Origin of the sequence: Streptomyces sp. NPDC048696, from assembly GCF_043198895.1 — a bacterium.
In the GTDB taxonomy this organism is placed as follows: domain Bacteria; phylum Actinomycetota; class Actinomycetes; order Streptomycetales; family Streptomycetaceae; genus Streptomyces.
Genome location: NZ_JBICVJ010000001.1, coordinates 1 through 56,647, shown reverse-complemented (window position 1 = coordinate 56,647; position 56,647 = coordinate 1). Strand labels below are relative to the sequence as shown.

General features: G+C 68.7%; 52 protein-coding genes and 7 pseudogenes. 34 read left to right on the top strand and 25 right to left on the bottom strand.

Annotated elements, in window-relative coordinates; all coding sequences use genetic code 11:
- Positions 1-9: 9 nt before the first annotated feature.
- Positions 10-138 (top strand): annotated as a pseudogene (locus ACGFRG_RS00295) (histone-like nucleoid-structuring protein Lsr2); the annotation flags it as partial.
- 27 nt (positions 139-165) lie between these two features.
- Here ACGFRG_RS00295 and ACGFRG_RS00290 read toward each other — a convergent pair.
- The 4 genes from ACGFRG_RS00290 to ACGFRG_RS00275 all read right to left on the bottom strand — a co-directional run bounded on the left by ACGFRG_RS00290 (position 166) and on the right by ACGFRG_RS00275 (position 1,914).
- Positions 166-378, bottom strand: coding sequence for a hypothetical protein (locus tag ACGFRG_RS00290; RefSeq protein ID WP_361430555.1), 213 nt, complete (start codon positions 376-378; stop codon positions 166-168).
- Positions 379-391: 13 nt separating this feature from the next.
- Positions 392-550 (bottom strand): hypothetical protein, encoded by a 159-nt coding sequence (locus tag ACGFRG_RS00285; protein ID WP_361430554.1) that lies wholly within the window; start codon positions 548-550, stop codon positions 392-394.
- Positions 551-1,067: 517 nt separating this feature from the next.
- Positions 1,068-1,415 carry a hypothetical protein gene (locus tag ACGFRG_RS00280; RefSeq protein ID WP_361430553.1) on the bottom strand — a complete coding sequence of 116 codons (348 nt, stop codon included), beginning with the start codon at positions 1,413-1,415 and terminating at the stop codon, positions 1,068-1,070.
- Positions 1,416-1,629: 214 nt separating this feature from the next.
- On the bottom strand, positions 1,630-1,914 hold the full coding sequence (locus tag ACGFRG_RS00275) for a hypothetical protein (RefSeq protein WP_361430552.1): 285 nt from the start codon (positions 1,912-1,914) through the stop codon (positions 1,630-1,632).
- 416 nt (positions 1,915-2,330) lie between these two features.
- On the opposite strand from ACGFRG_RS00275, the gene ACGFRG_RS00270 reads away from it, so the two are divergent.
- On the top strand, positions 2,331-3,302 hold the full coding sequence (locus tag ACGFRG_RS00270) for an SDR family oxidoreductase (protein WP_393259781.1): 972 nt from the start codon (positions 2,331-2,333) through the stop codon (positions 3,300-3,302).
- Here the strand turns inward: ACGFRG_RS00270 and ACGFRG_RS00265 are convergent.
- Positions 3,293-4,321 carry a helix-turn-helix transcriptional regulator gene (locus ACGFRG_RS00265; protein ID WP_393259779.1) on the bottom strand — a complete coding sequence of 343 codons (1,029 nt, stop codon included), beginning with the start codon at positions 4,319-4,321 and terminating at the stop codon, positions 3,293-3,295. The two genes, ACGFRG_RS00270 and ACGFRG_RS00265, sit on opposite strands and share 10 nt — an antisense overlap.
- A 355-nt stretch (positions 4,322-4,676) precedes the next feature.
- Here ACGFRG_RS00265 and ACGFRG_RS00260 point away from each other — a divergent pair, with 355 nt between their 5' ends.
- The 3 genes and pseudogenes from ACGFRG_RS00260 to ACGFRG_RS00250 all read left to right on the top strand — a co-directional run bounded on the left by ACGFRG_RS00260 (position 4,677) and on the right by ACGFRG_RS00250 (position 6,945).
- Positions 4,677-5,726 carry a hypothetical protein gene (locus ACGFRG_RS00260; RefSeq protein WP_393259777.1) on the top strand — a complete coding sequence of 350 codons (1,050 nt, stop codon included), beginning with the start codon at positions 4,677-4,679 and terminating at the stop codon, positions 5,724-5,726.
- Between the two features lie 408 nt (positions 5,727-6,134).
- Positions 6,135-6,707: pseudogene (locus ACGFRG_RS00255) on the top strand (pyridoxal-phosphate dependent enzyme); the annotation flags it as partial.
- Positions 6,697-6,945 (top strand): hypothetical protein, encoded by a 249-nt coding sequence (locus ACGFRG_RS00250; RefSeq protein ID WP_393259775.1) that lies wholly within the window; start codon positions 6,697-6,699, stop codon positions 6,943-6,945. The pseudogene ACGFRG_RS00255 and the gene ACGFRG_RS00250, both read left to right, overlap by 11 nt.
- Before the next feature lie 260 nt (positions 6,946-7,205).
- On the opposite strand, the gene ACGFRG_RS00245 is transcribed toward ACGFRG_RS00250, so the two are convergent.
- Entirely contained in the window at positions 7,206-7,319 is a 114-nt protein-coding gene (locus tag ACGFRG_RS00245; RefSeq protein WP_393260767.1) for a DUF6233 domain-containing protein, read from the bottom strand.
- Between the two features lie 358 nt (positions 7,320-7,677).
- Between ACGFRG_RS00245 and ACGFRG_RS00240 the strand changes: the two genes are divergently transcribed.
- Positions 7,678-8,739, top strand: a complete 1,062-nt coding sequence (locus ACGFRG_RS00240; protein WP_393259772.1) for a NucA/NucB deoxyribonuclease domain-containing protein — start codon at positions 7,678-7,680, stop codon at positions 8,737-8,739.
- 78 nt (positions 8,740-8,817) lie between these two features.
- On the top strand, positions 8,818-9,372 hold the full coding sequence (locus ACGFRG_RS00235) for a hypothetical protein (RefSeq protein WP_361430544.1): 555 nt from the start codon (positions 8,818-8,820) through the stop codon (positions 9,370-9,372).
- A 622-nt stretch (positions 9,373-9,994) separates the two neighbouring features.
- Here ACGFRG_RS00235 and ACGFRG_RS00230 read toward each other — a convergent pair.
- On the bottom strand, positions 9,995-10,366 hold the full coding sequence (locus ACGFRG_RS00230) for a hypothetical protein (protein ID WP_361430542.1): 372 nt from the start codon (positions 10,364-10,366) through the stop codon (positions 9,995-9,997).
- A gap of 83 nt (positions 10,367-10,449) precedes the next feature.
- Complete coding sequence (locus tag ACGFRG_RS00225; RefSeq protein ID WP_393259769.1) at positions 10,450-10,794, bottom strand: hypothetical protein; 345 nt, start codon at positions 10,792-10,794, stop codon at positions 10,450-10,452.
- Between the two features lie 471 nt (positions 10,795-11,265).
- Between ACGFRG_RS00225 and ACGFRG_RS00220 the strand changes: the two genes are divergently transcribed.
- Positions 11,266-11,736: a hypothetical protein gene (locus ACGFRG_RS00220; protein ID WP_393259766.1), complete on the top strand. Its 471-nt coding sequence runs from the start codon at positions 11,266-11,268 to the stop codon at positions 11,734-11,736.
- Between the two features lie 173 nt (positions 11,737-11,909).
- Here the strand turns inward: ACGFRG_RS00220 and ACGFRG_RS00215 are convergent.
- Positions 11,910-12,117: pseudogene (locus ACGFRG_RS00215) on the bottom strand (Tn3 family transposase); the annotation flags it as partial.
- Between the two features lie 245 nt (positions 12,118-12,362).
- Here ACGFRG_RS00215 and ACGFRG_RS00210 point away from each other — a divergent pair.
- The 3 genes and pseudogenes from ACGFRG_RS00210 to ACGFRG_RS00200 all read left to right on the top strand — a co-directional run.
- The gene (locus tag ACGFRG_RS00210; protein WP_393260765.1) at positions 12,363-13,445 is read left to right on the top strand and encodes an IS630 family transposase; all 1,083 of its coding nucleotides are present in this window, start codon (positions 12,363-12,365) and stop codon (positions 13,443-13,445) included.
- Between the two features lie 49 nt (positions 13,446-13,494).
- The gene (locus ACGFRG_RS00205; protein WP_393259763.1) at positions 13,495-14,181 is read left to right on the top strand and encodes an HAD-IA family hydrolase; all 687 of its coding nucleotides are present in this window, start codon (positions 13,495-13,497) and stop codon (positions 14,179-14,181) included.
- Positions 14,182-14,188: 7 nt separating this feature from the next.
- Positions 14,189-14,937 (top strand): annotated as a pseudogene (locus tag ACGFRG_RS00200) (transposase); the annotation flags it as partial.
- Between the two features lie 48 nt (positions 14,938-14,985).
- Here the strand turns inward: ACGFRG_RS00200 and ACGFRG_RS00195 are convergent.
- Positions 14,986-15,348: a hypothetical protein gene (locus tag ACGFRG_RS00195; protein WP_393260839.1), complete on the bottom strand. Its 363-nt coding sequence runs from the start codon at positions 15,346-15,348 to the stop codon at positions 14,986-14,988.
- 402 nt (positions 15,349-15,750) lie between these two features.
- Complete coding sequence (locus tag ACGFRG_RS00190; RefSeq protein ID WP_393259760.1) at positions 15,751-16,143, bottom strand: hypothetical protein; 393 nt, start codon at positions 16,141-16,143, stop codon at positions 15,751-15,753.
- A 425-nt stretch (positions 16,144-16,568) separates the two neighbouring features.
- On the opposite strand from ACGFRG_RS00190, the gene ACGFRG_RS00185 reads away from it, so the two are divergent.
- From ACGFRG_RS00185 to ACGFRG_RS00135, 11 genes and pseudogenes are all read left to right on the top strand, one after another.
- Positions 16,569-17,333: an ArsR family transcriptional regulator gene (locus ACGFRG_RS00185; RefSeq protein ID WP_393259758.1), complete on the top strand. Its 765-nt coding sequence runs from the start codon at positions 16,569-16,571 to the stop codon at positions 17,331-17,333.
- A 102-nt stretch (positions 17,334-17,435) separates the two neighbouring features.
- Positions 17,436-18,647: pseudogene (locus tag ACGFRG_RS00180) on the top strand (helicase-related protein); the annotation flags it as partial.
- Between the two features lie 124 nt (positions 18,648-18,771).
- Positions 18,772-19,494: a helicase associated domain-containing protein gene (locus ACGFRG_RS00175; RefSeq protein ID WP_393260763.1), complete on the top strand. Its 723-nt coding sequence runs from the start codon at positions 18,772-18,774 to the stop codon at positions 19,492-19,494.
- A 137-nt stretch (positions 19,495-19,631) separates the two neighbouring features.
- Positions 19,632-20,102 carry a hypothetical protein gene (locus ACGFRG_RS00170; protein WP_393259755.1) on the top strand — a complete coding sequence of 157 codons (471 nt, stop codon included), beginning with the start codon at positions 19,632-19,634 and terminating at the stop codon, positions 20,100-20,102.
- Between the two features lie 52 nt (positions 20,103-20,154).
- A complete protein-coding gene (locus tag ACGFRG_RS00165; RefSeq protein ID WP_393259753.1) occupies positions 20,155-21,051 on the top strand; it encodes a hypothetical protein in 897 nt (298 codons plus the stop codon).
- 308 nt (positions 21,052-21,359) lie between these two features.
- Positions 21,360-21,893 carry a hypothetical protein gene (locus ACGFRG_RS00160; RefSeq protein WP_393259750.1) on the top strand — a complete coding sequence of 178 codons (534 nt, stop codon included), beginning with the start codon at positions 21,360-21,362 and terminating at the stop codon, positions 21,891-21,893.
- A 311-nt stretch (positions 21,894-22,204) separates the two neighbouring features.
- A complete protein-coding gene (locus ACGFRG_RS00155) occupies positions 22,205-26,497 on the top strand; it encodes a hypothetical protein (RefSeq protein ID WP_393259747.1) in 4,293 nt (1,430 codons plus the stop codon).
- 76 nt (positions 26,498-26,573) lie between these two features.
- Entirely contained in the window at positions 26,574-26,987 is a 414-nt protein-coding gene (locus ACGFRG_RS00150; RefSeq protein WP_393259745.1) for a hypothetical protein, read from the top strand.
- A 28-nt stretch (positions 26,988-27,015) separates the two neighbouring features.
- Positions 27,016-27,234, top strand: a complete 219-nt coding sequence (locus ACGFRG_RS00145) for a hypothetical protein (RefSeq protein WP_393259744.1) — start codon at positions 27,016-27,018, stop codon at positions 27,232-27,234.
- Positions 27,235-27,588: 354 nt separating this feature from the next.
- On the top strand, positions 27,589-28,599 hold the full coding sequence (locus tag ACGFRG_RS00140) for a PIN domain-containing protein (protein WP_393259741.1): 1,011 nt from the start codon (positions 27,589-27,591) through the stop codon (positions 28,597-28,599).
- A 106-nt stretch (positions 28,600-28,705) separates the two neighbouring features.
- Complete coding sequence (locus ACGFRG_RS00135) at positions 28,706-29,053, top strand: hypothetical protein (protein ID WP_393259738.1); 348 nt, start codon at positions 28,706-28,708, stop codon at positions 29,051-29,053.
- Between the two features lie 94 nt (positions 29,054-29,147).
- Here ACGFRG_RS00135 and ACGFRG_RS00130 read toward each other — a convergent pair whose 3' ends face one another.
- The 3 genes from ACGFRG_RS00130 to ACGFRG_RS00120 are packed head-to-tail and all read right to left on the bottom strand — an operon-like array spanning position 29,148 to position 30,271.
- Complete coding sequence (locus tag ACGFRG_RS00130) at positions 29,148-29,393, bottom strand: hypothetical protein (protein ID WP_393259737.1); 246 nt, start codon at positions 29,391-29,393, stop codon at positions 29,148-29,150.
- Positions 29,390-29,512, bottom strand: coding sequence for a hypothetical protein (locus ACGFRG_RS00125; protein ID WP_393260760.1), 123 nt, complete (start codon positions 29,510-29,512; stop codon positions 29,390-29,392). The genes ACGFRG_RS00130 and ACGFRG_RS00125 overlap by 4 nt, the downstream gene beginning before the upstream one ends.
- 45 nt (positions 29,513-29,557) lie before the next feature.
- Complete coding sequence (locus tag ACGFRG_RS00120) at positions 29,558-30,271, bottom strand: integrase core domain-containing protein (protein ID WP_393259735.1); 714 nt, start codon at positions 30,269-30,271, stop codon at positions 29,558-29,560.
- Between the two features lie 506 nt (positions 30,272-30,777).
- On the opposite strand from ACGFRG_RS00120, the gene ACGFRG_RS00115 reads away from it, so the two are divergent.
- Positions 30,778-30,900, top strand: a complete 123-nt coding sequence (locus ACGFRG_RS00115) for a hypothetical protein (protein WP_393259733.1) — start codon at positions 30,778-30,780, stop codon at positions 30,898-30,900.
- A 283-nt stretch (positions 30,901-31,183) separates the two neighbouring features.
- On the opposite strand, the gene ACGFRG_RS00110 is transcribed toward ACGFRG_RS00115, so the two are convergent.
- The gene (locus tag ACGFRG_RS00110) at positions 31,184-32,791 is read right to left on the bottom strand and encodes an FAD-dependent monooxygenase (protein ID WP_393259731.1); all 1,608 of its coding nucleotides are present in this window, start codon (positions 32,789-32,791) and stop codon (positions 31,184-31,186) included.
- An 82-nt stretch (positions 32,792-32,873) separates the two neighbouring features.
- Between ACGFRG_RS00110 and ACGFRG_RS00105 the strand changes: the two genes are divergently transcribed.
- Together ACGFRG_RS00105 and ACGFRG_RS00100 are read left to right on the top strand one after the other, a co-directional pair.
- Positions 32,874-33,416, top strand: coding sequence for a CGNR zinc finger domain-containing protein (locus ACGFRG_RS00105; protein WP_393259729.1), 543 nt, complete (start codon positions 32,874-32,876; stop codon positions 33,414-33,416).
- A gap of 102 nt (positions 33,417-33,518) precedes the next feature.
- Complete coding sequence (locus ACGFRG_RS00100) at positions 33,519-34,559, top strand: sulfotransferase family protein (protein WP_393259726.1); 1,041 nt, start codon at positions 33,519-33,521, stop codon at positions 34,557-34,559.
- Between the two features lie 179 nt (positions 34,560-34,738).
- Here ACGFRG_RS00100 and ACGFRG_RS00095 read toward each other — a convergent pair whose 3' ends face one another.
- From ACGFRG_RS00095 to ACGFRG_RS00085, 3 genes and pseudogenes are all read right to left on the bottom strand, one after another.
- Positions 34,739-36,055, bottom strand: coding sequence for a hypothetical protein (locus ACGFRG_RS00095; protein WP_393259724.1), 1,317 nt, complete (start codon positions 36,053-36,055; stop codon positions 34,739-34,741).
- A 274-nt stretch (positions 36,056-36,329) separates the two neighbouring features.
- Positions 36,330-36,841 (bottom strand): annotated as a pseudogene (locus ACGFRG_RS00090) (transposase); the annotation flags it as partial.
- An 88-nt stretch (positions 36,842-36,929) separates the two neighbouring features.
- Positions 36,930-37,076, bottom strand: coding sequence for a transposase family protein (locus ACGFRG_RS00085; protein WP_393260757.1), 147 nt, complete (start codon positions 37,074-37,076; stop codon positions 36,930-36,932).
- 981 nt (positions 37,077-38,057) lie between these two features.
- Here ACGFRG_RS00085 and ACGFRG_RS00080 point away from each other — a divergent pair.
- Together ACGFRG_RS00080 and ACGFRG_RS00075 are read left to right on the top strand one after the other, a co-directional pair.
- Positions 38,058-38,198, top strand: coding sequence for a hypothetical protein (locus ACGFRG_RS00080; RefSeq protein WP_393259722.1), 141 nt, complete (start codon positions 38,058-38,060; stop codon positions 38,196-38,198).
- A 1,083-nt stretch (positions 38,199-39,281) separates the two neighbouring features.
- Complete coding sequence (locus tag ACGFRG_RS00075; protein WP_393259720.1) at positions 39,282-40,823, top strand: UvrD-helicase domain-containing protein; 1,542 nt, start codon at positions 39,282-39,284, stop codon at positions 40,821-40,823.
- Here the strand turns inward: ACGFRG_RS00075 and ACGFRG_RS00070 are convergent.
- From ACGFRG_RS00070 to ACGFRG_RS00060, 3 genes are all read right to left on the bottom strand, one after another.
- The gene (locus tag ACGFRG_RS00070) at positions 40,788-41,078 is read right to left on the bottom strand and encodes a hypothetical protein (protein ID WP_393259718.1); all 291 of its coding nucleotides are present in this window, start codon (positions 41,076-41,078) and stop codon (positions 40,788-40,790) included. The two genes, ACGFRG_RS00075 and ACGFRG_RS00070, sit on opposite strands and share 36 nt — an antisense overlap.
- 910 nt (positions 41,079-41,988) lie before the next feature.
- Positions 41,989-42,210, bottom strand: a complete 222-nt coding sequence (locus tag ACGFRG_RS00065; RefSeq protein ID WP_393259715.1) for a hypothetical protein — start codon at positions 42,208-42,210, stop codon at positions 41,989-41,991.
- The gene (locus tag ACGFRG_RS00060; RefSeq protein ID WP_393259713.1) at positions 42,207-42,437 is read right to left on the bottom strand and encodes a hypothetical protein; all 231 of its coding nucleotides are present in this window, start codon (positions 42,435-42,437) and stop codon (positions 42,207-42,209) included. Before ACGFRG_RS00060 ends, ACGFRG_RS00065 begins: the two co-directional genes overlap by 4 nt.
- Before the next feature lie 226 nt (positions 42,438-42,663).
- Here ACGFRG_RS00060 and ACGFRG_RS00055 point away from each other — a divergent pair, with 226 nt between their 5' ends.
- Both ACGFRG_RS00055 and ACGFRG_RS00050 read left to right on the top strand, forming a co-directional pair.
- Entirely contained in the window at positions 42,664-43,455 is a 792-nt protein-coding gene (locus ACGFRG_RS00055) for a S1 RNA-binding domain-containing protein (protein WP_393259710.1), read from the top strand.
- Between the two features lie 207 nt (positions 43,456-43,662).
- Positions 43,663-45,069, top strand: a complete 1,407-nt coding sequence (locus ACGFRG_RS00050) for an SMI1/KNR4 family protein (RefSeq protein WP_393259707.1) — start codon at positions 43,663-43,665, stop codon at positions 45,067-45,069.
- 177 nt (positions 45,070-45,246) lie between these two features.
- Here the strand turns inward: ACGFRG_RS00050 and ACGFRG_RS00045 are convergent, their stop codons facing one another.
- Positions 45,247-46,245: a recombinase family protein gene (locus tag ACGFRG_RS00045; protein ID WP_393259704.1), complete on the bottom strand. Its 999-nt coding sequence runs from the start codon at positions 46,243-46,245 to the stop codon at positions 45,247-45,249.
- Positions 46,246-46,503: 258 nt separating this feature from the next.
- On the opposite strand from ACGFRG_RS00045, the gene ACGFRG_RS00040 reads away from it, so the two are divergent.
- Positions 46,504-47,601, top strand: a complete 1,098-nt coding sequence (locus ACGFRG_RS00040; RefSeq protein ID WP_393260754.1) for a MerR family DNA-binding transcriptional regulator — start codon at positions 46,504-46,506, stop codon at positions 47,599-47,601.
- A 27-nt stretch (positions 47,602-47,628) separates the two neighbouring features.
- Here ACGFRG_RS00040 and ACGFRG_RS00035 read toward each other — a convergent pair.
- Positions 47,629-50,763: pseudogene (locus tag ACGFRG_RS00035) on the bottom strand (Tn3 family transposase).
- Between the two features lie 119 nt (positions 50,764-50,882).
- Positions 50,883-51,251 (bottom strand): winged helix-turn-helix transcriptional regulator, encoded by a 369-nt coding sequence (locus ACGFRG_RS00030; RefSeq protein WP_393259701.1) that lies wholly within the window; start codon positions 51,249-51,251, stop codon positions 50,883-50,885.
- Positions 51,252-51,330: 79 nt separating this feature from the next.
- Between ACGFRG_RS00030 and ACGFRG_RS00025 the strand changes: the two genes are divergently transcribed.
- Both ACGFRG_RS00025 and ACGFRG_RS00020 read left to right on the top strand, forming a co-directional pair.
- Positions 51,331-52,260 (top strand): NADP-dependent oxidoreductase, encoded by a 930-nt coding sequence (locus ACGFRG_RS00025; RefSeq protein ID WP_393259698.1) that lies wholly within the window; start codon positions 51,331-51,333, stop codon positions 52,258-52,260.
- Between the two features lie 284 nt (positions 52,261-52,544).
- A complete protein-coding gene (locus ACGFRG_RS00020) occupies positions 52,545-53,186 on the top strand; it encodes a hypothetical protein (RefSeq protein WP_393259696.1) in 642 nt (213 codons plus the stop codon).
- Positions 53,187-53,295: 109 nt separating this feature from the next.
- On the opposite strand, the gene ACGFRG_RS00015 is transcribed toward ACGFRG_RS00020, so the two are convergent.
- Complete coding sequence (locus tag ACGFRG_RS00015; RefSeq protein WP_393259694.1) at positions 53,296-53,553, bottom strand: DUF6221 family protein; 258 nt, start codon at positions 53,551-53,553, stop codon at positions 53,296-53,298.
- Positions 53,554-54,176: 623 nt separating this feature from the next.
- Between ACGFRG_RS00015 and ACGFRG_RS00010 the strand changes: the two genes are divergently transcribed.
- Together ACGFRG_RS00010 and ACGFRG_RS00005 are read left to right on the top strand one after the other, a co-directional pair.
- Complete coding sequence (locus ACGFRG_RS00010; RefSeq protein ID WP_393259692.1) at positions 54,177-54,773, top strand: hypothetical protein; 597 nt, start codon at positions 54,177-54,179, stop codon at positions 54,771-54,773.
- 247 nt (positions 54,774-55,020) lie between these two features.
- Positions 55,021-56,328: a helix-turn-helix domain-containing protein gene (locus ACGFRG_RS00005; protein ID WP_393259690.1), complete on the top strand. Its 1,308-nt coding sequence runs from the start codon at positions 55,021-55,023 to the stop codon at positions 56,326-56,328.
- The last annotated feature ends 319 nt before the right edge of the window (positions 56,329-56,647 follow it).

The following is a 56,647-nucleotide window of genomic DNA, read 5'->3' as shown; positions in this document are numbered from 1 at the left end:
TTCACCATCCACCAGGACCCCGCCAGCCAGGCGATACGCAGATGGGCTCGCGCCAACGGCTACCTCGTCAATGACCGGGGGCGCATCCCGGCCTCCATCCGCCAGGAGTACGAGCAGGAGTGCGCGCCACCACGGTGAACGCCGCCCGGCTGCGGCCCCGGTGGCCTAGGTGCCGATCTGGAACGCGCGGAGCCGGTCGGCGATCTGGAAGGAGTCCAGGCGCAGAAGCCGGATGTCGTTCACCAGCTCGCGCCAGACTTCGAACGTCGTGTCGCTGCGGTACCCGGACAGCTCCAGGTACGCGATGGCCAGGCCGTAGCCGAACAGTTCGGTGCGGGCCGGGAGCGGGCGCAGCAGGACGCACTCCTCCAGGAGCACGGCGGCCCTGCCACTAGGCGTCGGAGACCTGGTCGTGCCGGGGCGGGTCGACCCGGTGCCGTTTGGCCATTCCGGCGAGCACGGAGTAGTCGTTGACGGACAGGTCACCGGGGAGGGTCTCCTCTTGGCGCTCCAGGATCCACCGGTGGTCGATGAAGTACTCGGCAGGCACGCGTCAGGCCGCCTGCGCGGTGCCGCGCGCGGCGGCCGTGGCCGTGGCCAGCCCGCCGAACGTGGCGTCAAAGATGGCCGCGACCTTCCCAGTCACCCGGCGGAACACCTCGGCCCGATCCGCAGGGCCCGCTCGCCCTGCTTTTCCGCGGCCGCGCCACGGCCTGTGCAGGGCCGATCAAAAAGGCCGGGCCCGAGGCGGCCGAGGCCACTGACCGCGCGCCATCCGTGCCGCCCTGGATGAATGCAGCGGATGCTGTGAGGCGCCCATCCGACGTGCCGGGAGGACTCGCCCCACCCGTCGGGAGGGGGGCGGGGCAGAGGACGTACTCGGAAGAGCCCCGGCCATCGCCTGCTGGATCTTGTCGATGTCGAGCCCGCCTCGCCCACTGGTCAGCGGTGCGGTCCTGCCGGGCCGGCTGGGCCGGCAGGACCGCACCGCCGTGGACCGGGTTCTCTCCTCAGCGAGGAAACCAGGGCGTCAAGCGTGGGCGCCGTCCACGTGGCGCCCGGCGACCTCAGCCAACGCCGTCCGCCCGGTAGGACCGGTAGTCGTCGACCGGGAGGTTGGACAGCGGCTGGACCTGGGCACCTGCGGGCACGGTGCAGTTCTTGTCCAGGTAGAGCACGAGGTCGTGGGTGGTGTTGTTCTCGGTGGAGTGCGCCGTGAAGTTCGTGGTGAAGCACTGGTCCGTCGCCGGGTGGTCGACTTCCGCAGCATCGTGGTAGAAGGTCCGGGAGAAGTCGCAGACGCTGTTGGTGGGGCAGGTGAAGGCGTGCGCAGGGGTGGTCAGGGTGAGGGTTCCGGCCGCGGCGAGTGCGGCGGCCGCGGCGACACTGGCGAGGCGCGATCGTGTGGAGCGCATGGCCCTTCCTCCTTGACTGCGGTGGTGGGACGACGGGCGTGGTACCCAGGGGCGTCCCCGGGCTGGCAGTGTCCTGCCGAGCAGCGCATTTGAGACAGACAGTGAACGGGGCGCATAAAGGCGCGCGACGGGCTTCCCCTTCTCGGAGCACGCCCTGCGGCGTCGACTGCGATGTGTGTGATAGTCGCGGTGCAGAAAGTGCCGTTGGGAATGATCACGGTCCGGTAGGCGTCGGGGTGAGCGGGTCGTCCGGCCGCCGCATGCGGACTCGGCGGGGGCGGGGGTTGTCGTCGGCGTCCTGGAGGTCAGCGAGGTCGGCGTGTGCCTGGGCGACGGCTTCGGGGTACGCCTTCTGCTTCTCGTGCTCGGCGAGCGCGCGGTAGATACTTGCGAGACTGGGGGCCTGGCCTTTGCGTTTGCCGATGGGGATGATCAGGTCGGGCTGGATCTGCTCGACGGATTCGCCGCCCGCGCGGCGGCGGAGCACGGTGTGCAGCATGTCCTCGGTGATGATGGTGGCCGACCGCCGTGCTCGCCCTTGCGGGCTGCCTCATCGCTGCTACCCCATCCAGCCCCTGGGCCGCCAGATGGGCAGAAGGAGAAGTTGGTTCGGATGTTCCGTGCCGCACTCACGCCGGTTCTTGAGGGTTAGCGTGCGTACCGGGTGGATCGGGGGGTGCCGGATCTATCCCCTCTGGGTGTGGACCTCCTGGCCGCTCGGGGTGTCCCACCGTGCACGTTGTGACGACTTGGGCGCGGATCCGTGTCGGGCGCGCCGGTGCTCCGCACAACACCCCCTCGTCCACCACCCTCCGGTACCGGCCCAGCGAGCCGGTACCTGCTGCTGGCGAAGGGCACAGAACACCCGGAACAAGGTGACGTGATCTGTCACCTTTGGCGTGGACGATGAACGACATGAGTAAGGACATCTCCCGCCAGGACGTTACCCAGAAGGCTGCCCAGGAGGGCCCGCTCACGGGCCGGATCGTGCTCGTGGCCGGGGCCACGCGCGGTGCCGGGCGTGCCCAGGCCGTCGAGCTCGGCCGCGCCGGGGCCACCGTCTACGTCACCGGACGCACCACCCGTATGCAGGCGAGCGAGGTCGGCCGTACTACGGAGACCATCGAGGAGACCGCGGAACTCGTCACCGCGGCCGGCGGCACGGGCATCGCCGTCCCCACCGACCACCTCGACGAGAGCCAAGTCCGCGCCCTCGTCCGGAAGATCGACCAGGAGCAGGGCCGGCTCGACGTCCTGGTCAACGACCTCTGGGGCGGCGAGCACCTCCTCGCCGCCTCGGTATTCGGCAAGAAGAGCTGGGAAACCCCGCTCGCCGACGGCCTGCGCATCCTGGACCTCGGAGCCCGCTCGCACGTGATCACGGCGGCGCTCCTGCTGCCGCTCCTGATTCGCTCGGACGCCCCGCTGCACGTGGAGGTCACCGACGGCACCGCGGTCTTCAACCGCCGCTACCGCGAGAACATGTACTACGACCTCGCCAAGAACGCCCCTATCCGGCTCGCTTTCGGGTTGGGCCAGGAGCTCGCGGAGTACGGGGGTACGGCGGTCGCCGTCTCACCGGGGTTTCTGCGCTCGGAACAGATGCTCGCCCACTTCGGCGTGACCGAGGAGAACTGGCGCGACGCCATCGCGCAGGAACCGACCTTCGCGATCGCCGAGTCCCCGTACTACCTCGCCCGCACGGTCGCGGCCCTGGCCGCCGACCCGGACCGGGCCGGGCGCTGGAACGGCAAGTCCACCTCCAGCGCGGAACTCGCCAAGGCCTACGGTGTACGGGACGTGGACGGCAGCCAGCCGGACGCCTGGGCGTACATCGAGGATGTCGTCCACGGCCGGAAGGACGCTTCGGCGGACGACTACCGCTGATTCTCCGGTTGCGTCCCGTACAAGGCGGCGAGGGCCAGGGCGCGCTCGCGGAAGCGGGTGCGCAGGTCCGCCGGGGCCAGCACCTCCACGTCCGCGCCCAGGCTGGTCAGCTGGTGGAAAGCGACGTCCTGCGACTCCGTCGGCAGGTCGAGCGTCACCAGACCGGCGGCGTCCGGCCCGCTCGCCCCGGCCAGTGCCTCCTCGACGGCGGCCGCGTCCGCCACGCCGGGCAGTCGGCGCAGACCCTGCTCTGTCAGGCGCACGGTGACGGTCGTGCGCAACAGCGTCCGGGCGAACCCGGCCGCGTGGGTTTCCCAGTACGTGGCGAGGTCGAAAGCCGCATCGCGTACGAACGGTTCCTCCGTGGCTGGAGTGAGTGCTGTGACGCGGTCGACGCGGTAGGTACGCCAGGCCCCGCCGCGGTCCGCGCCCTCGCCCGGGATCCGGCCCACGAGGTACCAGACGCCCGCCTTCAGGACGAGCCCGTACGGCTCCATCACACGGGAGACCGTGGAAGGCTGCGCGCTGTCGCGGCCCGGCCGCGCGTAGGACAGCTCGACGGTGCGGTCGGACCACACGGCGCGGGCCAGCTCCGGCAGCAGCTGCGGCGTGGACGGCTCCCGGAACCAGGCGGGCGCATCGAGGTGGAACCGGCGTACTGACGACTCGGCCGCCGCCCGCACCGACGGGAGGAGACTGGCCGTCAGCTTCAGACGTGCGGCATCCGCCGCGTCCGACAACCCCAGGTCCTGTAGGGCCGTAGGCAGACCGGACAGGAACAACGTCTCCGCCTCGGTGGGGTGCAGCGTGGTGAGCCGGGTCCGGTAACCCGGCTCCAGGGAGTAGCCGCCCACTCGGCCGCGCTCGGACCGGACCGGAATGCCGGCCTCCTGCAACGCCTGGACATCGCGGATCACGGTGCGCTCGGAGACGTCCAGCTCGCGGGCGAGCGAGGCGGCGGTCAGGCCGGGGTTCAACTGGAGGAGGAGGGCCATACGAATCAGCCGGGCAGCGCGCATGGTCCAATGATCGGTGACCCGGTGACCCGGCCTCGTGGCAGAACCAGGGGCATACTCCAAGGCGGTGCGGTCGAGCCCGTCGCTCCCAGACGATGCCATACAGCGCGTACTCGGACATCGCGAGAGCTGCCACGCAGGCCTGGGCTCAACCTTGGCACCGCCGCCGGCAGCTACGCCCTCACCAATCTGCCGTCCAGCGGTGCCACGTACAACGTCTCCAACGAGGCCGGTGGCGCGGCCCAGTGTCAGGGCAACACAACCGGCTCCTCGGCGGGCCTGGCCGACTGGCACCCGGACTGGGCCAACGAGCAGTGGAGCGTCAAGGACGCCGGAAACGGGCCGCTGGAGCATCGGCGTGCCCGGGACGAACAACGTCCTCGACCGCGACAAGAGCGTCGGCAGCGTCGGCTCGTGGAACTACGTCGGCGCCGACATCCAGCAGTGGACGCTGCGGAACGTTGGCGGCCAGTCCTGGCTGGTCCACAACGCCTCCAACAACGGCAACGACTGCCTGCACCGCCGCGCCGACCTCGGCATCGACGTCCAGCCGTGCAACTCCGGCGACGCCGCACAGCGCTGGCGCTTCGACACCGCACCCGGTGTCACCAGCGGCGGCACCGTCAACGGTGGCGGGTCGACCGGAAGCGGGTCGACGGGCAGTGGCCCGTCCGGCAGCCGTGGCGTCCACGGAAACAACCACACGAACGAGAACGGTGTCGGCGACGTCAGCCCCGGCGGACTCGGCGACATCATCGGCGCCATCGACAAGGTCTTCGCCGCGTTCAGCGACTCAAGCAAGTACGAGGGCTTCGTCAACTCCGCCCTCGACGGGGCCGACCAGGCCGCGAACGGCAAGTACAACATCGTGGCCATCTACAACGTCCCGGACTTCCGCGCGAAGAACATCCTGACCCCCAACCACCTGGTGGGTGGTCCCGGGGTGGACAACGTCTCGTACTGCAAGGCCAGCCCGGTCCACGACTGGAGCTACCAGGTCTCCGTGTTCGACCACGGAACGGCCGACTTCGAGGGGACCATCTACCCCGACGGCGGCAGCAGTCCCGATAAGACGCCCGACATCACCCAGGGCCCGGGATTCATGAATGCATCGAGCTCCTGGGGCGGCTTCCTCGGAACAGTCAGCTCCTATGACGACAAAACCGTCACTTTCGCCAGCCGGCAGTCCCAGATTCTCGGGGGGGGGGGGGGGGGGGAACTCGAAGCTCGCGGCCGGCCAACAGCTGAACAAGGGCCAGAGCATCGTCTCCTCCAACGGCCACACCCTGGCCATGCAGAACGACGGGAACCCGGTGGAGTACTCGGACGCGAACCAGATCAACGCGATCCGCGCCACCGGCACCAACAAACAGATCGACAGGGACACCACGAACCGCACGCCCGGTGACCACCTCGTCATGCAGTGGGACGGCAACCTGGTGCTGTACAGCGAAAATAACTAACCGCTGTGGTCCACCGGCACCTTCAACAACCAGGGCGCCTGGGTCCAGATCCAGGACGATGGCAACCTGGTGATACACAAGGCGGACAACAACGTCCTGTGGTCGGCCGACACGAACGGCTGGCCGCAGGCCTTGCGCTCATTGACGATCCGCGAATAAGCGACGCCCCGACCGCGGTGTGTGCCCCCTGGCCCATCCAGGGGGCACACCCATGCCGCACGCCATCTGGGCGGGGTGAGTTTGCCGTTGCGAGCCACCGCCAGCCAGGAGGGGTGACATAGACCTCTGCATCCACATCGCACACCGGCTCGTTCAAAGCCCGCGGCGCGCACAACTTCCTCCAGGCCCACCGCGATGCCGGCACCCTCCCGCAGGTGGGGGTGACCATCGCGTCGGACGGCAACGCGGGTCTTGCATGCGCGTGGGGGGGCGCGCCAGCAGGGCGTACCGGCCACGGTGTTCCTGCCCGAGACCGCCCCGGCCGTGAAGGCCGCGTGGCTGCGCGGCTACGGCGCAGACGTCCGCCTGGTCGGCCAGGAGTACGCGGAAGCGCTCGCCGGTGCGAGGAGTTCGCCGCCGCCACCGGTGCGCTCGCCTCCCACGCCTACGACCACCCCTTGATCGCGGCCGGGGCGGGCACGCTGCTGGAGGAGATCCGCGCCCAGATCCCGGACCTGGAGACGGTGGTGGTCGCGGTCGGCGGCGGCTTGTTCGCCGGAGTGGCCGCCGCCCTACACCACGGCATCCGCGTCGTCGCGGCCGAGCCGGAGAACTGCCGGGCGCTGAACGCCGCGATCCGGGCATGCCGTCTGGTCGACGTGCCGGTCGACTCGGTCGCGGCCGACTCGCTCGGCGCCCGCGCGCCTCGGCCATGGCGCTCGCGTAGCCCAGCAGGACCGGGTGCATTCGGTCCTGGTGAGCGATGAGGAGATCGTGCGGGCCCGCAGGGCCCTGTGGGACCACCGCCGTCTCGCCGTCGAACACGGCGCCGCCACCGCGCTGGCCGCACTCACCTGCCCCGACCAGCACGTACCCGACCGGGATCTGGCGGCCGCCACCACATGGCACAGCTACCGGCCGGGCAACGGGGAGAAGGTCGCGGTGGTGCTGTGCGACGCGAACACCGACGCACTGTCGCTGATGGATCCCGCCCCGAACGCCTGAACATCCGTACCGCCCCGGGGATCGAGCGCTCCCGGAGCGGTACGGATTTCGGGCTGGTGGTGCGGAGAGACGTCGGGAGCTCGTAGAGAAAGAGGCGGTGGCGTCGTCGGCGGGCCGATCGCTTTGGGCCGGGTACGGCGGAGTATCTGGTGGCACTACCCGTGCTGGACCTGTGAGCCGCTTTGGGCGTGGCCCACATCCGGCGGCCTGGGCGGCTGCCCATGCCCGGTGCGCGGCGCAGCCCACCACCGAGCGGCCGGTCAGTCGAGGATGCCGAGTTCGCGGTCTGGTCGGCAGAAGCCGCACGCGTCGATTCCCTCGGCGAGCGCCAGCTGGGCCTGCTGTCGGCTGACCGCCTCGCGGCGCTTGCCCAGTATGAAGTAGTCGCCGGCGCCAGGCCCTGTTCGCAGCTCGGGAGGCGGCCAAGAGGCGGTACCGCGAGGAGAAGCCGAAGCACCGGCGGCAGTTGGTGGAGCGGGATGGCCGCGATCCCTTCGGGCTTGCTCGGCGAGCAGTTACGCATATGCCGGAGCCATCCACCGTGCTGTCTCATTCGGGCTGGTGCGGGTCTGAACGCACGAGGTGGTGGGAGCCGGTGGCGACTGTTCTCGGCCATTTTGTCGCAGAGGTGGCCTCGGTAACTACGGCCATGTGTACGGTCGTTGACCGCTGCCGTGCCCCACCGAGGGCAACACGGCCCACGGGAGTCGCACGGCGCAAGGGGGAAACATCTTGCGAATACAGATCGTCAGAGGTCTCACCGTCTCCACGCTGGCGGCCGGACTGCTTGTACCAGCCGCAGCGTCGTCGCAGGCTGCTGTGTCTCAGCCGGCCGCCCCGGCACTGATCCAGGCCGACATCGTCCCGGTGGCCGTCAAGACCGCCTCGTCGGCCACCACCGCGGGGGTGGTGGCGACGCCGCAGTCGAACGCCACCTGCACGATCAACATGATCTCGATCAACCGGTTCAGCGAATGCGAATGGGTCACCCTCCGCCTCGAGGTCATCCGTGTCATCAACGGCGTCCCCCGACTGGTCGGCACGGCCACATTCACCGCCCGTCACACGATGACGCTGCACTCGAAGTCGGCGAACTGGGACGAGAAGTTCCAGCTCTCCAAAGCCAGCACCACCGGCGAAGGCAAGGGCATCACCGTCACCGTCACCGCCACGGCCGGGAACGGCACCAGCGCGAAGACGCACTACAGCCCGCACCTGCTCGACACAGGCTCCGCTGGCAGCGTCACCTACACGACCGGGCCCATGCGCAAGGGCCGCATCAACAACAAGACCCAGACCAGGTACGCGTTCGCGTACACCAAACCGGGCTATGTCCCCGGCTCGACCAACTACCCCTCGGCGACCTGGCGGTGTGACAACTACTACGGCACCTCCGGCTGCGCCATGACCGACCAGCCGACCGCGGTATCGATGGTGGGCATCCCGTGGATCGACGACGGGATCCGCACGCTCCGCGCCCGCGGCGGCCACTACGGCGACCCGAACGGCGGCAAGCCCCTGCACTGGATGATCAACACCAAGCAGAAGAACGACAACCGCAGGGCGGTCTGCGGGGGCCGCACCGCGCCGCCGGACATGAAGAAGGTGGGGCGCACGTACTGCGACGAGTACCCGTTCGCCTCCACCTACGAGGGCGGCACGAAGCTGCCGGCTTCGCAGCGTGAGACCACCTGGGTGAGCCCGAACGAGAACAACACCCAGGGCGCCCGCATCACCAACTGGCGCCGTCCGATGCACGTCATGGACCACGACGCGTTCTACGTCGTCGCCTGACCCCTGACAGGCTGGACCGAACGGCACCACCGGGCACCCCCGAGAACCGGGGGTGCCCTCCCGCGTGAGGAAACCACCGTGATCATCGCTGAGACCACCCTGACGCCGGAGACCGGCGAGTACGGCTACCTCCTCGCACTCGGCGAGGAATACGAATGGCCGCCCCAGTGGCCATACGGCTGGCGGTGCGGGCCCATCGGGAGCGACACGGCGCACATCCTCACCGACACCGATACCGCCACCATCACCATCACCGTCCAGACCCACGACGAGCCGCCCCCACCCGAGACCGGCACCGGCTGGGGTCCCGCAGAAGAAATCAGCCTGCACGCCACCGCAGACACCCCCGTCATCTATATCCTCCACAGCGGAGACTTCGAGGAGGCCGAACCCGACGACGGCCCGCTCGCACTGCCCACCGACCAGGTACCGGTATGGATCCGGATGCGCCTGTACTGCCACACCGCAGACCCCGAACCCGGCATCGGCGACCGTGACGAGCGCCACCTCATCCAGCTGTGGGCCGCTCCGCAGAAGCCGCCAGTGCACCCGGAGCTGACCGAAGCCGATCGCACGTTGCGCCGCTCCTACAAGGAGGACTTCGACCAGAGCGCCGCCGCCTGGCGGCAATAACGTGCGTCGACGGGCCCTGCACCCGGAACTTGTTGTCCGCGAAAATTTTGCGACACCCGGCGATCGAACAAGGTCCTGGGTGCCACCCGGCGCCGAAGAGCACGAAACGCCGTCGGCCGTCACGGCTGACAGCAGGCGCGCTCAGTCCAGTGACTGGTGCGTTACGGTTCCGCTGGAGGGGGTTTTGTGGAAGACAATGACCTGCTGGTGACCGCCGTGCTGTCACGCTGGCGACTGACTGTGAAGAGCATCGAGGCGGGCTTCGACCGCTCCTTTCCCATTGGGACGAGCGGTACACGGCCGCCACGGCACCGATGGGGAACCCGGATACATCCGTTCGGCGCGATGGCCGCTGGTGGCAAGACCGCTATCCACTCCGAGTTACCGGTGAGCCTGGTCAGGAACTTTCCCCGCTCTGGTCGCCACCACCGACCCACCTTGACGAGGATTGACGAGATCGCTCACCGAATGTGATCCGGCCTGCGCTGCGGATCACCGCGCGGGATGAAGACGGCGAGGAGAGTTGAGTCTCACCGGATGACGGCGCGCCTCTAAAACACCCGCTGGCCAACCACGGGGTTCTGACCATGCCGACGGATCTGCAGGGCCAGCAGGGCTGCCTTCACTGGAGGGGCTCGTCGGGGCCGACCCACGGAACCCACGGTAGGGCCTCCCGCCAACCCGGGCGCCCCACGGCCCAGTCCTGGAGCACGCGGGCCACGGTTTCATGGCCACGCTGATCGAAGGGTCCGTCCACCCGCGCCTGGAAGTGGAGGTCTGGTCCGCCTTCCCGGAACTCCACCTGACAGGTCATGTCATCGTTGAGACAAACCTGCATGTAGTGCTGGCCCTCGGGTTGCGAGTCCAGCCGCTCCACGACAACGAAGCGGTGCCGCAGGTTCATCTCACTGAGCAGATCGAACAGCGCGTCCTCAGAAGGGTCGTCCTGACATTCTCCGCTCCACGACCTTGCTCGCAGCACCGGCTTCACCATGGGACGACCCTATCGACGTTGATCCACTTCCGATACGCGCCCTGGCGGCAGCGTCGTGAGCAGGCAGGAAGGCGGACCGGCGCCTATGTGTGCCCGCCCGCGCCGGGAACGTGGAGTGCTGCGTCGTAGTTGCCGATCCGATCGGCCAGACCACGCGGACTCACCCCCTTCGCATTCGCTTGCTCGGGATCGGCTCCGGCCGCCAGCAGCATCCGCAGCGTTGCCGGATCACCCCGGTAGTCGAACACCGCGTCGAAGAGAGCTGTGTTGCCGTGACGGTCGGTCGCGTCCACCGTCGCGCTCGCCGCCAGGAGCAGCTCGGCGGCAAGCGCGCTCTGGCCCGACCGGCTGATGACCATCAGCGCCGACGGACACCGCTGGGCCGCCACCCACGTCGACATCGGCAACCCCCACGCCGTCGTCTTCACCCAGCACCCCAGCACCCCAGCACCCCAGCACCCCAGCGACGCGGGCCCCCTGTATGGATCTTGAACCGGGAACACCCCTGGTCTCGTTGGTGGCTGTATAAGGAGCGCGCGTGCCGCGTGCGCCTTCTGTACGCTCCCGCACGCTGTGTCACCTGTATGGCTGAAATCTCTCCATGTGCAGGACACTCAGCAAGATGCTCCTGGTCTCAGGAGACGCCCCGGAGCCCAACTTTTCTGAGAGCCGTCGACCAGCTCCACGACAACGTCACGTACAGCCTTCTGATACTGCTCCAGCCACCCCGCCGACGCCTCCGGGCGGGGTCCGCCGCGCACCCCGATCACTCGGCCGCTGCCGTACAGGCAAACGTGGCCCCCCATCCAGCCCAGCTCTGGAGCAGGAACTGGCCACGCCAGGCGGGGACAGGGGGGGCACGGTGCTGACGTTCTGCACATCCGGAAGAGGAGAAGCATGTGATCACCTACAGGTCCCTGCGGAGCACGGCGCTCGCCGCAACCGTCGCCGTCAGCGCACTGGCCATCCCCCTGGCAACCGCCTCACCCGCCTCAGCCCTGATCGACCTTACGAGGTCACTGAACCTCCGCAATATTCTCAACGGGCCGATCCAGCTGAACGTCCTGGCCAACGTCACAAACCAGGGTTCCCTCTTCGGGCGCACCGAGAACTTCCAGGCAACTGTCGCCGCAGGGGGCGTGGATATCGGTGCCGGCACAGCCAGCATCCCCGTCTCCAATGGCTTTATCGGACAGGAGACGTTCACCGTCCCGATCACCCTCAACGCCGGTCACCTGGCCAACGGGGAAAAGGTCCAGGTCACGGTCAACGACACTGAAACAGTCAACGGCATCCCGGACGAGGACACCGCAGAGACCCGGACGCTCACCTGCCATTCCCAGCAAGGCGGCGGCATCCTGTGTGAATAGGCGCGTATCCAGCGGCCCGTTGCGTCCTGTCCGCCGCGCTGGCCACTGGTGTCTCCCCGTTCTGGCTTCCCTGCGACAGGCTGCTACAGCCCGGCAGCTGCCTCGTCGGTGGCGACGGTGTGCGGGGGCGCAGGCCCTGGTCGTCGTTCACGACCCCGCGTCCGAAAGCGCAGTCAGTCCAGGCCGTCGTCATCGTCGAGCTCGGGGGCGTCCGGGTCGCGCAGCGGCCGCAGGCCCTGGCGCGGGGTGGAGGGGGGTGAAGCTGTAGCGGCCCAGGACGTTCAGGTTCTTGAACTTCAGCGGGGACAGGCGAGCGACATCCTCATCGCTGATCTCGTGGCCCTCGGCGCGCAGTTGGGTGACCGCGGCGTCGATGTAGCGGCGTCACCCTGCACGTGTCCAGCGCGGCCGGCAGCTGGGTACGCAGGAACTCCCACAAGGGAGCCACTACGAGAGGCAGTCCGTCGGCACCGCGGCGTCGGTGCTCGGCCTGGGGGATCCGCACCAGCCACGTGTAGTAGGTGCCCGCGTCGGTGCCGTCTCACTGACGTTCCGGCGTGTTGTGTCCCCTCATGAGGGACAGAACTCCACCGTGGACGCTCCTGCGGACCGCTCCGCGCATTGCCTTGCCGAATGTCGGTCTGGCTGACGTTTCGTCCGGCAAAACGTTAGCCAGACCGACATTCCTTCAGCGATGTGACTCCTCAGTGGGTGTTCTGCGAGTGCCAGGCGGAGTCGTAGTGCTTGTGCCGACGGGCACTCGAATTATGGAGGTATCCCGTCGTCTGAGTGTTGCTCCCGACACGGTCCGCACCTGGCGGAGGCGGTTCATCGAACGCGGACTGGACGGCCTGTCCGACGAGCTGCGGCCCGGCGTCCCCAGGAAGATCACCGATGCCGACGTCGCACGGGTCATCGTCAAGACACTGGAGGAGAAACCCAAGAACGCCACCCACTGGTCGACCAGGCCGATGGCGGCGGCCACGGGCATGTCGCAGTCGACCGTCTCCCGGATCTGGCGGGCGTTCGCTCTCGCCCCGCACCGGTCACAGACGTTCAAACTGTCCACCGACCCGCTGTTCATCGACAAGGTCCGTGACGTGGTGGGGCTCCACCTCGAATCGCCGGAGAAAGCCCTTGTCCGGTGTGTGGACGAGAAGTCGCAGATCCAGGCTCTCGACCGGTCCCAGCCCGTCCTGCCGATGATGCCCGGCGTTCCCGAACGCCGCAGCCACGACTACGTCCGCGCGGGAACCACCACACTCTTCGCGGCCGTGGAAGTCGCCACCGGCAAAGTGATCGGCTCCCTCCACCGACGCCACCGGGCCGTCGAGTTCAAGAAGCTCCTCGCCAAGCTCGACCAGGAAGCCCCCGCCGGCCTGCACATCCACCTCATCCTCGACAACTACGTCACGCACAAGACGCCGGCCGTCAAGAAGTGGCTGCTGGCACACCCACGATTCCATCTGCACTTCACCCCCACCAGCTCGTCCTGGCTCAACCGCGTGGAGCGGTGGTTTGCCGAGCTGACGCAGAAGAAACTCAAACGCGGTGTCCACCGGTCCGTCCAGGTCCTGGAACGAGACATCCGGACCTGGCTCGCCGAATGGAACGACAACCCACGTCCCTTCGTCTGGTCGAAGACCGCCGACGACATCCTCGACAAAGCCACCGCACACTGCCGACGAATCTCTGACTCAGGTCGCTAAGGCTTGTCCCGCAAACTGCCTGCTCAGGGCCTGATGGCATGATCGGGGCATGATCAGTGAACCCGGCCGTCCGGGCGCGAAGAGGTATGTCCTGTTTGATGTCGATGGCACATTGATCGATGCCGTAGACAATCAGCGCCTGGTCTGGCGCACGTGGGCAGAGCGGTACGGACTGGACCCCGATGAGGTGTACCGAGTGGCGCTGCGGACGAGGCCGACGGAGACGTTCGCGCAGGTTGCCCCGGACCGGGACCCCCAGGAGTGCCTGGCCGCACTGCATGAGCTGGAGGACGAGGACGTCCGGGCCGGCTCATATACGGCCTTCGACGGCGCCTCGGAACTGCTGAACACCTTGGAGCCCGGGGCCTGGGCGCTCGTGACCTCGAACTACGAGCACCGGGTGCGTGGACGTTTCGCACGAACTGGTTTGCCGGTCCCGAAGGTTGTCGTGGATGCGGCCGCCGTGGCGGACGGCAAGCCGTCGCCGGTGCCGTATCTGCAGGGGGCCGCGCAACTCGGTGCCGAACCGGAAGAATGCCTGGTCATCGAGGATGCCCCCTCCGGGGTGCAGTCCGGGCTGCGCGCCGGGATGACGGTGTGGGGCGTCAACACCCCCACGGCAGTCGAAGGCGTGCATCGCCACTTCGGCAGTCTGCGCGAAGCGGTCCGGGACATCCTCGCCTTCGCGTCCGGGGCCCATCCTGACCGGCTGGAGGGCTCAACCACAGTGGAATGATCTTGCTGTGGCTGGTGTGATCACGGCGTCGGGGCCGTCCTGGATAACCCCGTTCACCGGGCTGAGCCCGCGCTGTTTCGGCAAGTTGGTGACCGCACTGCGCCGCGAAGGCGCGCTGAGGTGCGGCGCGGCCGACCGTGGGGGCTGCCCCTGGAGGACCGGGTGCTGCTGGTCGCGGCGTACTGGCGGACCAACCTGACGCTGCGCCAGCTCGCCCCGCTCTTCGGTGTCTCCAAGTCCGCGGCCGACCGCATTATCAACCACCTCGGGCCTCTGCTCGCGCTCCGGCCCCGCTGGCAGTTTCGCAAGGACACGGTGCTCATCGTGGACGGCACCCTGGTGCCCACGCGCGACCACACGGTGGCCGAGCAGTCGAAGGACTACCGGTATTCCACCAACCACCAGGTCGTCATAGACGCCGACAGCCGCCTGGTCGTCGTGGTCGGTCGGCTGCTTCCCGGCAACCGCAACGACTGCAAGGCGTGGGAGGAAGCCGGGGCCAAGGCCGCCGTCGGCAACACCATGACGATCGCTGACGGCGGCTATCCAGGGACCGGCCTGGTCATGCCGCATCGGCGTCGCAAGGGCGAGGAGTTGCCGGACTGGAAGCAGGCGCACAACAAGTCCCCCAAGCAGGTCCGCGCCCGCGTCGAGCACACCTTCGCCCGTATGAAGAGCTGGAAGATCCTGCGCGACTGCCGCCTCAAGGGCGACGGGGTCCACCACGCCATGCTCGGTATCGCCCGTCTCCACAACCGGACCACACCGACCAGGCTCGTCCTCAGGTCATCACCAGGGCCCGCTCTAGCCGTTGAGGATCGTCACGCTCCACACGTAGGTGTTGGAGGGGAAGTCGCGCTCGTTAGGCCGCGTACCGGTCGGCCCGAGGCCGATGGCGCCGAGGTCAGTGATGAAGGTCCCGTGGTTCCAGTCGGCCGTGATCCTGTAGACGCCTCCCTGGTTGACGTTCCACCCGCCAGGGCTGCCCGCGTAGCAGAAGTTCCCATGCGTGGTCCAGACTTCCAGGCCGTGGCTCATGGGGTAGCTGCTGGTCTGGGTGGGGCACGTGGTGGGGCCGATGGCGCTGGCCGGCGTGGCGATCGCCACGCCGCTGGCCAGGATGCCGCCGATGAGGGCTACGGCCGAGAGCTTCCTGCGCACTATCACGATCATCTCCTGTGCCTTGCGGTGGCCCCGATCCCATGTCGGTGATCGAGGTGGTCCGAGTCCTGCCGCCCTGGCCTGACCCGCCTTCCAGCCCCCGTTCCCGGCCTTGGTACCAACGGAACAGCCAGTATCGGTGAGAACGATCATGGTCCGTTGGCACACCGGCTACCCGGCCCAGTTCTCCCGAAGCTACGGCGAAGTTCCATGGAGCGCTGCGTAACCGGGATAGTGGGGTGTTTCCGCGGCTCGCAGGCGTACTCGAACTCGCGGCCTGCGGAAACACCCCACGAACGAGCAGAGGCGCCGGGCTGTGCGCCGGGCACGACCTGATCCCTCGAAGACGCGATCAGCCACACAATCTGATCGCCGATGGGACGCGCACCCGGCGCAGGGCGGGCATCGTCACGTGTTGACGTCGATCCGGCTGATGCAGCTGCCGCTGCTCCACCAGCTCCCAGGCGGCATCCCCGACTGGTATTGACTGCCATCGTAGACCAGCGCCACCCACTGGTTTCCGGTGTTGACCCAGTCCACGCCACAGTAATTCACGTAGTGCATGCCATTGCTGGTGACACATCGGTGATTACCAGCGGCGAAATGCACTTCCACGGCGGAGCCGCAGTCGGGGCTGGTGTCGTTGGGCCTGATGACGTGGGGAGCCGGGGCTGCGGGTGCGGAGCTGGCGTGCGCCGCGGTCGGCGCGGCCAGCATCAGACCGCAGCTGGCGACGACTCCCGCCATCAGCTGCGCAGCCTTCTTCATCGTCGCGCGTTTGGGCTTTCCGAGTTGGGACATGGGGTGTCCTTCCCTTTCCGATACGGCATGGTGGAACGGTTGTCTGCGCGGACCTCGACTTGACCAAATCGTCGCGGCCGTTTCCTGTGTCCGTCGGTGCGGTGCCGAGTGGGTCGCACGCGCGCCGTTTGTCCGATGCATGGACTGGGCGGCCCACCGTGACCAGGCCACGCTCCCTGGCAGCGAGCCGCACCGTGGCGTGTACGCATCGTTTCGGTTGCGCGCGCTCCCCGGTAGCTTTCACCACGTACGCGCAAAAGCCCTGATGGGGACGTCAAGTACGCGGGGGGCCAACCTTGATACGGATTCACCTCGGTTCCGAGGGCTTAGGCAGCGTCAGAGTCTGCGCCCTCCCGGACTTCGACGCCGAGCTGACAGCGGCCGGCAGGGTCCACGCCCGCGGCGGACAACGCCAGGGCCCCCTGGTGCAGCTCTATTCGCGCAGCACCTCTCCAGATCTCGCTGACGGCGTCAGCGGCCTGTATCTCTCCCACTTGTTCGCCCGCCGCAGCCCTACGCCCTTCACCAAAGCCCTCGCCGAAGGCGACGAGCGGGCCCACGACGTTCTGACCCGCGTCATCGACCAGCTGCGCGGCACCGCCATCGAGCCGAACCGCTCGCGCATCCGTTCCGCGGTCGCTGCCCGTGCCGTTGGCCTGTCCCAGATCTACGTCGGCAGCGGAGCATCGGCGATGCTCCAGCAACTCGGACACGGAATCCGGCTCCGTCACGGCACCCTGGAATTACCCACCGCCTTCGACGCAGACCTTGAACTCGGCCGAGGTTCCCTTCACATCCAAGCCGTGGCCCACAGCCAACAGGTCACCCTGGCCGAGCCGGCCAGCGATCACCTGACCGTCCGGATTCCCGCCGGACCTGCCCCGCGAACCGAACCGGACCACACGGCAGCACTGCGATCGCTGCTCGGCACCGGCAGAGCGGAAGCACTCGCGAGTATCGTCATGTGCGGAGGAGTCACCGGCCGACAACTGGCCACCCTTCTTGGCGTGTCAAACACCGCAGCCAGCCGGCACGCCGCGGTGCTACGGCGTGCCGGCCTGATTCAGACCCTGCGTAGCGGACAAGCCGTCACGCACGTCGCAACACCCCTCGGCTACCACCTGGCACAGCCGGAAACCACCATGATGGCACTTCCTGAATTCGGTCGTGGGCGCTCGGGATGCTGGTGAAACCTGCTCAATGGATTTCCCCGCCTTTTGTGTGACGGTGAGGGCGCCAGGGCGACCACGGAGCAACAGCACTCGGTCTTCGCCGCACCCACGTTCGACCTCATGATCGTCGACGAAGCACACAGGACGGCCGGGTTCTGGGGCAAGCAGTGGACCATGATCCACGACAATGCCCGCATCCGAGCCGACCGGCGCCTGTACCTGACCGCCACCCCCTACAAGTGGGAGGCGCCGCGTCTGACCGAGGTCCCGGACGAGGACCCGCAGCCCAAGCGCACCGCAGCCACGGCCCCGGCCTGGGAGGCCCCCTCCCTGATCGCGTCGATGGACGACGTCAAGGTCTTCGGTAAACGCCTGCACACCTATTCCCACGCGGATGCGATCGACGACGGCGTCCTGGCCGACTACCAGCTCCTGATCCCCACGGTCACCGACGCCGACCTGCGCACCGTCCTGACCGATCCGGACCTGCGCACCGCGTTCGGCCCCAACGCCCGCCGCACCACAGCACTGCACCTGGCCCTCCGCAAGGCCATGCACGAGCACGACCTGCGCCATGTGATCGTCTACTTCCAGCAGGTCGCGGACGCCGCGGACTTCGCCCGCCAGTTCGCCCACACCCTGCGCACCCTCCCCCCCCCCCCAGAGCAGCGCCCCGCCTGGGCCGACACCCTTCTCGTGCAGTCGATCAACGGCAGCCACACCCCCGACCAGCGCACCCGCATCCTGACCCGCTTCGAACAAGCCGACCACGCCGTGATCACCAACGCCCAAGTCCTGTCCGAGGGTGTCGACTTGCCGGCCGTGGACGGCATTGTCTTCGCCGACCGCACAGCGAGCGTGCGCCGCATCGCCCAGGCCCTGGGCCGCACCCTGCGCAAACCCCCGACCATCGAGACCAAAACGGCCAGCCTGGTCATCCCCGCCTACACCCCACCCACAGCCGACCCCACCGACCTCCTCGGCACCCCCTACGAGGCCCTGTGGCTCATCACCGCAGCCCTGCGCCGCCACGACCAGTCCATCGCCGCCCGCGCCCCCAGGAAGAACACCAAGCAACGCCTGGACCGCGACACCCACCAACTCCTCGCGCGCCGCTTCCGTTTCGACTTCACTCTCGATGCCGACCACATTGCCCGCGCGATGGACCTGCTCGCCTGGCCCGCCACCGGCACCGGCCTCTCCGAACCCCGCCGCGCAGGCCTGGCCGCCGCCATCCGCTACCACAAGGAACACAGCCACCTGCGCGTGCCCACCGACTACGAAGACGCCTACGGCCACCGCCTCGGGCAGCTCATCACCGGCCAGCGCACCGCCCACCACCAAGGCCTCCTCGACCCCGACTGGATCACCGAACTCGAAGACCTCGGCATGGTCTGGGACGAGAACGAAGCCGCCTGGGCAGGCCAACCTCGCCACCCTCGAAGCCTTCCACACCATCCACGGCCACCTCGCCATCCCCGCCACCGCCCCCGCCGGCCAATTCCTCGTCAGCCAACGCGGCCTCGCCCGCAAGGAACTCCTCGACCCCGACCGCGAAGCCCAACTCACCGCCCTCGGCCCCACCTGGACACTCCCATACGGCCCCGACTGGCACCGCAAATACCACCTCCTGCGCCACCACATCGAAACCGGCAACGACCCCACCACACTGCGCCGGGACACGATGCTCGACGGCGTGAAAGTCGGCGCGTGGCTGCACCGCCATTTCACCACCTGGAACGCCCTCAACCCCGGCCAGCGTCATCTCCTCACCCGCCTCGGCCTGACCCCCGATCAGATCCTGCTCCCCGCCGGCCCCAAGACTGCTACACCGTCCACCGGCCCGCGGCGCCGCCGCTCCTTCGAACAGCACGCGCTGCTGCTACGGGCCTTCGTGGAGCGGTACGGCCGTCCGCCCGGCGCCCGGGAGTGGATCGAGGCCGGCGCTCATCGGAGGCCAGTGCGATGTGCATCCTGGCGTGAGTTGCTGTGGGTCATTGGGTGGGCTGGGGTACCGGTGCCGGGGGTGAGGTGGGTCGGAGGGGAGCGGAATGAGACGTGCCGTGGTGCACGGAATGACTTATTCGCGCGCTGTCCGCATGGAATGGATGAGCTATTTCCCAGGTCAGAGGGCTTTGTTGTCTGGCGAGTTGGCCGGATTCATGTGGTCTGGTATTGATCGGGTGCGGACGTTAATCAGCGCTGCGGTGATCATTTGGCGGCTACTGTCGGCCGGGGATCACTGAACGGGGGAGCAGTGGGCCGGTCGGCGCTCCCTTGTTCTAATTCCGGCCGACCGGTTTTTAAGGGGGAGCTGTGCGCAGAGTGATCGCTGGGGCGGTCGGGTTGGTCGCGTCGCTGTTGATGGTCAGTCCTGCTCAGGCTGTCGATGTTGGGCCGAACGACTACAACCTGTGGGGCGAGGACACGTGCGCGGACCCGTCGGCCTCCGGTTTCGGGTTCCACATCTACTTCAACTCGGGGCAGGGGGGTGCTTACCGCAATATCGGCTACTCGGTCTATGACTTCGACTCCATGAAGGCCAGTGACACGAGCTACCACTATCTGCCGTTCTGTGAGCTGGGTGCCAGCAGGCCGTGGCCCGGATCGGGCCAGCACGTCAAGAACAACGCGGCTTCGGGCAATAACACCCACTCCAGTTACTCGGCCACGGTGTATTTCTACAGTGGCTTCAAGGGGGATCAGGATTCGATCGGCCCTTACCAGCATATCGACAGGTTCCGGAACGTCTACAACGAGAACGCTTCCTTCCAATGGACATCCTGACGGATTCCCATCGCCAGGATCCGAATCAAACGCGACACGAGGGGAAGTTCTCATGAGTTCCAAGCAGGTGGCCGTGAAGGTGGCAGTTCCTGCCCTGGCAGCGATAGCGGTCGGCGCGGTGGCGGTCGGTCTGTCGGGAAACTGGCCGTCGCATGACGGCGCATCGTCCGCCGGGGCGGCGAGCCCGGCCGCGGCAGCGGCGGTGCCGGCGGCGGTAGGGGATCCGGGCAATCCGGCGACGTGGAAGCTGCCTGTTGAGGCCTACATGGTGACCAAGGATCAGGCCCGCCTCGTCGGCGCCAGCCGGGCCGCGGTGATCACGAATTGCATGAAGGACGCGGGGTTCCCGCAGTGGACGCCCGCTCCCGATCTTCCGCGGGTCGGAGGCAAGACGGAGACGGACTGGCGGTACGGCATCCACGATGCCGCGCTGGCCGCCCGGCGCGGCTACCACCCGGACGCGGCGGAGCAGAAGGCGTACGACAAAGCCATGATGGCCGGGGCGGTGGACAAGTCAGGTGCGGATCCGCAGGTCGTCAAGCGCTGCGTGCAGTCCGCCGGTGACCTCGCGGCCCGGCCGGCCGACCTCGTCCAGCAGATCAAGGGCGACTCCTACAAGGCATCGGCCGAAGACCCCAAGGTCAAGGCCGTGTTCGCCCAGTGGTCCGCGTGCATGAAGGCCAAGGGCTACTCCTACGGCAAGCCCATGGACGCCAACAACGACCCGCGCTTCAACGACCCGGACACGGTCACGGACGTGGAGATCGCCACCGCCAAGGCCGACATCGCCTGCCGCACCCAGCACCACGTCGAGAAGACCTGGTTCGACGCCGAGTCCGCGCTGCAGACCAAGGCCATCAAGGCGAACGCGTCGGCCCTGGCCGGGATCCAGAGCGCCAACAAGCAGGCCGTCACCAAGGCCAAGGCCCTCGCTGCCACCGCCCGCTAGCCACCCCGCGACGGGGGCGCCCGCGCTCTGCCCGGGCGCCCCTCGGCTGCCGGCCGCACCGCCTCCGAGGCCAGGCCATTGCCCGTGGCCCCCTTCCCGCTGCCCGTCGACAGCGCACGGGACCTTCACCAGCCCCGCATCCCCGGGCATGGAAAACAGCGCGCGCGTAGTCGCGCGCACCACCACCGCCAGCAGCAGAACCTGACGTGCCGCGTTCCAGACCCTTCGCGGCGAGCTGACGGACATCCACGCCCGCAACCGCCATTGCCTTGTGCCCGGCGAACACCCTCTCCTCGTCTAGGAGCGCCATGCCTGCAACGAATTCCCTGCGCCGCTCTGCCCCCGTGGTGGCTGCCTTAGCCTGCCTGGTGGCTGTCGGCCCGGCACCCGCATGGGCCGCGCCCGCCGACGCGACCACGGCGACGGCAGCCACCACTTGCGAACACGCGTGCATCCTTAATGCCCGGACCGGAGCCCACCCGGACTTCGACCGCCTCGTGTTCGACCTGACCGACGGCGGCCTGCCGCCCACCGTGCGCGCTGATGTCTCTCCCGGCGGCTCCTACAGCCCCGGCGCCACCGGCGAAATAAGGAAGCTGCTGATCACCGGCATGTCCTATCTGCTCCTGGACATGAGTCCGGCCGATGCGCGATCCACGGGTCCTGACGCCTACACCACGCCCACCGTGCAGTCCGTGTCCCTGCCCTCTCTCAAAGGGATCCAGATGACAGGGAGTTACGAAGGCCACACCACGTTCGGCCTGTCCCTTGGGGACTACTCCCAGTACAAGGCCTTCACCCTGGCCGCGCCGAACCGCGTCGTCATCGACGTCTACCACTGACCCCCCGAGCCGGCTGACCTACCACGCGGGCTGTCCGGGACATTCCCCTGCCGCTTGGGACCAGTTCGGGCCGGCCCGTGATGCCGGTGCCTCCCGGTTGTGCCGCAGCTGCGCATCCGCCGACTGCTGCGCGACTGGCCTGAGCACACACCCCTGTGCGGCCAGCCCCGGTCGCTTCGACCGGGGCCAGGACTGCCGGGAGATGCCGGGAGCAACCCGACGCCCCATCGCCACCGGTAGCCGCCCGCAGCTGCGGGCGGCCAATTTCGCGAGGAGATCTGTTGACACACAAGAGAAGAACATGGGCGCCGGTGACCGCGGTCGCCGCGGCGGCCTTACTCACCGGGCTGCTGCCCGGCTTACCGGCCTGGGCCGATTCCTCCAAGAGCCCGGCACATGCTGCGTCACCGGGCCCGGACAGCCCGGTCGACGTCCCCGCCGCCCAGCGCAACGCGCTGCTCGGCACGTCCTGGACGACGTCCAGCGACCGGGCCTGGAGCACGGCCGGTGACGCTACCGGCCTCCACGTCCTGGTCGCCGACGCGAAAGCCGCCTACAGCTGGCGGACCGTCGCCACCTTGTCCGAACCCGGGCTGAGCACCGATCAGTGGATCGGCAACGCCTGCGTCACCGGCTCCGGCAAACGCGCCGTCGTCGTCTACGCACCCCGCTCCTTCACCAACCACCCCGCCCTCTTCGACCGCGGCGCCTTCAGCGCCGTCGTCGACCTGGACACCGGGGCTGTCACCAAACTCCCGGTCAACGCCAGCCTGGCCTACTTCGACCCCGGCTGCGGCAGCGGGGAGTCCGCGGTCATCACCCAGGCCGCCAGCAACGCCACAGGCGAGCAGACCCAACTGCAGACCATCGACGCCACCACCGGCAAGGTCACCGCCACCGACACCCTCGCGGGGCAGGCCACCTCAGCCGTCCCGGTCGACGACACAGTGATCGCTTCATCCGAGCACCACCTGCTGCGCCTGGACCACCAGGGCCATGCCAGCATGGCAGCGGTCACGAGAGGCAACGCCCTGCGGCTGCGGCCCGACAACGCCGGCAACGTCACCTTCCTCGACCCGACGACCACCACCACCGCAGCCATCAAGCACCTGCATGACGGCAAGGTCTCCACCCTGGGCAGCGGCGCGCTCGGCGACATCAACCTCGCCCAGGGCGCAGGGGGTCAGGTCCTGCTCACCGGCAAGCCCACCATGACCGGAAGGCTGCCGGCGGCCGTCCGGCGTCTGAACGCCCCCGCCCGGGCCGACCTGTCCACCCAGGGGCAGCTGGCCATCACCCGCTCCACCCCACACCATCTGGCCGACCAGGTCGCCCACCCCTTGGAACGGGCCCACGGCGCGGGCGCGGAGACGGTCGACATCCAGGCCACCGCCACCGCCACCGGCAAGAGCCTGTCGTTCTCCGTCCCGCCGAATGCCGTCTCGGCGCACGAAGCGGACGGCGGCAAGCCCTCCCCGATCCTCCCCTACGTCGTCGGCGGCAAGAACGGGATGGGCAGCAAGGCAGCCAAGTCCTCCGTCAAGGCCAAGAGTGCCGCAGTCGATGCGTCGTCCGACCCGGTCGACCAGGACGGCTACTGCGCGGTGCCGCGCAACGACCCCAACTCGCAGGTGTACCAGCCGACCCCTAACCAGGTGGAATGGGCCGCCGACATGGCGGTGCGCGGACTGCTGACCTCCGGCAACATTTCCCGGCCGGTCGACTGGCACCACTCCGGGCTGCCCGCCTGGTCACCCCAGGGCATGTTCCCGCCGGCCCGGCTGACCACCGGCGGGCAGATCCCTGCCCAGGTGATGCTGGGCATCCTCGCCCAGGAGTCCAACCTGTGGCAGGCATCCTCCCACGCCGAGCCGGGCGAATACGGCAACCCGCTCGTCGGCAACTTCTACGGCACCAACATCTACCCGGGCACCCCCGGATACGACCCCAACCGCATCTGGAAGATCGACTGGGACAAGGCCGACTGCGGCTACGGCATCGGCCAGGCCACCGACGGCATGCGCAAGGCCGGCCACGCCAAGACGGGCGAGACCCCCCTCCCGCCGGACCAGCAGCGCGCCGTGGCGCTGGACTACGCCACCGGCATCGCCTACTCCGCCAAGATCCTCGCCATCAAGTGGAACGAACTGCACGCTGCGGGTTCCACCATCAAGCTGAACAACGACGACACCTCCCGGCCCGAGAACTGGTTCGCGGCCGTGTGGAACTACAACGCCGGCTTCAACCCGCCCGGCAGCGACCCCTCCGGGCGCTGGGGCCTGGGCTGGGGCAACAACCCCGCCAACCCCAAATACCCCTCCGACCGGCTCCCCTTCCTCGACAACAGCCACTACGCGGACGCCGCCCAGCCGCAGAAGTGGCCCTACGAGGAGAAGGTCATGGGCTGGGCGGCCTTCCCCATCGACACCGGCCGCTCCTACGACGACAACGGCGTCCAGAACAAGGGAAACACCCACGGCTACTCCGCCGCCTGGTGGAACACCACCATGGACCGCAGCACCTCCGTCAAACCGCCGTACAGCGCCTTCTGCGACTCCACCAACTCCTGCGACCCGCTGGCCCCTCCGGTCTGCCACGACGTTGCCTGCTACACCCCGCACTGGTTCAACCACGACACCAAGTGGAAGGACTGCACGGCCAAGCAGTGCGGCAACGAGTACATGACATACAAGACCATCCGCACCGAGCCCGGCAGCGCCAACCCGCACCCGGGCCCCTGCGACACCTCCAGCCTGCCCAGCGGAACCGCCCTCGTCGACGACCTGCCCGACTCGGCGCCCTCCGCCCGCTGCACCAGCCGGGGATGGAGCAACGGCGGAAGCGGAAACTTCACCTGGTCCTTCGCACCCGACGAGGCCGGCAACTTCGAAGCCAAGGAAGACCTGCACCAGATCGGCGGCGGATTCGGCGGCCACTACTACTTCTCCCACGGCCGCCAGCCCAACAACTGGGACAACCTGCTCACCACGACCGGCTCCTGGACGTCGAACCTGAGCGACCACGTCTACAAGGTCCAGGCCTTCATCCCCTACCTGGGCAAGACCACCAAGTCCGCCCACTACGAGGTCACGACCAAGAGCGGCAAGGTCGTCGAACGCGTCGTCGACCAGAGCAAAGCAAGCAACGACTGGGTCACCGTCGGCTACTTCCCACTTGGTTCGAACGCCAAGGTGACCCTCAGCAACGTCACCGACGACAGCACCTCCGGGGACAGCACGGTGGCCTACGACGCGCTCGCCTTCGTACCGTTCGCGGGACGCGCGGTCCACCACACCTTCGATGCCGTCTCGACCATCGACCCCACCCAGAATCTCGACACCAACACCCCCAGTGTGTTCAACACACCCATCCGCACGCGCCAGACGCTGTACGACTGGGCCCGCAACAAGACCGTCGGCGGAGCGCCATGGTACGACGCCAGCAAGCCCCGGGTGAAGGGCCTCGCCGAGTACCCGGCGTGCAGTGGCGCGGTTGACACAGGTTGCGTGGGGTCCCAGACCGAGGCCGCGATGCAGACCTGGTCGCAGCAGGTCGCTGAGGCAGGCACGGCGACCAGCGGAATGAACACGATCACGCGCTGGATGGGCTTCGATAACCCCATACCGAACTCCGCATCGCCGGACGCGGCCTTCGCGTCCGACTTCGACTACAAGAACAAGACGCACATCGAGGCTGATTTCATCGTCGGCGACGACAGCAAGATCGTGCCCGGAACGCAGGACTACCAGGTCAGCTGGCGTGTCGGAAACACCCGTATCGCCCCGTTCGTCGTTTCCTTCGTCAAGGGAACGGTGGCCGATTACGGCAGCGCCGGCGTAACCATGCCCGACCTGTCGTTCGATGAACTCGACGCCAACACCGTCACGGGAGGAACCACCCACGTCGACAACCCGCTCGAGACTGGCTTCACCCGTGCCCGTGCCTACCTGCCGCACTACAGCACACCGACCATCGACGGCTCGGGGAAATGCCTGAACACCAAGTCCATCGGCGGCGGCGTTGACGGATACCGACCGCTCGGCGGCGCCCCGACCACGGACAAGAACGTCAAAGCCTGGGTCGACCAGCTGCAGCGGGTTGTGGACGCGGGCAAGGCCCCGCAGGAAGTCGCGGACACCGCAGGGGACTTCTACAACATGTTCTTCCGGAAGTTCGACACCACCAGCGCCTCCGGATCCCTGCTCTACGCGGCTCCGCCGATCTGGCAGAACGCCTCTGTCGCCTTCTGCGCCGACGGTTCCGTGAAGTCCACCCAGGCGGTGCCCAACGGCGACAACACCCCTTCGTACGGCCTCGTCTACCAGGGATACATGCCCGACTTGTACCTGTATCACAACGAAACGATGATCGATCAGACCGGCCAGGTACAGCGCGGAAGCTTCTCCAACTTCACCAACATCCCAGGCGTCACATCCGACGCGGGCAACCCCTACGGCAAGTGTGACATCGCCGTCCGCGGCAATGGAGGAAACCCTTGGAACATCTCCGTGCCGCCCCTGTCGTCCACAAACGAGACCCCCACGCGGGTCATCTATTGTGATGACAAGACCACGCACATGACTACTCATCCCGACGGCGACTGAACCTCGCCCTCCGGTGCCGACATCGCAGCGCAGGCGTCGGCACCGGAGGGCCGGCCAACGTCTTAAGGAGTCACACATGCCCGTCGGCCCGTTGCGGACCATGCTGAGTATCGCAGCGGCCTGCTGGGGCACTCTCGCGCTGATCGCCATGCTGGTCGGCGTCCCTCTCACGTGGTGGCTCGCCGGCTTCGGCTGGGCCGGGTTCCCCCTGCTCGAGTTCTACTTCGCCGTCCACGGGGTACTCGCCGCTCTGATGTTCTGGCATACCCGCAGCGGACTTGGTACTCCGTCCGCAGCCCGCTACGGTTCGGCGATGACGGCATGGCTTGCTCTACCGTTTGCGTGGACTGCCTTGCGCGCAGACGGCCCGGCCGACTCCAGTGCGGCATGGGCGGACGTCTTTCACCGCAGTGCGGCCTTGGCGGTGATGCTGATGGTCATCAGCATCACCCTGCTTGCTGTTTCGTTCTATCCGCGTCGCGACCACTGACGGTGGTGAGACGCTTCCCGGTGGAGCGATGACCGATGAGGTCGGCGTCATCACCGGCGACCTCATCGTCCGCACCACCCGCCTCGACGGCAGCCAGGTCGCCATCACCGTCCAGTACGCCGGCGCCGAGGAGTGGTACGTCCTGACCGGCAGCCCGGTGGCCGTTGCCGAGGGTGGCCTGGAGGACAACCACGACCGCGTTCTGGCTGCCGTCGAGCAGGGCAACGAAGGCGTCGCCCCCACCTAAAGCAACACTCCCGCCCGAGGCGTTGCGGCAGGCCACCCCCACGAATCGGGATCCCGTGCGCCGCGCGCAGCTGGGTCCCGGCGGCACGCGACGCACGCCGAGGGGAAAGCCCCGTCGTGTCCCGGCCATCTCGTTCCTCCACGCTCGCGGCTGGGAGGTGAGCTGGGAGCCTGGGAGGCGGGGGCCGGCGCACCCATGTCCCCCGCAGCGAGGGACGAGTGTCCTCGCCGAAGGCGAGCGCGTGCCAACCGGTCTTGGCGGTAGGGCTCAGCGCTCTCCGGCGCGGTTGGTGCAGCCCGCGCACGGCGCCGGAATCCCGCACCGGCCGGTCAACCCCCGTACTACGATGCGCGGATGAACGATCTGGCGCCGGCCGGACGGCGGCGCACCCTGTACCAGCGCGGACCGCTGCGTCGCGCGCTGCTGGACACCTCCGTACTGACCACGGACATCATCGCGGCCACCCGGCGGACGGAACCGTCGTCGTTTGTCGCCGGGGCGCGGGCCGGGACGGTGCGGTGCCTGATCCCGGTTCACGTCTGGCAGGAGGTGCCGCGCGTGCTGGCCGACCGGCACCGCGAGGGCGGCCGGTTCGACCTGGGGCGGGCACTGGAGCTGTGGCAGTACCGGTACGCGCCCGTCCTGTACGTCGTGGACGCCTCCGGCCTGCCGATGACCCCCGAGGCAGACGTCCTCGCAGGGCGGGACGCCTCCAATGTGCCGATGCTGCTGCTGGCCGCCGTGATCGCCCCGGTGGTCATCATCGGGACCGACCCGGACCTGGTCGACAGCGGACTCGCGGTCGATAACTGGGTCGCCCTGCGCGCGGCCCTGGGAGACGTGGGGGTGACGGAAGGCCAGATGGCCGACCTGGAGAACGAGGCCAGTGTCCTGGCGAACCTGACCGCCAACCTGGTCGAAGCGGCGGTGCGGTTCAGCAATCCGAAGCGGCTGGCGGCCGCGACAGTGGCGGCCGCGGTGGCGGCCGGAGCCCTGTACTGGCGGCGCCGGAAGCACCCGCGCATCCCCTCGCAGCGGCAGCCGGTGCTGCCCGTGATGCTGGAACACGCCTCGAAGCAGATGGCCGCGCGCACCGCGCGGCACACGCGGGGTGAGGACCGGTGGCGGCAGGCGGAGCTGGGGACACCCGGCGGCACGCTGCTGCACCGGGTCGCCCGGACTCTGGTCGGGTCCCGGGAGCCCCTGACCCGCACGGCGATCGTGGAGCGCCTGGGCGAGGCCGTCCCCGGTACCGGGCACACGGGGCGGATGGCGGCCGTCCTGGACGTGCTGACCGCCCACGCGATGTTCGTGGACGTCACGGGCCGGGGGCACTGGCAGGTCGGCCGCCTCGGCAGCCGATAACTGGAGAGCGCCGAGCCCTACCCCCCCCCGGAGGCAAGGGCGTTTGCTGCTGTGCGCCCCGGTGAGTGCCTGTGCTAGATCCTTCGATTCCAACGAGGAGGCACCCGTGTCCTGCGAAATTGTCGAGCGCATGGCGGCGTGCGGCGCCTGTCGGACGCTCGCCGTCGACTACGGGCTAAACCTGATCAACTCCCGACGCCACGGTGCGAATCCGCGTGACTGGGAGCTGCCCCTCACGACAGCCCGGATCGAACTGGACCACCACTTGATCACCGTGCACGCTGCGTGGCTGCCCGAGCGGCAGCCGGGCTGTGACGTGTGTGAGGTGTGGCGCGGGGATCACGTCATTGGCCCGATGGACGAGGCCGAGGCGCTGCATCGGGCCTGGCACCTGTGTGAGCCGGTGCGGGCCGTCTGTACTCCTGGCAACCACGAGCTGACCCGCCTCATGTAAGCGCCAACGACCCGGGGCGGGCGTTCCGTTGCCGGCCATACCGGCCACCCGCCCCGAGTCCTGTCACTCTATCGACCGCCCCCACGACCGGGGGCTACGGCCCGAGGAGGGGCGGTGCGCGGTCCAGGGGCGCGGGTTGGATGAGGCCGGTCTCGTAGCCGCGCGCCACGGTGTGGGGGAGGGTACGGGCGCGTAGTCCGCCTTGTGCGCGGTGCAGCAGCCGGCCTGCGGTCTCGGGGCGTACCCCGAGCGCCATAGCGATCTCCGTGTGGTGCAGGCCCCGTGCGAGCAGCCGGAGTGCGATCGTTTCGTGTTCGGTGAGCTGGGGTTGCCATCTCATGGCAGGATCGGCCGGTCGATGTGGCGGTGTTCGGTCTCGACGCCGATGCCGGCGGCGCGCAGACGCTTCGCCACCTCCTCAGCGACGGCGACGGACCGGTGGCGGCCGCCCCCGCACACCACGTGCACGTCGATGCGCCTGTGCGTGCTGAAAACCCTGTCGCCTTATGTGACCTGGGCGTATTCGTGGATGAGGCCGCGGAGGCGGTCGCGCCGAATGACACGCGATGGGTCATCGGGGGCGGGCCGCTCGGGCACGCCGGCATCATCGGGGCAGTGTTGTCCGAGTGATCGGTGCGGCCGGTGTTCGTTGTGGTGGGCCGCGTACTCGTCGACGACGAGGCGCAGGTGCCGCTCTCCGGTGATCAGGACGCGGTCGGTGGCCTCGCGTCGGCAGGATCCGACCCAGCGCTCGGCGATGGCGTTCATCCGGGGCACGCCCGGCAGGATGGGCACCACGCGGGTGCCGACAGCGGTGAAGACCGCGTCGAAGGCGTCGGTGGAGTAGCCGGCGTTGTCGCGGATCAGGTACCGGATGCCGGCGGTGCGTGTCTCATCCATGCTCATCAGGAGGTTGCGGGCCTGCTGGACTGCCCATTCGGCGGTGACGTTGCGGGTGACGCCGGCGATGTGCACCCGCCGAGTGTCGTGCTTGATGAAGAACAGGACGAACAGGCGCCGCAGGAACACGGTGTCCACGTGGAGGACGTCGACGGCGAGGATCCCCTGGGCCTGGGCGGTGAGGAACCTCGTCCAGGAGCGGTCGGCGCGCTGGGGCGCCGGGTCGACCCTGGCCGGTCGCAGGATCTCCCAGACGGTGGAGGCGGCGACCTTCCAGCCCAGGCTGAGCAGTTCGCCGTGGATTCGGCGATACCCCATCCGTCGTTCTCGCGAGCCAGACGCAGCACCAGGGCGCGCAGTGAGGCGGGCTTGGCCGGGCGGCCCGGACTGCGGTGCGGACAGGTCCACTTCCTCGCGGCCAGCCTCGCGTGCCAGCGCAACACGGTACGCGGGGTGACCAGGAGTTTCAGGTTGAGGCGCTGACGCTTGCTCAGCAGTCGAACGAGGGCGGCGATCACCGCCCGGTCGCCGAAGGCGAAGGCCAGCTTCGGCCTGCCGCGTTCGAGGACGCTCAGCTGATGGCGCAGCACCAGGATCTCGACATCCCTGGCCGCGGAGGACCGCGCCAGTAGACGCAGCCAGCCGAGCAGGAGACAGCCGAATCGGTAGACCAGACGAATCGTCACGATCCTCAAGCGTGCGCCGCCGGGCTCGTGAACACATTCGGTGTGATCACATCGTGATCCTGAAGCCGGAGCTCAGCGCAGGTGACAGGATTGTCAGCACCCACAGGGGTGGCCGTCGCACCGCTGTAAGGGCCGCTCGTGGCGGGCGCGTTCGCGGTGATCTTCCTTCTCGCCCTGGGCGTCCAGTGCCTGGCGGGCCTCGAATGGGAGTCGGTACGCCGGGCCTACCTGGTCACGTTCGGCTGGGGAAGCGTACTCTGACGCACCATCACAACATCATCAGAACAAGCCCTCCCCCCTCTTGTGCGTTCGAGAAGTCGGGGGCCCAGGGCACGCCCACCGTCCTGCTCGACGGCAAACCGCTCGGCCCGGACGACAGCCTCTACGACGCGGACGCGTTCGCGAAGGCGCTGCGGGGGCGGGGCATCAGCTGAGAGTGCCCGGTGAGACGCCATCGTCCGGGCCATCACACGTTTTCGCCGTACGCGGGCATCGGGAAAGGGTCGGCCACCCCACCGAGGTCTCGCACCGAGGTCTCGCTACGTCACTCCCGGGCCGGCTGCGCCGAGAGGATCTGCCGTAGGACGCCGAGCAGTTCGGCATCGTCCACGGGCGGCCGCGGCGCCCGCCAGGCGATGTGGCCGTCAGGACGCACGAGGACCGCTCCGGCCGACGGCACACCGAGCAGCGCGGCCCCGTCCCCACTGTCCGTCGCATTCCGCGCTCCGGCGGCGAGCGGACGCAGGACGACAGGCAGGCCCGCGGCCCCGGCGGTGTCCGCCTGCCGTTGCCAGGTGGCGTCGCCGACGTGCGTGAGCAGGGTGAAACCGCGGCCGACGAGATCCAGCGTGGACGAGACCCCGGGAACTGCGGCCAGTGGCAGGTGGGGAACACGGCCTCCAGGCTCACCTCCCCAGTGTTCGCGTGCCGGGTCCAGCGGCGGGCGGTCAGGGGTATCGCCGTCGGCGATGACAGCGGTGGAGCGATAGACCGCGGTGAGCAGTAGCTCGTCGTCGATCCGGTAGCCGGTTCGGGCGCGGGAGTTGGCCAGGGACAGGTCGATGACCTGCCGGGCGACCGGGCGGCGTTCGGCTTGATAGGTGTCCATGAGTTCTTCGCCGGCCGGGCCTTGGGTGACGGCGGCGAGCTTCCAGGCCAGGTTGTCGGCGTCGCCGATCCCGGTGTTCATACCGTGCCCGCCGGTCGGCGGTACCACGTGGGCCGCGTCGCCCGCGATCAGCACCCGCGACCTGCGGTAGGACTCGGCGAGTTGGGCGTCCATCCGCCAGGTCATGGTGTCGCGGACGGCGACGTCGAGGCCGGGCACACCGGCGGCCTCCCGGACCAGGCGCGCCAACCGCCGGTGATCGTTCAGGAGTTGTGGGGTGTCGCCGTTCTGGGAGTCGTAAGGATGCTGGTAGATCCAGTGCCGGTCGTTGTCCACGGCCAGGAAGCCGCCGCGACCGGGGGCGGTGAGGAAGTACGACGCGCTCCTGCGGTCGGCCACGACCTCGCCGAGTGGGGCCTCGAAGCGGATGCTGAGGAAGTGGCCCAGGCCCGTCGGTCCCTCCATCGCGATCCCGGCGCCGGTGCGTACGGTGCTCGCCGCGCCGTCGCAGCCGACCAGCCAGTCGGCGCGCACGGTGTGCCGCCCGCCGGTGGCCCGGTCCTCCAGCACCGCCCGCACACCTTCGCCGTCCTCACCATCCTCGCCGTCCTCGGTGAAGGACACCAGTCGGGTGGCGAACCGGATACCGTCCGGCGCGAGTTCACGCCCACGCCGCAGCAGCACGGTCTCCAGGGCGTCCTGAGAGCAGATCAGCCCCGGTGACGGGGTGCGCTGGATGCCCTCCTCCGCTCCACCCGACAACCCGGTACGCGCGAAGTCCGGGTCGATGAGGTCTCGGCCACGGTAGAAGAAGACGTGCGAGGCCGGGAGTCCGGCCTGCCGGATGTCCGCCTCCAGGCCGAGCCGACGGAAGATCTCCATCGAACGCGCCGACACACCACGCGCCTTGGGATGCAGCGAAGTACCCTCGTGTGCCTCGACGAGCAGGTGCCGCACACCGTACTCGGACAGCAGGAGCGACAGCGTAAGGCCGATCGGACCTCCTCCTACGACCAGCACGGACGTCGTGGCCGGGAATCGCATATCGCCTCCCACTAGTAACGCCTAACTATTGATTTCGACGTTACCATGGGAGCGTCCGGCAAACGATCATTAGGACGAACCCATGACCGACGACCTCAGCAGCGGCAACCCCCGAGGCCTGCACTTCATCACCGAACTGGCGAACATCGTCCGGGACGATCCCCAGGCGAGCGCCGCCGACCTACAGGCCCTCCTGGAGCGCCACGGCGGCCCGCCCTTCCGTCTCACCGATGTCGACGCCCGGGAACTCCACCAGGCCACCTCCCACCTGATCCGCGTCCTCGCCATTCGCGACGAGGACACGGCAGCTGAGGCGATCAACGCCCTGCTCGACCGCTACCCGGCACGACCCCGCCTCGTCCGCCTCCCCGGCCGCCCGTGGTCACTGCACACCCAGGCACCCCCCGACGCCGACCTCACCCACTGGCTCCTCTCCACCTCCGCACTCGCTCTCGCCCTGTGGCTCAGCGAACGCGGCTCCTGCGCATGGGGCCAATGCTCTGCCCCCGGCTGCGACCACTTCTTCATCGACGCCGGCCGCCGCACCCCGCAACGCTTCTGCACCCCCCGTTGCGCCACCCGCGTGCGCGTCGCCGCCCACCGGGCCCAGCGCGCAGACGGCTGACGACTCGCCGCACCGGCGTGACACCCATCAAGGGGTACGGCGCAGCTTCTTGGGGAAGTCTGCTCGCGATCGCTACGGTCGTCGTCGAAGGAGATAGCTGACGTGCGCACTTTGACCTTCGTTGTCGGTACGGGCCGCAGTGGGTCGACCGCACTGTCGGGCATCGTCCATGCACATCCGGATGTGCTCAGCCTCAACGAGCTCCTGTCGTCGGTGCAGAGCCGGGGCTTCCCGGAAGGCCACTTGGATGGTGCGGAGTTCTGGCGGCTGCTGGCCGACCCCAATCCGCAGTTCGAGCGGATGATCCGCAACGGGGTGCCGATGCCGGAGTTCCTCTACACACGCCGTCCCGGACGCTTCGCGACCGATACCACGGGCATCCCCGCGCTGTCCCTGATGGTGCTTCCGCACCTGACGGACGAGCCGGACGGCTTGTTCGACGAGTTGGAACGACAGGTACGCGGCTGGCCGAACCGGACCGCCGCAGACCACTACACAGCCCTGTTCAGCCTGTTGTGCGGGCGATTCGGGCGCACAGCCGTGGTCGAGCGGTCGGGCTATTCACTGCAGCGGGTGCCGTTGCTCCGCGAGATCTTCCCGCATGCACGCTTCGTGCACCTGTTCAGGGACGGACCCGACTGCGCGCTGTCCATGAGCCGGCACACGGGCTACCGGCTGATCTTCCTGCTGCGGGACATCCTCGCCCGGACCGGTGCCGAGTGTATCGAGGACCTGACCGAAGACCAGGTCCGCGCTCTGCCGCCCGACCTGGCACCGCTGTTGACGGAACGCTTCGATTCCGCCCTGGTACTGGACCGCGAGCTGCCGTCGGCCGGTTTCGCAGCACTGTGGTCACAACTCGTCGTCCAGGGTGTGGCTGATCTCCGCGAAGTGCCCGCACCGCAGCGGACCACCCTCGCCTATGAGGACCTGCTCGACGAGCCCCGCAAGGAACTGACCCGTCTGGCCGACTTCATCGGCGTCGAACCACTCCCGCAATGGCTCGACACAGGCGTCGCGCGCCTGGACGGCGGCCGACGAGGCGCCGCCCGACGGCTGCCCGCGACAGAACTCGCCGCGCTACAAGCATCCTGCGCCCCGGGCGCACGGGCCCTTGCGGACAACCAGGCGCAGACAGCGTGAAGTCGCCTGGCCCTGACCCTGATCCGCCCGTGACGACTGCGGACGGGTGAGGGGGTGTAGTGAACTGCGAAGGCCAGCCGTTGGCGAGCATGTCGACGCCTTCCCCGCATGCCCGCACCACTGGTGGTACGGGCACGCGGTTGCTGTGCTTTCAGCAGGTCAGGCCGTACGTCGGCGCGCTACCGCCGACGTACGGCCAGCCGTACTCCCGCGCCCGCGGCCAGCAGAGCCAGTGCGCCGGTCCCGGCCAGCGCGGCCGACGAGCCGGTCGAGGCCAGGATCCCGCCCTGAGCCGAGCCAGAGGTCGTACTGTCGCCGCCCGTGACCGTGCCACCGGTCGTGGTGGATCCGCCCGTCGCAGCTGTCCCTACCGACGACCCCGAGGAACCGGAGGTGCCAGAGGTCCCCGTGGTTCCGGAGGATCCGGACGTGCCCGAGGAACCCGAGGTACCCGTCCCGGTCGTCGTCCCGCCGCTGCCGCCCGTGGTCGAACCCTGGCCGGTCGTCTTCACGACGATGTCCGCCCTGTTGTTCTGCTGGTTGGTGTCGTACGACATGTACCGACTGCCCACGTAGACGGCCCCCTTGGCCGTTCCCACGCGCGAGCCGAGCTTCAGCTCGAAGGGGTAGGTGGTCTTCTCGTTCTCCATGACGAAGCTGCCGGTGGGGCACCGGTAGTCGACCCCGGGCTCCAGCTTCGGGGCGTCCAGGGCAGTCGTGTTCGGGTCGGCCACGAAACAACCCTTCGGCGCCTTGAGGACCTTGACGCCTTCGGGGAAGTCGATGTCGACATAGGCGACGTGGGAGTACCTCCACAGCTCACTCACCCACGCGGGCCCGAGGTTGCGGAACTCCACCGTCGCCTGCACGCTCGCCCCGGCGGCGCCCTCGACCCGCGCGCCCTTGACGGACAGATCCGCCGTGTTGGGGAAGCGGAACTCGTCGTCCGAGTCCAGCTTCGGCGCGGGCTGTCCCTGGGGCAACTTCTCCAGCTTCAGCTCGGGCCCCGTGCCGTTGACCGCGGAGGTCTCACCGCGCAACTTCGCCCGATTGGCCGGGGTATCGACGTAGGCGTCGGTGCGGAGCCAGTCCTTGTAGGCGATGTCCCGGCCCACGAGGTCCACCTTGGGCACCACGTCGTAAGCCGCCCCAGGCTCGTACGTACCCGGGACGAAACAGAGCACCTTGCTGTGGTAGGCCTGAACCTTGACGATGTCCTCCGGGGTGGTGCTGTACTCACAGTTGGAGAATCGTTGCGTCAACTCCATCCCGCGAGTGGTGCGGAACTGCAGGATGACTCCGTCGACCGCGTTCTGGCCCTCGTTGACGAGGGTGAAACGACCGTGCTGGACGACATTGCGCGCACTGTTCTTCGGCAGATCGCTCCACCCGAAGTCCAGACGTACCTCTGTGGGTTGGTCGGCCGCGTGCGCCGGGCCCACCGCGCTCAGGGTGAGCACTGCGGCTGCGGCGAAGACCGTGAAGGGAATTCTCATGCCGGTCCAGACCCGCGACCCACCCGGACAGTTGTCCCGCTGTTACCGTTCTGTTTCATCTTCTCGCTTTCGTCACAGTTCCCCTCCCCGACCTCCGTCCGGCCTGGCCGATTGAACGGCAGCGCGTCTCCCTTCCGTGGCCGGACCGCTCAGCGGAACCACCCCTGTCCGTAGGCCCGTTGACCCTGCGATAGTCACCTCGGTCGCAGGCACGTACGCGGCCTGGATGGACGACTGTGCCAGGCGTAGTCACCGCTGTTCCCGCCGGTGAGAAGGTGTTGATCGATCCGAAGGTCCGCTCGACGATGCCTTTGGCCGTCGGCGCGTACGGTGGGGCGGCCTGCACGCTGGTGCCGAGTGCTTCGCAGGCGCCGGTGAACGCCTTCGACAGGTACACCTTCCCGCGGTCCACCACGACCGTCTCGGGTACCACCACCGGCCGGGCGGCCGCGCCTTCGAGGCGTTCGTCCAGCGACAGAAGCCGCTCCCCGGGCAGAACCGCACTTGCGCGAAGCGCAGGATGTCGGGCCAGGCCGGCCGTGCTGGGTGCGGCACCGCCATCTCCGCCAGCAGCAAGGCAGCATCCACGGCCTGGGTCCCGGCCGGGCACAGCACCGCCGCCAGGATCGCCCGGGTGGCGACGTCGACAGCGATGGTGAGTTCGGGGCGTCCCACACTCCCGTCGTCGAACAGTGCGAGGACGTCCAGGCGGGTGGTGTCGATCTGGACCTGCTCCCCGGGCCGCAGAGCCACGGTCGGGGTGAACCTGCGCCCGTCCCCGCTGGATGGCTCACACGCGCCGACGCACCGTGAGCGGCATCTCCAGCGGCAACGGCGTGTAGCGGCCGTACCGAACGGTCAGCCCTTCGACCTGCTAGGCGAACGTACGACGTGGACAGTGCGCGGCATCGCAGAACAGCCGCCGCACGCTCAGCTCGACTACCACCGGTCGGCCACCGACCGTCGCATCCGCCAGTCGCCGCTGGTAGCGGCTGTGCACTCGGCGCGAGTCGGTCCCCAGTCCGGGCGCGGCCGCACCACTTCATCCATGACGGTCTGTCACCTCGCCACGGAAATCCTGCGAGACCCGCAGGCGCGACCAGCCGGTGACAACCGGCACGATCAAGGGGGAGGGCCCCGTTCGGGTGTGTGACCACCCGGACGGGTACAGGCGGCCCGCCACTTGGCATCGAGACGCCAGGCGGTGTCGGCCGTTCGGGCCAATGCCGAAACGGCCTGGCCGGCCGTCAAGTGGCCGGGCACACGCATGCATGCACAGAGTTGGGTGCACGACGCTGAGCACCACCGACGGTGTGCCGTCTTACCCACGCCGTGTCCCACGGCCTGGCCTCGTGCACAGGTCCGGCAGTGTCCCCCGCTTGAGAAGGAACAGCACGTGCGAACCACTTCACTCCGTACGCGTCACCGTCTCACGCTGTCGTGTGCCCTCGCACTGGGCATCCTCTCCCTCGCCGCACCACATGCCGCAGCCCAGGCTGCGGGCGGAGGAGACGACTGCGAACGCCAAGACCAGCAGATGATCTGCCAGGGCCCCCAAGGCCCGGTCGGCCCCCATGGCCCGGCCGGGCCTCAAGGGCTCCAAGGGCCTCAAGGGCTCCAAGGCCCCGCTGGACCCAAGGGCATGGACGGCGCTGCCGGTCCTGCGGGTCCCGCAGGAGCCAAGGGGGACAAGGGGGACAAGGGCCCTGCCGGTCCCGCCGGTCCTGCCGGTCCTGCCGGTCCTGCCGGTCCTGCCGGTCCTGCCGGTCCTGCCGGTCCTGCTGGTCCTGCTGGTCCTGCCGGTGACAAGGGCGCCACCGGACCTGCCGGACCTGCCGGGCTCAAGGGAACGGATGGGGCAACCGGTCCCGCTGGACCCGTCCGAGCGCCCCAGTATCTCGCAAGCCCCCCGCAGGACGCGGACATCACCCTCGACTCCGGCAAGTACTACGTCAGTCCCCCATGCCCCGCCGGCACCAAAATCATCGGCGGAGGCTACGAATTGACCGGCGGCTCAGGCGTCCGGGTGGTCGACAGCCTCCCAAGCGACGACCTCGGCGCCTGGGTCGTCTACGCCTACGGCACCGGAGGCACCGACCCCACTCAGATCACCGTGCACAGCGTCTGCCTCCCGATCGGATGACCGATCCACCCACCCATCCGCGAGGGCCTCGGACTGTGGGCCGGAGACGGCGGCGTCGGCGACGCGCCATCATCTGCCGGCAGGCGGGAGTGCGGAACTGGTCTGCTATGCGTCGGCCTCGGCGTCGAAGCCCGGGTCGGCCTCCTTCGTCCGCGCGGCCGCCGCCAGGCTCCGGCCCGCCGCCTGGAGCGCGGCGGGCAGGTCGCTGGTAACGCTGGTGGGGTGTGGGTTGAGGTGTGGGGGTAGGCGTGTGCTGGGGTGTTGCAGGTCGAGTGAGAACGGTCTGTGGTGTGTTGGGGCGGGGTGTTAGGGGTCCTGGCGTGCGGGTGTGGCAGGTTCGTTGAGAGCGCCGGGTTTTGTTGCAGGTGGTTTCTGCGTCTAATGGCACTGTGGGCTGATCCGGATATGCCGGAGAGGGGAGTGCGGAGCCGCTCAAGGTCGGTGCCGTGAGGTTCGTACGGCTGGCCCAGGGGCTGCAGCGTACCGAGTGTGTGGCCAAGGATTGTCACAACGGTGGCGAGGCGCCCGTTCCGGAGGGTGGGTGTGCTCGAATTGTGTGCGGACGACGGAAGGCCGCCGACGCACGGGCAAGCGCCTGTGTTCCTCTCCAGGTGAGAGCATAGAGTAACCATCCGCTACTCTATGTGTCGATGCTGGTTGTGAGATCACGAGAGTGCAATGGCCAAGTCCCCTTCACGCTGGCAGCGTGGACCGCGGTCGCCGGACGACCAGATGGCCCTGTTCGCGCCCGCCGCGCCCCGCACCCCGGCGCCCCTTCCCGCGCCTTCGCCAGACCGTGAACTGCGGCAGCTGATGAGCATGATCAAGGTCCGCTCGGGGCTGGGGTGGGCGGAGGTCAACGCGCGGCTGAACCGGAAACTGGGGGTGCAGAGCCGTGTCGGCGCACCCTCAGAAGTCGTGGATCAGGCGGTGGGTCTTGCCCGTGAGTGGCTGGAGTGGCTGGGTCAGCCGAAGCCCGCACCACCTTCGCCCGCGTCCAGTCCGCAGCCGACGCGATCTGCCCCTGTGGCGCGCCGGAGCCCGCAGCCGCCCAAGCGGCGCGCGGTGCCGGGGGTTGGCGGGTTGAAGACCACAGGCGAGCAGGACCGGGTAGTCGAGGTCAAGCGGTCCGGCGACCACCTTGCCCTCCAGGCCGGTGCTGGCACCGGAAAGACCACCACGCTGATCCTGCTCGCGTACTCCGACCTGCGCCGCGCCATGTACCTGGCCTACAACCGTCCGGTTGTCGATGACGCAGCCCTCAAATTCCCGTCCCATGTGCCCTTGCCCTGCATGACCGGCCACAGCCTGGCCATGCGCACGGTGGGGCGCCGCTACAGCGCACGTCTGAACTCCCCGCGCGAGCCCGGCTGGAAGATCGGCGAGCGCCTGGGAATCAGCACCAGGATGCAGGTGCGTTTCGGAGACCGGCTCATCACCCACAAGACCCTCTCCTACAGCGTCCTGCAGACCGTCAAGGGATTCCGCCACTCCGCCGATACCGAGATCCTGCCCCACCACGTCCCGCGCCTGCGGGGTCTGCCGGACGAGTTCCGGTCCGAGCTGGCGCGCCTCGTACTGCCGTACGCGCGGCGGGCCTGGGAGGACCTGCAGAACCCTGAGCGCGGCCTGGTGCGCTTCGAGCCCGACCACTATATGAAGATCTGGGCGCTGACCCGGCCCACGATCCCCGGCGACTACCTGCCCCTGGACGAGGCCCAGGACACCAATCCGGTCCTGGAAGAGATCTTCAACGCCCAGCGCTCCCATGCTCAGCTGATCATGGTGGGGGACTCGGCACAGGCCATCTATGGCTGGCGCGGCGCCCGGGACGTCATGACCGGCTTCGACGGACGGCAGTTGTGCCTCAGTCAGTCGTTCCGCTTCGGCCCCGCCCTGGCGGAGGAAGCCAACCGCTGGCTGACCATCGTCGAGTCGCCCCTGCGACTGAAGGGCAGCCCGTCGATCGACACCACCATCGGGCCGGTCAAGGACCCCGACGCAGTGCTGTGCCGCTCGAACGCGGGGGCGATCTGGGAGGTGCTCGACCTGCTGTCCAAGGGCAAGCGTGTCGCGATGGTGGGCGGCGGCGAAGCCCTGGAGCGGCTCGCCCGTGCGGCCGGCCAGCTCAAGGCGGGGCGCCGTACGGGCCATCCTGAACTGGTGCTCTTCACCACCTGGGAGGAGCTGTGCGAGTACGCCACCTCCGACCCGTCCGGCGGTGACCTGCTGCCCCTGGTCGACATCATCGAGGACTACGGCGTCGATGTGGTCCTCCAGGCCGTGCGCAACTTGCACCCCGAGGACGACGCCCAGGTGGTGGTCTCCACTGCCCACAAGTCCAAGGGGCGGGAATGGCCCACGGTGCGGATCGGCGGGGACTTCGAGCCGAGAGCCGGCAACCGGCCGGACGAGGGGGGCGGTGAGGTTCCTCTGCCCGACATCGACCTGGAGGAGGCACGCCTAGCCTACGTCGCCGTCACCCGGGCGCGTCAGCGGCTCGACCTGGGCGGACTGTCCTGGATCACCAATTTCCCGGTGCTCGGCGCGGCTGCCGTCCCTCCTGCGACGGCCGTGCCCAACCAGCCCTCACCCTGGGACCAGCTCGGCCCCGTGCCCCGCTAGAAGGGCCGGTGTCACCTGTGCGAGCCGGTCGGTGCGCCACATGACGATCTGCGTGGTGCGGAAGCCGTACCAGCCCGGGCCGTGGGCGACCCGCAGCCGCGGGTCCGCGCCCGTCCACCAGTCCAGGCGTGACCTGTCCGCCGAGTCGATTCCGTAGGGAGCGGTGGTGATGACGGCGGGCCGCCCCTCCTTCAACCAGCTGATCAGGTGGTCCAGCCAGTGCCGGTCCTGGGCCGTCCCGTAATGAGTACACACCTCTGAGTCCCAGGGGCACTGCCGACTGGCGTTCCTCGTCAGCCACCGCGGACAGCAGCCGGACGTGCTCTGCTTCAGCCCGTACCGCTCAGCCCACATGACCACAGCCTCCTGCTTCGCCCGCTGTTCGGTGAGCCGCTGGGCAAAGCGCGCGGGGTCCGAACGACGCAGTGCTCCATCGGGGCGGCCGAGGCCATAGGGCCAGGACACCCTCCCGGAGGCGTAGCCGAAGATGGCTCCAGCCCTGTCAACGAAGTCCTCCACGTCTGTCTCCCTGCTGCTCCGTAGCTTGCGGACTCGGTCGCGGGTTGCTGACTGGCAAGCAGGGAACGACGGACTGCGTGAAAGCGGTACGAATCAAGGTCAGATGGGTGAGACCGCAGGGAGCGGGGCAGCGCCGGTCGCTGGGCTGGAGCATGCGGTGCAGGCTCGGCAGCGGAGCGGGCAGCAGCATGATCCATCGTGACGCCCAGGCGCCTCGTGGTGACGTTGACCGCGACGGCCGTTCGGAAGCGTCACGCCCTCTCTGCCAGCCCTTTCGCCGCCGCTGTGCGCGCGGCACCGCTTGCTGCAGTACACCGAATCCAACGACCGCTTGCGCACGGAGACCCCCGACCCTCACACGGGCCCCGGCCCTCGATGTATGCGTCGGTCGCGGCCATGCTCAGGGCTTCCAGTTCCCGGTGGACCGCCAGGACGAAGCGTGTGGATTGTCGATGCACCCGTCGCCAGTGGCGTGGCCTGCACACCGAGTTGCATAACCGCCTGTTCGGCCCCGCGTCCCGGGCCAGCGGTACGCGGCACTGCTCGCAGGGGCGGGCCAGTTCCCTGGTCATTGCACCATCCTTACCCGCGTCCAGGGCCGCCGGAAGAGGCGTGCAGGAACACGGCGCGCGTCCTCTCTCGCGCTCTACAGCCCGCAGTGCGGGCACCGGCCGCTGGGGCGTCCCCGGGTCTCGACCGCCACCCCCCGCTCCCGCATCCGGCGCAGTTGATAGGCGATGGATGAGGGGCTGGAGACGCCGACCGCCGCCGCGAGCTCGCGCACGGACGGCGCCTCCCCGTGCTCGACCACCCACTCGCGGGCGCTGCGCTCGATGAGCATCTGGCGGTCGGTGAGGTGGCTGCTCATGTCCGCCCGCCGCGCGTGAGTTCCTTGAGCGCCATCCGCGCCCCTGGCGTTGCACCGGCCGGAGTCGTCCAGTACGGGTGCGCGGCGATCCGGACGGACAGCTGCTGCAGCCGTCGCCGGTACGTGGTCGTCCCGGCCCGCCGGGCGGACGGGTCCGCGAGCCGCCGGTACGTTGCATACCAGGCGGCTTGAGCTTCCAGGAGGTCGTGGGGGAAGGTGTACCTCATACAGCGATTAGAGCATGTGTTCGAATTTCTTGGGAATGCTTGCCCGAGGGTCCTGCGACGTCGCTCGGCAGGTGGCCATTGCGATTTCTAGTTGGCCATCCGACCCCATCGAGGGGCGTATCGGCTGAGCCGTGACACGCTACTTGGAAGCTGGTCACGAGAGTTGGAACCCGCGCGGCCAGCGCCGACTAGGCTCACCTCTATGTCCGTGCCAGCCGACCCTCGCATGCAGTTCTTGATCGACCAGCTCCGGCCGGGTGCGGTAAGAACGGTGAAAGTCGCCGGGTTCGACGGAGTGGACGTCCTGGTGCAGCTCGATGCTGCAGGGGAGGAAGCCGAGATCGGTCGGATTCCTGGACATGAGGCGTCGATGCGTCGGATGGAGCATCCATCCGAGCTGTTTGAGGTTGGCCAGGAGATCAAGGCCGAAGAGATCGGGCGTTGGCGCGAAGGCCAGCTCCAGCTCTCCGCCAGGGCATGCGAGAGTCCGGCCTTGCGGTCCTTTCTCCTCGCGTTTGAACCAGGGCAGGTCGTTGCTGGGACGGTCTCCGCGGTCCACAACTTCGGGGTCTTCGTTCACATCGACGGTGAACCGGACGGCTTGTGCACCGGCTTCATCCGGGTGTCGGACCTGACGTGGGGCTGGATCAACCACCCCTCCGAGGCAGTCGAAGCCGGCCGGCGGATCACCGCTGAGGTGATCATTGCCGAGACGCGCTCCGGACAGGTCACTCTCTCGTTGACGGCTCTGCAGGAAGATCCGCTCATTCGGTTCGCGGATCAGGTCGGCCGAGTCCTTACCGGGCCGGTCACCAAGATCGTTCCTTTTGGTGTGTTCGTGCAGCTGGCTCCCGACGTTGTGGGGTTCCTGCATCTCTCTGAACTGACTGACGAGCCGGTCGAGGCCCCGGATCAGCTTGTCGATGAAAGCGAGCTGATCACGGTGAAGGTCGCCGAGGTCGATCTCCAGCGTCACCGGGTGCGGCTGGGCGCCGCCGGTGGAACGGACAGAACCTAACAAACTGGTGCGAAGAAGACCGACAGCTCGCGGTTGGTTGCAAGAAGCGTGACCACTTGATGCCAACAAGCCTGTCCGCCGACTGGAAAGCACCAGCTCGCGGAGCCTTACCGGTTCCAACTAACGTGTCCGGGCTCATCGGCCCGTAGTCTCCGCCGTGCGGAGCCCGGCAGCACCGGTGTCAGCGGCACCGCATACGGTCTGCACATGGTTGCTCAAAGATCCTCCCCGCGCTCGATAGATGACTTCGCGACCTGGGAGCCCGTGCTGCAGCTCCTGCGGGCCGACCACGCGAAGAGGCGTACCGCCATCGCGTCCGGTCGCGTGGCGGGGAGCATCGGTCGGCATGGCTGGAGTCTGGCGCTGCAGCGACGCCTGCCGCCGCCCGGCCGAGCCGCCCAGATCGAGGACATCCAGGACGAGGTCGACGCGGTGGAGCGGGTGCAAGGCGCGCTCGCGGACGCCGGCGTCGACACCATCTCGTTCACAGCGGAGATCTCGCCCGTGGGGAAGACCATGCTCCATTTGCTCGGGCCCAGCCCCGCTGTGGAGCCGGGCATCGGCAACCCGCACCCGGGGGCACTCATCCTGGTCGAAGACTCCCGTCCCGAGCCCTGGCGCCGCCTGCCCGATCCGGTGCCCGGCGCGGTGCCCGCCGTCTCGGCGGATCCGCAGCTGCTGGAGCAGACACTGCGCGAGCGGTTGCCTGATGCCATCGGCGCGACGGAGGAGGAGATCGCCGCCGCGGAAGTGCGTCTGGGTGTCCCGTTTCCTGCCGAGCTCAAGGCGCTCTACCGCGTGACACGGGCCCGGTGGGAGGACTGGGGCGAGGACTACGAGGCGGCGGAGCGTGTCTATGCGGCGGCCGGATGCGAGCTTTTCGCCCTGGACGACCTGTACATCGCCGATGCGTCATCCCGGTACTGCCACTGGGAGTTCGCGGCGAAGGAGGCGGTCGTCACCCCGCCCGACGCCAGGGTGCAGGGCCTGGTTGGCTCACCCGGCTGGATCGCCTTCGGCGACAACGGGGGAGGTGACCGCCTGGCGGTCGATCTGACCCCTGGCCCCCGCGGACACACCGGACAGATCATCATGCTCAGCCACGAAGAGGACACCGGTGCAGAGCTCCTGGCCGACTCCCTCACGGACCTGGTGCTTAACCGGCCGAGCGAAGAACACGGCGATCACCGCGCGGATCAGCCGCCGGTCGCGGCCTGGGTCAACACCGCGAGTCTGAGGAGCATCGAGGCGGCCGCCCACCCCGGTCTGGAAGTCCTGTCCATCGGCGTGTGGGACGGCACGCCGTTCAGCCTGGCTCCCGTCACGGGACTGCCCCGCCTGCGCACCCTTACCGCCTACCCCGGCACGCTCGCCGATCCCCTGGAAATCGCCGAACTCACCGGACTGGAGTTCCTGAAACTCGGCCCGGCAGAATGGCGCGTCCTCCTTGATGCAGGAGCCGTCCCGCGCAGCCTGTCGGCTGCCGCCATCGAGGCGCACAGCCAGCAGGACCCCCTGCCCATCGTGGCCATCGCCAACGAAATCCTGGCTCTGTGGGACCGGCCCCGAATCGTCCAGACCGTTCTGGAAGGCGACCTCGGCCCCGTGGCGTAGCGGACTTGTCACGAGGGACCAGCAGCGGCCTCCGACGGCAGGTCACCGACACCGAAGCGATCATCACCCGTGCTCTGGCCCTCGCGACGCTGTCGTAGATCGTCTCCCTCAGCGACCCCCGCCGTTGTGGCCCTGTCCTCCCGAAGCTACGGCGAAGTGACAAGTAGCTCTCTGTAGTCAGAGTGGCGCTCGGTCAGGATGGCTGGGGCGAGGGCTGGGAACGTTGTTGCCCTGGATGACTGCAAATTCGGCGTGCGCCTGCTCGACGGTCTTGGGGTACGCCTGAGCCTTCTCGTACTCGGCGAGTGCCCGGTAGATGCTGGCCAGGGAAGGGTTCTTGCCCTTGCGCTTGCCGGTGGGAATGATCAGGTCGGGCCGGATCTGCTCGACGGATTCGCCGCCTGCCCGGCGCCGGAGCACGGTGTGCAGCATGTCGTCGGTGATGACCTGGGGTCGGCCGCCGTGCTTGCCCTTGCGGGCCGCGGCGTCGAGCCCCTCCAGCGTGGCTTCGCGGATGTTCTCCCGCTCGGTCTCGGCCATCGCGGCGAAGAACGCGAACAGCAGTCTGCCGTGCCCGCTGGGGTCGTACGTCCCCGCCAGGGGTCCGGCGAGCATCTCCAGGACCAGGCCGAGGGCGGCCAGGTGGTCGGCGAGCGCGGTGAGTTCGGCGGCGTCGCGGCCGAGGCGCTTCATCTCGTGCACGGTGAGGATGACCCGGCAGTGCGGGGCGTGGGCCTTGATCTCGCGGGCGGCCTTGAGTGCGGCCTCGAACTGCGGGCGTACCCGCACGCGGGTGCTGATCTTCTCGCTGAAGATCTTGTCGCGCGGGATGCCGCGCCCGGCGAGCGCGTCGAGCTGCGACTGGAGTTCCTGGGTGAGGGTCGAGCATCGGGCGTAGCCGATGCGGATGTCCGCGCTCGGGGTGTCGTCGGCGATGGGTGTCGGGGGCGGGGTGCCGGGCCGCCACGGCTGTCCCGGTCCCCGGTCGGCCGGGGTGGGCACGCGGAGTCGCTTGGCGAGGCGGGGCACCTGCTTGAAGCGGCCGGTGTGGTAGATCCCGGCGACCGCGCCGCCGCGCGAGCGGCATGGCGAGCCGGGCTCGGCCGTGCAGCGGGGGCAGGGGTGGCGCTCGACGTCGTCCGCGTCGGCCGGGGAAGGCTCTTGAGGGGCCGTCATGGCCCCGGATCTTCTCACAAACGATTCTTAGAAGGGGGTGGATCGCTGGTTTGCGTGAGAACGGGTTCTGAGAACCGATCCGGGATCAACGGCGGTCCGGCGGCCCGTTTCCGATCTCACTCTGGGAAAGGACCGTTTCTGACAGTGGTGTGGCGTGCGGCTACGGCCTGCGCGTCGGCTCTTGCGGTCATGAGTGCGGCTCTTGACCCTCACGTGACGTCAGGCTGCATAGTCGGTGCCGTGGAAGATCACTGGACTGTGGGGCGCGTGGCCGAGCTGGCCGGCGTGAGCGTCCGCACGCTGCATCACTATGACGAGATCGGGCTCGTGCGTCCGTCGGCGCGGACCGCAGGTGGGTACCGGGCCTACTCGGACGGTGACGTCGAGCGGCTGCGGGAGGTGCTGGCCTACCGGCGGCTGGGCTTCGGGTTGCGGGAGGTTGCGGAACTGGTCGGCGACTCGTCCACCGACGCGGTCGCGCACCTGCGCCGACTGCGCGGGCTGCTGCTGGAGCGGCGCGATCGAGCTGACGCCATGGTGGCGGCCATCGACAGGGAACTTGAGGCACGGGCGAGGGGACTGAAGGTGACACCGGAGGAGCAACTGGGGATGCTCGGTGCACGACTGTACGACGCGATCGGCGGCGCCTACACAGCGACGCGGCGTACCGAGCCGCGGATCGCCGCGCAGATCTTGGACGCGCTCGGGGACGCGCGGACGGTGCTGAATGTCGGGGCCGGCACCGGCTCCTACGAACCGGCTGATCGTGAGGTGACCGCAGTGGAGCCGTCGGAGGTCATGCGGCGTCAGCGGCCTGCCGGCTCGGCGCCGTGCGTGGCCGCCGCCGCGGAGAGCCTGCCGTTCGAGGACCACTCCTTCGACGTCGCGATGGCCGTCTCCACTGTTCACCACTGGGGAGACCCGATAGCGGGGCTGCGCGAGATGCGCCGTGTGGCCCGCCGCGTGGTGGTGCTGACGTTCGACACCGACGAGCCCGGATGGCAGGGCCGGTTCTGGCTTACCCGTGACTACCTGCCCGAGTTCGCCACCGTCCTCGCAGAATTTCCCTCACTTGCGGGGATGGCCGACGCGATCGGCGCTCGCACTGAACCGGTGCCCATCCCGTGGGACTGCACTGACGGCCTGTTCGAGGCGTACTGGCGCAGACCGGGGGCGTATCTGGAGGAGCACGTCCGCCGTGCGATGTCGGTGTGGACGAGGGTCGGGCCGGACGCAGAGCAGCGGGCGGTGCGAAGCCTCCGCGACGACCTCGACTCCGGCCGCTGGGCTGAGCGCAACAGCGACCTCGCCCACCTCGACACGGCAGACCTCGGCCTCCGCCTGCTCATAGCTTGAATGGGCACCGGTCCGGACTGACCCGGGTTACTCCTCCTCGTCACCGTCCTCGGGTGCGTCTGGGTCGCGGAAGGGACGCAGGCCCTGGCCGGGGCCGCTGGCGGTGATGTTGAACAGGTAGCGGCCCAGGAAGTTGACGTGCCGGTCCTTGAGCGGGGAGAGCCAGGCGACGTCCTCGTCCTTGATGTCGTGGCCCTCGGCGCGGAGCCGGGCCACGGCGGCGTCGAGGTAGCGGGTGTTCCACAGGACGACGGCGTTGAGGACCAGGCCGAGGGCGGCGAGCTGGTCCTCCTGGCCCTCACGGTACGCCTGGCGGATCTGGCCCCGGCCGCCGTGGCAGATCGCGCGGGCGAGCCGGTGGCGGGACTCCTGCACGGTGAGCTGCCGGTTCATCAGCCGACGGTAGGTGTCGTCCACCGGGTCGACCAGGGCGAGCAGGTGCATGGTCTTGTCGATGCGTCCGTACTCGGCGAACGCCGCCCCCAGCGGGGTCGGGTGCCCCTCGCGGCCGAACATCCGCAGCAGGTCGTAGGCCCGCACCTGGTTAGTGATGAGCGACCCGGCCACCCGCAGCATGTCCGGCCAGTGCGTGGCGATCTTCTTCAGGTTGACCTTGTTGCAGGCCACGGCCTCCAGCGGTCCGTATCCGACCGACGGCTGTTCGCCGTCGGGCAGGTCGGCCCGCCAGAACCGCTGATCGGCCAGGTCACGGAAGCGCGGGGCGAAGCGGAAGCCGAGCATCTTGTACAGGCCAAACGCCATGTCGGAGTACGAGGCGTTACCGGTCGCCACCATCTCCGGCTTCACCCCGCCGTCCAGGTTCAGCAGGGTGTCCAGGGTGTAGAGGCTGTCGCGCGGGGTGCCGCGCACGACCATCGCGCCGATACCGGCGACCTGGTCGTTGACGGCGTTGAGCCAGGTCACGCCGCGTTTGTAGCCGTAGTACTTGGGCGAAGGCCCGGTGTTGATGCTCTTGACGGGGACGACGAAGCGCAGGCCGTCAACGGAGGCGAGCAGTCCGCCGCCCCACATCTGGGCCAGCTCGATGCGGGACTGCGCGCCGATCAGCGCGGCGTTCGCCGCGGCGATGGTGTCGGCGCGCACGTAGTTCTGGTCGACGTGCGAGAGCCGCGAGCGGGTCAGCGCCTTGTTGTTCGGGTCGATGACCGGGGTCAGCCCGATGTTGCAGCTCTGGGAGACCAGCAGGGCAACCAGGGAGACGAGCAGCCCCTCCATGCGGGTGCGCCGGTCGGAGACGTGTCCGAAGGAGTCGAGGAACCCGGTCCAGGAGTGAACCTCGAACAGCAAGTCCGGCAGGTCGATCCTCGGCAGCATCGCCTCCGTGGTCGCCTTCAGCCAGGTCAGCGACTCCGGCTCGCCCACCGCGCCGAGCTTGTCCACGCTCAGCCGGGCACGTCCCCCGCCCTCGGGAACGACGATCTCCACCTTCGCGTCGGCGCCGGCCTCCTGAAGGCGGTCGGCCATCTGCCGCCACGCCGCATCCAGCCCGCGCGTGAGCTGGGCCAGATGCTCGGTCGCGTCCTCGGTCAGGGACAGGCCCGCCAGCACGTCTGGGCGCATCGCCTCCCACCGCAGCCCGTCCAGCAGCCTCGCGCGCGGGTCCGCCCACCGGTTCGAGGGGGCCGCGAAGACGTCGCGCCGGTTCAGCGCGCGGTGCAGCTGCTCCAGCACGCACACCACGTACGCGTCCCGGTCGACGGCGCCCTGGGGCAGCTTGGCGTTGGAGAACACCGCCCGGCGCCACATCGCGGGCACCAGGTCGGCGTCGACCTCGCGGGGCAGCAGTGGCCGGTCCTTGACCCGGCGGCGCGAGAGCGCGGGCAGGCGGCGCACCGCCTTGAGGATGCGCCGCCCGGCCGGGGCCGCGTCCAGCGCCTCCGACTCGCCTAGCAGGGACAGGAACGGGCGCACGGTGTTGTAGCGCAGGCCGAGTTTCTCGCGCATCGCGGCTTCGGCCTACCCGTCGTCCTCGGGCACCAATGCCTCCACCGTCGCGACGGCCCCGGCCACCGCCGTGCGCGGCACGGCTTCCTCCACCGCCGCCCACAGTGCGGCGACGTCCAGGTCCGCGTCGTGCTCGACGACCAGGTCCAGCTCCTCGATCAGGATCTTCGACGCCTTCGCCAGGATGCGCGCCGCCTTCTCCAGCTGCGGCAGCATCGCCAACCGCTCCCGCTCCGAGGCCCGCCGCGCGGGGCTGATCAGCCGGTTCGCCATCAGCACCGCGAACAGGTCCAGCGCGTCATCGACCGCCTGCGCCTCCAGCTGCCGCACCACCGCCGTCAGCAGCGCCGTGCGCCGCGGCTCCGGTGCCCGCTCGATCGTCTGCGCCTTGCTCAGCTGCCCGTACCGGGCCAGCGTGGACAGCCGGTTCACCGGTACCCGGGACAGGTCCACCCGCCCGAGCGCGAACGCGGAGATCTCCTCCACCCGCTCCATCGCCCGCACCATCGCGGTCCCCGTCGACTTCACCGGCGGCGTGCGCAGCCGCTCCAGCTCCGAGACCCGCTTGCCCTCCGGCACCACCAGCAGCCCGGCCAGCGCCGGCGCGAGCGCCGGATCGGCCCGGTGCGCGGCACGGGCCACCGCCTCGTACAGGCGCCGCTCGGCCGCCGTACGGGCCTCTGCCACCTGCCGGGCCAGCACCGACACCCCCGGCAGCAGCACCCGGTTCTTCCGCAGCCACGTCACCGCGTGGTTGAACAGCGCCACCGGCCCCTCGGCGTGGGTCCACGCCCGCCCGTACAGGAAGCTGCGGAACTCCCGCCCCCACTGCCGGTCGGTGAAGTCCCGGTACCTGAAGCGCTCCTGGATCTGGCCCGCGTGCTCGTACACCGTCGACCGGCGCTCCGGATACCGCTTCACACACGAGGCGTCGGCGATGCCGAGCTGCCCAGCCAGGTAGTCCACGATCCCCCACGGCACCGCGAGCGGGTCCTCGCCCAGGAACCGGCCGACGTAGCGGACGGTGCAGATCTGCACCGCCATGCCCAGCCGGTGCGCGTCCGTACGACGCAGCGCGATCAGATCACGGTCGTCATCGTCGAGGAAGAAGAACCGCTCCAACTCCGGGCGCGTGGGCGCCTCGGTGAACGTCCCGTACGCCTCGGCCTGCTCATGGGTCAGAAATTCCACCGGCACGAGCGGACCATAGCCAGCGCCCCGGCCCGCCTGGCGATCTTTCCTCGAACCCCAGCGTCAGCCGTATGCCGTGTGCTAGCCGACCATGATCGTTCTCATCGGGATTTCCTGTACGCCAACTACTCACACCCGGGATCGGCGTCGAGCGCATCGAGCACTGCGTCGCCGTTCGTCCTCGCCCACTCGGTCAGCATGTGGATCGGATCGATCAGCGTCGCCCCGAGCGGGGTGAGTTCGTACTCGACGCGGGGCGGCACCTCGGCGTAGGCGTGGCGGCGGATGAGTCCGTGCGCCTGGAGCCGTCGGAGCGTCTGGGTGAGCATCTTGCGGGAGATGCCGCCGATCAGCTCGACCAGCTCGCCATGGCGCACCGGGCCCTTGCTGAGGCCGTAGAGCACGACCACCGTCCACTTGTCGGCGATGAGCTCGACCGCCAGACGCGCCGGACAGTCGGCGAGAAAGGGAGCACCGGGTCCGAAACCGCTCATGGTGCCAAAGGTACCTGCTGGTTCCTGTCAAATTCATAGCCTGGGTTCTCTTCTCCCCTCCGAAAAAGCCAGGAGAGTCATGCGAGTCATTACCCAGGAGACGCTCGGTGGTCCCGAGGTGCTCACCATTGTGGACGGGCCCGAGCCCCAGCCCCTCCCGACCGAGGTACTCGTCCGTGTCAAGGCGATCGGGCTGAACCCGCTGGAGGCGCGCTTGCGCGCCGGCGAGTTCCCGCTGATCGGCCGGCCGCCGTTCGTCCTCGGCTGGGACATCAGCGGCGTGGTCGAACAGGCGCCGCAGACGTGGCGGTTCAGGCCCGGCGACGAGGTGTTCGGGATGCCGCTGTTCCCGCGGGCGGCGAGCGCGTACGCCGAGTTCGTGTCGGCGCCGGCTTTGCACCTGGCACGCAAGCCGGCGTCGCTCTCGCACGTCGAGGCGTCGGCGCTGCCGGTCGTCGGGCTGACGGCGTGGCAGGGCCTCGTCGACCTCGGCGGCGTGACCGAGGGCGACCGCGTCCTGGTCCACGGCGGTGGCGGCGGGGTCGGCCACGTCGCGATCCAGATCGCGAAAGCGCTCGGCGCGTACGTGATCGCGACCGCCAGCGGGGGCAAGCGGACGTTCGTCGAGGAGTTCGGCGCCGACGAGGTGATCGACTACACGACGGTCGACTTCAACAAGGCGGTCCGCGACATCGACGTCGTGCTCGACACGATCGGCGGCGACACCGTCGAGCGGTCGCTCGACGTGCTCCGCCCAGGCGGTCACCTGGTGACAGCGGTCGCCGAGGAGAATTCGGAGCTCATCGCCAAGTACGAGGCGGCCGGCATGCACTTCAGCGGCATCGCGGTCGACCCCGATCCCGTCGCCCTGCGAGGTCTCGTCGAACTCGTCGAACAGGGCAGGCTCCGGGTCCACGTGCAGGAGACGTTCCCGTTCGAGCACGTCGCCGACGCGCACCGGCTGCTCGACGCAGGCCACCTCCAGGGCAAGCTCGTCCTCACTGTCTGATCCCGTCGTGGGGCCTCGCGTGAGCGAGGCCCCACGGATGAACGGCTGGTGACTCGCGCCTGTGACAACCCGGCAAGGGTCTGCTGCTTCCGCGAACGCGACTTCCGCGAATGCCAGATCGTTCGAGAACCCCGGGCCTCCGCCTTCTCAAACGACCTGGCATCCCAGCAGGTCAAAGCTCGCTGTCTGACAGATGCGCTGCGACAGGACAGACAGCCGTGCGAGACCAACCAACACCCCACCGTCAAGCAGGGATTGTCAGTGGCCTCTTCTACGGTCTTCCCATGGGATTCACCTCGGCCTGGTCGGTCAGTGTCCACGACGACGCGTTCATCAACGCGCTGCGTCCCCGGCTGCTCCCTTCGATCGCCGCGGAACGGAGCGAGCCGTTCGCGCGGGAGCGGTGGGAGCGCTGGCGCCGAGAGCCACTGCCGGACTTCCGGACCTGGTGGCAGTCCTTCGGCCGGTCCGACAGGGGGGAGGCTGACGCGCTGCGCTCGTTCCACGAGCTGACCACCTCCGGCGAGCACATACGGAAGATGTATGACGGTCTGTCGCCCGAGGACGACTTCTGCCTGCTCACCCATGTCTGGGACCTGGTCGACGGGGAGGACATCTTCCTCTCGGTCCACAGCAAGGACTTCGCGCTGCGGTCCTTCTTCCACGCGATCGGCCCGGAGCGGGCTGCCCTGCTGCCCGGCTGGTGCGGCAACTTCCTCCTCACCGCCACGCAGGCGCGCCACACGCTGCCCGCCATCGAACGGGCCCTGGCCTTCACGCACCAGGAGCGCGCGGCGGCACAGGATCAGGACTGGCTGGACTACCGCGACGGCGAGGAAAGCGTCCTGGACGGGCCGCTGCGGATGTGGCGCAAGGCCGTGACGGACGGACGCGGCCTGTGTGGCGTGTCCGTCATCGTCTGCTGATGAACCGGCTCCGCGCCCCGGTGAGCGTGCGCTGCTGTCCATCCTGGTCTGCGGCTGTCCGGTGGAGACGTGTCGATCTGCGGCCGCTAGGGCCTGTCTCCTTGAATGGCTATGGGCGCCATTCCTGCTGGTAGGCGGGGTGTTCGGCGTATGACTGGCCGAGGACTCGCAGTGCGTATGCCAGGCCGGCCGAGCGGGAGTCCGCGGGGTCCATGGCTTTGTAGTCGTTCGCCAGTTGCTCGATCAGGTCGAGCATGGGGAGGTGGCTGTCGAGGAGAGCCTCGCCGCCCAGGGTGTCAGCCACGTAGGCATAGGCGTGGTTGTCGTCCATGATGCGTGCGACGAGGAACTTGACAAGATCGTCCATGTGACCGTCTTCGCGGGTGGTGCGCTTGGGTAGCGGACAACCAGGTCGAGCTGGTCTTCCTGCCCACCTACGGCTCGTGGCTGAACTGGATCGAGTCCGAGTCCGAGTTCGCGGCGCTTCGGGGGTTCGGTGAGGCCGGGCTGATGGTGCGGGTGCGGGGTGGTGCCGCCGGGGGACTAGCCGGCCGGCACCGGTGCACGTAACGACCCCTACGCGGACTTCAGCATGCAGCGGCGAGCCTACGCCGGGCCAGGCTGCTGAGGACGGTTCAGATGCGAGACCACCCGGACGTGCGAACGTGCCCCGTCGCGTTGATCAAGCGCTAGGGAGCGCCGAACAGGTGCTGGGGCTGCTCGCGTTGACGGATGGGACCGGCGACGGCTTCGCGGGCCGGGTCTTCCGGCCCGGTCATCAGCTGGCATGGACCGTCGGTGAAGCCTGTTGGTGTGTGGTGAGCGGGGCTCGCGTACGTGCGAAGTGGCCTCGGGCCCCGTTCGTTCCGTCTGCCTGTCGAAGACGGTGTTCCCACGGGCGGGCGGGCGCGTGCGGCACGCTGGACATCCGGCACCACGGGTGCCGGGAAGGCGTCGGCCTTCTCTGTGTGGGTAGCGTCTTCTCCCTTCATGGTGAACGAGCGGGTATGGGAGGGGCGGGAGTTGCGGTTGCGGTCGGAGCACTGGGAAGCGTTGCGCGTCCTGGCGGCCGGGGAGGCGGTGGGCCATGGCTGGGTCGGCCCGCGGTGCGGCATCTCAGCGGCGGTCTTCCGCGGCCTGGCCGGGCTGGGCTTGTGCGAGATGGCCCCGCCCGAGGTGCTGCCCACGCTCGGGTTCGGCCGCCAGGTCGGCTGGGCGGTACGCCTGACCGCGGATGGCCACGACGCCCTGCTCTACGAGGCCGACCGGAACGCGGCCCCGCCCCAGCGCCCCGAACGGCCGGCCGATCCCGCCCTGCGGCAGGTCACGCTGCCGTCGGCAGACATGATGGTGCTGCGCCGTTACGTGACGCTGTGGGCCCGACTGCGGTGCCCACCCGCCGAGGGCTTGGAGCAGGCGCTGCGCGATGCCGTCCAGGGTGCGCCGGGCGGCCGCTACGAGGTGTGGCTGACTGAGCGTCAGATGGCCTCGGTGGCACGGGCGTTCTTCCTGGAGCGGGTTTCCGGGGCGGGCGCGCCAGCCAATCGGTTCGGCCGCGAGTGCGGGGCCGCTCACCACAGGGCATAGAACGGGACTATCGCTGGTGTGCGCGTGGCCGCTGGCCAGGGATCATGAATGACGGCGGAGTCCGTCCTCGCCCCTTCCCCCGGCTGCAGCTGCTTGACCGAAGCCCGGCCGATGCTGCCCTCCTCGTCCTCCGCTATCTCGCCGAAGGGCCCGAGGCGGGCCGGCTCTCCACCTCGCTCCTGTGACCTCAGCCGTGAAGTAGCGGTTAGGTGTGTGAGGCGGTGGGCGCTGGAGGATGATGCGGGGCGTGGTTTCAACACTGTCTCTGCTGCATGCGGCTCCGTCCGAGTTCACGATCGAGCGGGTGCGTGCCCTGGTGCGGCAGGTCGGCCCCGAGGCGCCGACGGTCGAGTACAAGGAACAGATGGCCGAGACCGTCGCCCGGGGAGTTGCAGCTCTGGCCAACACCTACGGCGGTCTCCTGCTGATCGGCGTCACCGACAAGACCCGGGTCGTGAAGGGGGTCAAGGAGAAGACCGTCGACGCGGTGGCTGACCACTGTTACGCCAAGATCGAACCGCCCTGGGTGCCCGAGGTCATCCCCGTCCCCCTGGGGCAGGGTTCGGACCGGTACGTGCTCGTCCTGCGGGTGGTCCCCGGGCAGCATCGCCGTCCGCTCCTGGTCGACGGCGTCGCCTATGTACGCGACCACAGCACTACCCACCCGGCGAGCTGGCACAGGCTCAGGGAGCTGTTCGCGGAGACGGCCTCGGCGCAGGAGTCGGCATGGCGTCTTGAGGCCCCTCACCTCCTTGACCGTCCGCAGGGCGGTCCGGATCCGGCCGTGGACTTCGTCATGCGCACCGGAGTGGACTTCCCGGTCTCCGCCGAAGCGCTGTGGCGGCCCCTGTCGGAGCGCAGCATCGACGCGTTCGCCGACGCGCTCAACGAGTCCCGACTCACCGATCTACTCGGCAGCCTGGGGCTCCCTGCGGGGGAGGGAGGCGTTTACCCCTTCCGCCGGGAGGGGTTCAACCGGTCGCGTGATGTGCGGTTGCAGTGGTCAGCGGTCCCCGATAACTGGCCCCCGGGTATGGACCACCCGGTGCAGGCCGTGGCGCGCCTCCAGATCCCGGGCTCGTACGGAGATCACGGCCAGCGGCTCCGTGTGGAACTCGACGTCGTCGCGGGGATCAGCGACATGACGGACGTGCTGCAACGGGGTGGCCGGCCGGCCGAGCCCGTCCGTGAGCTGATCGGTGTTCACAAGGTCGCTGGACTCATGGACGCGATGGTGGGGACGCTGGCCAGCCGGAGCGCCGTCGTGCCTTTGGCCGAGCTGGCTGCAATTGACCCGCTGGCTGTCCCCCAGCCGCGGAACCTCCACGTCGTCATGGGGCGGCGGGTCTCCGAGGTGCTCGACACCACGGCGTTGAGGCCGATCCCGAACGCCGGCCCGTCGCACGGGGCTCATCTTCTTGCCAACCCCGCGCTCGACCTGTCCGACGCCTGCGAGCGCTGGAGGCAGGTGACGCTCTGGATGGAGCAGGCCGCGCTCGACGCGGGACTGCTCGGCATGGAGAACCTTCTCAAGGGAATCGCTCCACCCCGTTGACCTGCGGCGGGAAGGTTCACCGTGGCGCGGCCGGGCCCTCAACCTCGCGGCCGCGCCTTGCGTACGCGCTCGCGGCCGTCGGTCTCCTTGATGAGGCGGATCACCATGTCGAGGCCGGACGTACACCCCCACCCAAGGACCGGGGCTGGGAGTTGTCGTCAAAGTGTCAGGCCCACATCAGGAGCGAGGCGAGGGTGACGGCTGCCTGGTAGGACTCGGCGGTCTTGTCGTAGCGGGTGGGTGCGCCACGAGGCGCCATGGAATCGAGTGAGGTGAGAGACCTTCACCACCGGGTTGTCGCAGCAACCCGGCTGAAGCT

Coding starts and splice junctions, on each gene's coding strand:
- ACGFRG_RS00045 (WP_393259704.1), bottom strand. CDS start 46,245: ATGACGGCCCCTCAAGAGCCTTCCCCGGCCGACGCGGACGACGTCGAG.
- ACGFRG_RS00095 (WP_393259724.1), bottom strand. CDS start 36,055: ATGAGAATTCCCTTCACGGTCTTCGCCGCAGCCGCAGTGCTCACCCTG.
- ACGFRG_RS00050 (WP_393259707.1), top strand. CDS start 43,663: ATGGTTGCTCAAAGATCCTCCCCGCGCTCGATAGATGACTTCGCGACC.
- ACGFRG_RS00265 (WP_393259779.1), bottom strand. CDS start 4,321: ATGCGCGCTGCCCGGCTGATTCGTATGGCCCTCCTCCTCCAGTTGAAC.
- ACGFRG_RS00025 (WP_393259698.1), top strand. CDS start 51,331: ATGCGAGTCATTACCCAGGAGACGCTCGGTGGTCCCGAGGTGCTCACC.
- ACGFRG_RS00060 (WP_393259713.1), bottom strand. CDS start 42,437: ATGAGGTACACCTTCCCCCACGACCTCCTGGAAGCTCAAGCCGCCTGG.
- ACGFRG_RS00130 (WP_393259737.1), bottom strand. CDS start 29,393: ATGAGATGGCAACCCCAGCTCACCGAACACGAAACGATCGCACTCCGG.
- ACGFRG_RS00165 (WP_393259753.1), top strand. CDS start 20,155: ATGAGTTCCAAGCAGGTGGCCGTGAAGGTGGCAGTTCCTGCCCTGGCA.
- ACGFRG_RS00190 (WP_393259760.1), bottom strand. CDS start 16,143: ATGTCCCAACTCGGAAAGCCCAAACGCGCGACGATGAAGAAGGCTGCG.
- ACGFRG_RS00140 (WP_393259741.1), top strand. CDS start 27,589: ATGAACGATCTGGCGCCGGCCGGACGGCGGCGCACCCTGTACCAGCGC.
- ACGFRG_RS00010 (WP_393259692.1), top strand. CDS start 54,177: ATGGTGAACGAGCGGGTATGGGAGGGGCGGGAGTTGCGGTTGCGGTCG.
- ACGFRG_RS00145 (WP_393259744.1), top strand. CDS start 27,016: ATGACCGATGAGGTCGGCGTCATCACCGGCGACCTCATCGTCCGCACC.
- ACGFRG_RS00270 (WP_393259781.1), top strand. CDS start 2,331: ATGAGTAAGGACATCTCCCGCCAGGACGTTACCCAGAAGGCTGCCCAG.
- ACGFRG_RS00120 (WP_393259735.1), bottom strand. CDS start 30,271: ATGGGGTATCGCCGAATCCACGGCGAACTGCTCAGCCTGGGCTGGAAG.
- ACGFRG_RS00020 (WP_393259696.1), top strand. CDS start 52,545: ATGGGATTCACCTCGGCCTGGTCGGTCAGTGTCCACGACGACGCGTTC.
- ACGFRG_RS00055 (WP_393259710.1), top strand. CDS start 42,664: ATGCAGTTCTTGATCGACCAGCTCCGGCCGGGTGCGGTAAGAACGGTG.
- ACGFRG_RS00230 (WP_361430542.1), bottom strand. CDS start 10,366: ATGGTGAAGCCGGTGCTGCGAGCAAGGTCGTGGAGCGGAGAATGTCAG.
- ACGFRG_RS00030 (WP_393259701.1), bottom strand. CDS start 51,251: ATGAGCGGTTTCGGACCCGGTGCTCCCTTTCTCGCCGACTGTCCGGCG.
- ACGFRG_RS00150 (WP_393259745.1), top strand. CDS start 26,574: ATGCCCGTCGGCCCGTTGCGGACCATGCTGAGTATCGCAGCGGCCTGC.
- ACGFRG_RS00205 (WP_393259763.1), top strand. CDS start 13,495: ATGATCAGTGAACCCGGCCGTCCGGGCGCGAAGAGGTATGTCCTGTTT.
- ACGFRG_RS00065 (WP_393259715.1), bottom strand. CDS start 42,210: ATGAGCAGCCACCTCACCGACCGCCAGATGCTCATCGAGCGCAGCGCC.
- ACGFRG_RS00160 (WP_393259750.1), top strand. CDS start 21,360: ATGCCTGCAACGAATTCCCTGCGCCGCTCTGCCCCCGTGGTGGCTGCC.
- ACGFRG_RS00015 (WP_393259694.1), bottom strand. CDS start 53,553: ATGGACGATCTTGTCAAGTTCCTCGTCGCACGCATCATGGACGACAAC.
- ACGFRG_RS00280 (WP_361430553.1), bottom strand. CDS start 1,415: ATGCGCTCCACACGATCGCGCCTCGCCAGTGTCGCCGCGGCCGCCGCA.
- ACGFRG_RS00110 (WP_393259731.1), bottom strand. CDS start 32,791: ATGCGATTCCCGGCCACGACGTCCGTGCTGGTCGTAGGAGGAGGTCCG.
- ACGFRG_RS00275 (WP_361430552.1), bottom strand. CDS start 1,914: ATGCTGCACACCGTGCTCCGCCGCCGCGCGGGCGGCGAATCCGTCGAG.
- ACGFRG_RS00105 (WP_393259729.1), top strand. CDS start 32,874: ATGACCGACGACCTCAGCAGCGGCAACCCCCGAGGCCTGCACTTCATC.